The sequence below is a fragment of the Streptomyces javensis genome (genome assembly GCF_039525925.1).
Lineage (GTDB): Bacteria > Actinomycetota > Actinomycetes > Streptomycetales > Streptomycetaceae > Streptomyces > Streptomyces asiaticus.
The window spans coordinates 171757-229427 of record NZ_BAAAIF010000006.1 but is presented as its reverse complement, the minus strand read 5'-3'; the positions used below and the strand labels follow the sequence as shown (position 1 = coordinate 229427).

The 57671-nt window shown below is 73.0% G+C and carries 46 protein-coding genes (2 of these 46 only partly in view); 26 read left to right on the top strand and 20 right to left on the bottom strand.

Features of this window, described 5'->3' with window-relative positions; translation table 11 throughout:
- A protein-coding gene (locus ABD329_RS09005; protein WP_198279997.1) for a DNA repair helicase XPB crosses the window boundary here: on the bottom strand, nucleotides 1-440 show its 5' portion. 1210 nt of this gene lie to the left of the window's left edge; only the first 440 of its 1650 coding nucleotides appear in the window; its start codon is at nucleotides 438-440; the stop codon falls past the left edge of the window.
- A 167-nt stretch (nucleotides 441-607) separates the two neighbouring features.
- On the opposite strand from ABD329_RS09005, the gene ABD329_RS09000 reads away from it, so the two are divergent.
- Nucleotides 608-1573: a VanZ family protein gene (locus ABD329_RS09000; protein WP_344316193.1), complete on the top strand. Its 966-nt coding sequence runs from the start codon at nucleotides 608-610 to the stop codon at nucleotides 1571-1573.
- A gap of 24 nt (nucleotides 1574-1597) precedes the next feature.
- On the opposite strand, the gene ABD329_RS08995 is transcribed toward ABD329_RS09000, so the two are convergent.
- Entirely contained in the window at nucleotides 1598-4405 is a 2808-nt protein-coding gene (locus ABD329_RS08995) for a helicase-associated domain-containing protein (RefSeq protein ID WP_344316192.1), read from the bottom strand.
- Between the two features lie 186 nt (nucleotides 4406-4591).
- Between ABD329_RS08995 and ABD329_RS08990 the strand changes: the two genes are divergently transcribed.
- Entirely contained in the window at nucleotides 4592-5887 is a 1296-nt protein-coding gene (locus tag ABD329_RS08990; protein WP_344316191.1) for a hypothetical protein, read from the top strand.
- A gap of 25 nt (nucleotides 5888-5912) precedes the next feature.
- Here ABD329_RS08990 and ABD329_RS08985 read toward each other — a convergent pair whose 3' ends face one another.
- The 3 genes from ABD329_RS08985 to ABD329_RS08975 are packed head-to-tail and all read right to left on the bottom strand — an operon-like array spanning nucleotide 5913 to nucleotide 9018.
- Nucleotides 5913-6809: an ABC transporter ATP-binding protein gene (locus tag ABD329_RS08985; protein WP_246619179.1), complete on the bottom strand. Its 897-nt coding sequence runs from the start codon at nucleotides 6807-6809 to the stop codon at nucleotides 5913-5915.
- Nucleotides 6806-7942, bottom strand: coding sequence for a FecCD family ABC transporter permease (locus tag ABD329_RS08980; RefSeq protein WP_344316190.1), 1137 nt, complete (start codon nucleotides 7940-7942; stop codon nucleotides 6806-6808). The genes ABD329_RS08985 and ABD329_RS08980 overlap by 4 nt, the downstream gene beginning before the upstream one ends.
- Nucleotides 7939-9018, bottom strand: a complete 1080-nt coding sequence (locus ABD329_RS08975; protein WP_198280949.1) for a FecCD family ABC transporter permease — start codon at nucleotides 9016-9018, stop codon at nucleotides 7939-7941. Before ABD329_RS08975 ends, ABD329_RS08980 begins: the two co-directional genes overlap by 4 nt.
- 90 nt (nucleotides 9019-9108) lie before the next feature.
- Between ABD329_RS08975 and ABD329_RS08970 the strand changes: the two genes are divergently transcribed.
- A complete protein-coding gene (locus tag ABD329_RS08970; RefSeq protein ID WP_425574303.1) occupies nucleotides 9109-9756 on the top strand; it encodes an HAD family hydrolase in 648 nt (215 codons plus the stop codon).
- Between the two features lie 119 nt (nucleotides 9757-9875).
- Here ABD329_RS08970 and ABD329_RS08965 read toward each other — a convergent pair whose 3' ends face one another.
- Complete coding sequence (locus tag ABD329_RS08965) at nucleotides 9876-10184, bottom strand: hypothetical protein (RefSeq protein WP_309142903.1); 309 nt, start codon at nucleotides 10182-10184, stop codon at nucleotides 9876-9878.
- A gap of 168 nt (nucleotides 10185-10352) precedes the next feature.
- Here ABD329_RS08965 and ABD329_RS08960 point away from each other — a divergent pair, with 168 nt between their 5' ends.
- Nucleotides 10353-10736: a cold-shock protein gene (locus ABD329_RS08960; protein WP_014177506.1), complete on the top strand. Its 384-nt coding sequence runs from the start codon at nucleotides 10353-10355 to the stop codon at nucleotides 10734-10736.
- A gap of 87 nt (nucleotides 10737-10823) precedes the next feature.
- Here ABD329_RS08960 and ABD329_RS08955 read toward each other — a convergent pair whose 3' ends face one another.
- The 4 genes from ABD329_RS08955 to ABD329_RS08940 form a co-directional block, all read right to left on the bottom strand.
- Nucleotides 10824-11714 carry a 1,4-dihydroxy-6-naphtoate synthase gene (locus ABD329_RS08955; protein ID WP_309142904.1) on the bottom strand — a complete coding sequence of 297 codons (891 nt, stop codon included), beginning with the start codon at nucleotides 11712-11714 and terminating at the stop codon, nucleotides 10824-10826.
- A complete protein-coding gene (gene mqnB / locus ABD329_RS08950; RefSeq protein WP_344316189.1) occupies nucleotides 11711-12520 on the bottom strand; it encodes a futalosine hydrolase in 810 nt (269 codons plus the stop codon). The genes ABD329_RS08955 and mqnB overlap by 4 nt, the downstream gene beginning before the upstream one ends.
- An 82-nt stretch (nucleotides 12521-12602) precedes the next feature.
- The gene (locus ABD329_RS08945) at nucleotides 12603-13109 is read right to left on the bottom strand and encodes a hypothetical protein (protein ID WP_198280952.1); all 507 of its coding nucleotides are present in this window, start codon (nucleotides 13107-13109) and stop codon (nucleotides 12603-12605) included.
- Nucleotides 13110-13234: 125 nt separating this feature from the next.
- The gene (locus tag ABD329_RS08940; RefSeq protein ID WP_344316188.1) at nucleotides 13235-14764 is read right to left on the bottom strand and encodes an MFS transporter; all 1530 of its coding nucleotides are present in this window, start codon (nucleotides 14762-14764) and stop codon (nucleotides 13235-13237) included.
- 421 nt (nucleotides 14765-15185) lie between these two features.
- Between ABD329_RS08940 and ABD329_RS08935 the strand changes: the two genes are divergently transcribed.
- Nucleotides 15186-16088, top strand: coding sequence for a DUF3027 domain-containing protein (locus tag ABD329_RS08935; protein ID WP_344316201.1), 903 nt, complete (start codon nucleotides 15186-15188; stop codon nucleotides 16086-16088).
- A 1340-nt stretch (nucleotides 16089-17428) separates the two neighbouring features.
- On the top strand, nucleotides 17429-20998 hold the full coding sequence (locus tag ABD329_RS08930) for a sacsin N-terminal ATP-binding-like domain-containing protein (protein WP_344316200.1): 3570 nt from the start codon (nucleotides 17429-17431) through the stop codon (nucleotides 20996-20998).
- A gap of 99 nt (nucleotides 20999-21097) precedes the next feature.
- On the opposite strand, the gene ABD329_RS08925 is transcribed toward ABD329_RS08930, so the two are convergent.
- Both ABD329_RS08925 and ABD329_RS08920 read right to left on the bottom strand, forming a co-directional pair.
- Nucleotides 21098-21916 carry an SAM-dependent methyltransferase gene (locus ABD329_RS08925; RefSeq protein ID WP_198280324.1) on the bottom strand — a complete coding sequence of 273 codons (819 nt, stop codon included), beginning with the start codon at nucleotides 21914-21916 and terminating at the stop codon, nucleotides 21098-21100.
- A gap of 392 nt (nucleotides 21917-22308) precedes the next feature.
- Nucleotides 22309-22590, bottom strand: a complete 282-nt coding sequence (locus ABD329_RS08920) for a DUF2530 domain-containing protein (protein WP_198280323.1) — start codon at nucleotides 22588-22590, stop codon at nucleotides 22309-22311.
- 209 nt (nucleotides 22591-22799) lie between these two features.
- Between ABD329_RS08920 and ABD329_RS08915 the strand changes: the two genes are divergently transcribed.
- The 4 genes from ABD329_RS08915 (at nucleotide 22800) to thpR (ending at nucleotide 27189) form a co-directional block, all read left to right on the top strand.
- Nucleotides 22800-24266 (top strand): NCS2 family permease, encoded by a 1467-nt coding sequence (locus ABD329_RS08915; RefSeq protein WP_198280322.1) that lies wholly within the window; start codon nucleotides 22800-22802, stop codon nucleotides 24264-24266.
- 228 nt (nucleotides 24267-24494) lie between these two features.
- Entirely contained in the window at nucleotides 24495-24956 is a 462-nt protein-coding gene (locus tag ABD329_RS08910; RefSeq protein ID WP_044573694.1) for a MarR family winged helix-turn-helix transcriptional regulator, read from the top strand.
- Nucleotides 24957-24989: 33 nt separating this feature from the next.
- Entirely contained in the window at nucleotides 24990-26429 is a 1440-nt protein-coding gene (locus ABD329_RS08905; RefSeq protein ID WP_344316187.1) for an MFS transporter, read from the top strand.
- Nucleotides 26430-26595: 166 nt separating this feature from the next.
- Nucleotides 26596-27189, top strand: a complete 594-nt coding sequence (gene thpR / locus ABD329_RS08900) for an RNA 2',3'-cyclic phosphodiesterase (protein WP_198279411.1) — start codon at nucleotides 26596-26598, stop codon at nucleotides 27187-27189.
- Nucleotides 27190-27382: 193 nt separating this feature from the next.
- Here thpR and ABD329_RS08895 read toward each other — a convergent pair whose 3' ends face one another.
- Nucleotides 27383-28378, bottom strand: a complete 996-nt coding sequence (locus ABD329_RS08895; RefSeq protein ID WP_198279410.1) for an aldo/keto reductase — start codon at nucleotides 28376-28378, stop codon at nucleotides 27383-27385.
- A 246-nt stretch (nucleotides 28379-28624) separates the two neighbouring features.
- Nucleotides 28625-29176, bottom strand: coding sequence for a hypothetical protein (locus ABD329_RS08890; protein ID WP_198279409.1), 552 nt, complete (start codon nucleotides 29174-29176; stop codon nucleotides 28625-28627).
- Between the two features lie 306 nt (nucleotides 29177-29482).
- On the opposite strand from ABD329_RS08890, the gene ABD329_RS08885 reads away from it, so the two are divergent.
- The gene (locus ABD329_RS08885) at nucleotides 29483-30487 is read left to right on the top strand and encodes a hypothetical protein (RefSeq protein ID WP_198279408.1); all 1005 of its coding nucleotides are present in this window, start codon (nucleotides 29483-29485) and stop codon (nucleotides 30485-30487) included.
- Between the two features lie 82 nt (nucleotides 30488-30569).
- On the opposite strand, the gene serC is transcribed toward ABD329_RS08885, so the two are convergent.
- A complete protein-coding gene (gene serC / locus ABD329_RS08880) occupies nucleotides 30570-31688 on the bottom strand; it encodes a phosphoserine transaminase (RefSeq protein WP_198279407.1) in 1119 nt (372 codons plus the stop codon).
- A gap of 234 nt (nucleotides 31689-31922) precedes the next feature.
- On the opposite strand from serC, the gene ABD329_RS08875 reads away from it, so the two are divergent.
- The 9 genes from ABD329_RS08875 to ABD329_RS08835 all read left to right on the top strand — a co-directional run bounded on the left by ABD329_RS08875 (nucleotide 31923) and on the right by ABD329_RS08835 (nucleotide 45712).
- Nucleotides 31923-34763: an FAD-binding and (Fe-S)-binding domain-containing protein gene (locus tag ABD329_RS08875; protein WP_198279406.1), complete on the top strand. Its 2841-nt coding sequence runs from the start codon at nucleotides 31923-31925 to the stop codon at nucleotides 34761-34763.
- Between the two features lie 149 nt (nucleotides 34764-34912).
- The gene (locus ABD329_RS08870) at nucleotides 34913-35788 is read left to right on the top strand and encodes a TIGR03084 family metal-binding protein (RefSeq protein ID WP_344316186.1); all 876 of its coding nucleotides are present in this window, start codon (nucleotides 34913-34915) and stop codon (nucleotides 35786-35788) included.
- Nucleotides 35785-37485 (top strand): acyclic terpene utilization AtuA family protein, encoded by a 1701-nt coding sequence (locus tag ABD329_RS08865; protein WP_344316185.1) that lies wholly within the window; start codon nucleotides 35785-35787, stop codon nucleotides 37483-37485. Before ABD329_RS08870 ends, ABD329_RS08865 begins: the two co-directional genes overlap by 4 nt.
- Nucleotides 37482-39080, top strand: coding sequence for a carboxyl transferase domain-containing protein (locus ABD329_RS08860; protein WP_198279697.1), 1599 nt, complete (start codon nucleotides 37482-37484; stop codon nucleotides 39078-39080). Before ABD329_RS08865 ends, ABD329_RS08860 begins: the two co-directional genes overlap by 4 nt.
- Before the next feature lie 11 nt (nucleotides 39081-39091).
- Nucleotides 39092-41029, top strand: coding sequence for an acetyl/propionyl/methylcrotonyl-CoA carboxylase subunit alpha (locus ABD329_RS08855; protein ID WP_198279698.1), 1938 nt, complete (start codon nucleotides 39092-39094; stop codon nucleotides 41027-41029).
- A gap of 232 nt (nucleotides 41030-41261) precedes the next feature.
- Entirely contained in the window at nucleotides 41262-42422 is a 1161-nt protein-coding gene (locus ABD329_RS08850) for an acyl-CoA dehydrogenase family protein (protein WP_198279699.1), read from the top strand.
- 103 nt (nucleotides 42423-42525) lie between these two features.
- Nucleotides 42526-44109, top strand: coding sequence for a 4-coumarate--CoA ligase family protein (locus ABD329_RS08845; RefSeq protein ID WP_198279700.1), 1584 nt, complete (start codon nucleotides 42526-42528; stop codon nucleotides 44107-44109).
- Nucleotides 44106-45062: an enoyl-CoA hydratase family protein gene (locus ABD329_RS08840; RefSeq protein WP_198279701.1), complete on the top strand. Its 957-nt coding sequence runs from the start codon at nucleotides 44106-44108 to the stop codon at nucleotides 45060-45062. Before ABD329_RS08845 ends, ABD329_RS08840 begins: the two co-directional genes overlap by 4 nt.
- The gene (locus tag ABD329_RS08835; protein WP_344316184.1) at nucleotides 45059-45712 is read left to right on the top strand and encodes a TetR/AcrR family transcriptional regulator; all 654 of its coding nucleotides are present in this window, start codon (nucleotides 45059-45061) and stop codon (nucleotides 45710-45712) included. The genes ABD329_RS08840 and ABD329_RS08835 overlap by 4 nt, the downstream gene beginning before the upstream one ends.
- Nucleotides 45713-45818: 106 nt before the next feature.
- Here the strand turns inward: ABD329_RS08835 and ABD329_RS08830 are convergent, their stop codons facing one another.
- Entirely contained in the window at nucleotides 45819-46922 is a 1104-nt protein-coding gene (locus ABD329_RS08830; RefSeq protein WP_198278099.1) for a citrate synthase 2, read from the bottom strand.
- A gap of 354 nt (nucleotides 46923-47276) precedes the next feature.
- Here ABD329_RS08830 and pdxH point away from each other — a divergent pair, with 354 nt between their 5' ends.
- Nucleotides 47277-47975 carry a pyridoxamine 5'-phosphate oxidase gene (pdxH, locus tag ABD329_RS08825; RefSeq protein WP_246618568.1) on the top strand — a complete coding sequence of 233 codons (699 nt, stop codon included), beginning with the start codon at nucleotides 47277-47279 and terminating at the stop codon, nucleotides 47973-47975.
- Nucleotides 47976-48513: 538 nt separating this feature from the next.
- Entirely contained in the window at nucleotides 48514-50070 is a 1557-nt protein-coding gene (locus ABD329_RS08820; RefSeq protein ID WP_198278098.1) for a PAS domain-containing protein, read from the top strand.
- A 109-nt stretch (nucleotides 50071-50179) separates the two neighbouring features.
- Here ABD329_RS08820 and ABD329_RS08815 read toward each other — a convergent pair whose 3' ends face one another.
- On the bottom strand, nucleotides 50180-50935 hold the full coding sequence (locus ABD329_RS08815) for an SIS domain-containing protein (protein WP_198278097.1): 756 nt from the start codon (nucleotides 50933-50935) through the stop codon (nucleotides 50180-50182).
- Between the two features lie 152 nt (nucleotides 50936-51087).
- Here ABD329_RS08815 and ABD329_RS08810 point away from each other — a divergent pair, with 152 nt between their 5' ends.
- Both ABD329_RS08810 and ABD329_RS08805 read left to right on the top strand, forming a co-directional pair.
- The gene (locus ABD329_RS08810) at nucleotides 51088-51780 is read left to right on the top strand and encodes an iron-dependent transcriptional repressor DtxR (RefSeq protein ID WP_198278096.1); all 693 of its coding nucleotides are present in this window, start codon (nucleotides 51088-51090) and stop codon (nucleotides 51778-51780) included.
- A 646-nt stretch (nucleotides 51781-52426) separates the two neighbouring features.
- Complete coding sequence (locus ABD329_RS08805) at nucleotides 52427-53296, top strand: alpha/beta fold hydrolase (protein WP_198278095.1); 870 nt, start codon at nucleotides 52427-52429, stop codon at nucleotides 53294-53296.
- A 62-nt stretch (nucleotides 53297-53358) separates the two neighbouring features.
- Here ABD329_RS08805 and ABD329_RS08800 read toward each other — a convergent pair whose 3' ends face one another.
- Nucleotides 53359-53817, bottom strand: coding sequence for a hypothetical protein (locus ABD329_RS08800; RefSeq protein WP_344316183.1), 459 nt, complete (start codon nucleotides 53815-53817; stop codon nucleotides 53359-53361).
- Nucleotides 53818-54138: 321 nt separating this feature from the next.
- Here ABD329_RS08800 and ABD329_RS08795 point away from each other — a divergent pair, with 321 nt between their 5' ends.
- Nucleotides 54139-55326, top strand: coding sequence for a lactate 2-monooxygenase (locus tag ABD329_RS08795; RefSeq protein ID WP_198278094.1), 1188 nt, complete (start codon nucleotides 54139-54141; stop codon nucleotides 55324-55326).
- Between the two features lie 153 nt (nucleotides 55327-55479).
- On the top strand, nucleotides 55480-55824 hold the full coding sequence (locus ABD329_RS08790; protein ID WP_198278093.1) for an SH3 domain-containing protein: 345 nt from the start codon (nucleotides 55480-55482) through the stop codon (nucleotides 55822-55824).
- Between the two features lie 62 nt (nucleotides 55825-55886).
- Here ABD329_RS08790 and ABD329_RS08785 read toward each other — a convergent pair whose 3' ends face one another.
- Both ABD329_RS08785 and ABD329_RS08780 read right to left on the bottom strand, forming a co-directional pair.
- Nucleotides 55887-57572, bottom strand: coding sequence for a transporter (locus ABD329_RS08785; protein ID WP_425574302.1), 1686 nt, complete (start codon nucleotides 57570-57572; stop codon nucleotides 55887-55889).
- Nucleotides 57569-57671 carry the 3' end of an ABC transporter ATP-binding protein gene (locus ABD329_RS08780; protein ID WP_309142760.1) on the bottom strand. The gene runs 713 nt beyond the window's last position, so the window shows 103 of its 816 coding nt (coding positions 714-816); its start codon lies beyond the right edge, outside the window; the stop codon is at nucleotides 57569-57571. Before ABD329_RS08780 ends, ABD329_RS08785 begins: the two co-directional genes overlap by 4 nt.

Sequence of the window (57671 nt, the reverse complement as noted above, 5' to 3'; positions counted from 1 at the left end):
ATCTGTCCGCGCTCGGAGGGGTGGACGACCACCGTCTCCGGGTCGATCCGGGCGCCGACCAGCGGCTGGATCTTCTTCGACCGCAGGATCTCCTCGAGGATCGGGCGGTCGCTGGTCTCCAGGACCAGCCCGTGGGTGGGGTGCTTGAGCAGCCGCAGCCGCCCGTAGCGGGCCATGGTCTCCGCGACGTCCACGAGGAGGGCGTGCGGGACGGGGTAGCGGGAGTACGCCACGAGGGCGTCCACGACCTGCTCGGCGTCGTGCCCGGCGGCGCGGGCGTTCCACAGCCCGAGCGGGGTCACCCGGTAGGTGTGGATGTGCTCGGGCGCTCGCTCCAGCTCGGCGAAGGGCGCGATGGCGCGGCGGCAGGCGTCCGCCTGCTCGTGATCCACCTCGAGCAGGAGCGTCTTGTCGCTTTGGACGATGAGGGGTCCATTCACGCGCCTGGGTCCTTTCGTGCTGGCCGGCCAAAGAACCAGTGTCCCCCATCGAGGAGGCGTGGCGGAGAGCCACAGGGATACTCCCGGCGGCTACGGGCAAGCGGCGAAGACGGAAACGGACCGATGGAGCGGCGACAAACGGAGCCATGGGTGGGAGGCGAGTCCCTGTGATCAGCATCGCTGGATGGGAGATCCGGCGGACGGCGGAGAAGAGGACGACGGTAAAGCGGACGGCGGAGAAGAAGCCGAAGACGGGGTCGCGGACGGCGGGCGGCCAGAAGAAGACGAGCGGACAGGGCCAGGGGAAGGCGGCCGGCGGTAAGCAGGCGGCCGGCGGTCGGAAGAAGGGGCCGGGGACGGGCGGGGGCCTGACGAAGGGGCCCGTGACCGCGAAGCGGCAGAGCGCGAAGTCGCCGACGGCGAAGTCACCGACCGCGAAGTCCCCCACGGCGAAGACCCGGGTGGAGCAGGCCCAGTCCGCGAAGGGCCGGCCGGCGAAGACGCGGCCCACGAAGGCCGAGCCCACGAAGGCCGAGCCCACGAAGACGCGGCCCACCAAGGGCCGGGCCGCCGAGCCCCCCGAGCCCCAGGGCCAGGCCGCCCCGGAGAAGGCGCTGCTTCAGCGCACCTCGTTCGGCGCGCGCGTCGCACGGGCGATGGTGCTGCTCCTGGCGTTCGTCTGCATGGTCGGCTTCGCGGCGGCGCTCGCCAAGGCCACGCTCGTGCCCCAGCCCGGATCCGTCGACCTCGTCCACACCAATCTGCATCCGGGACGCTCGCTGCGCGCCTACGTCGACCAGCCCGCCTTCCAGGACACGGTGAAGCAGATCGGCGGCAATGTGCTGCTCGGCGCGCCCTTCGGGGTGCTGCTCCCGATGCTGGTGCCGAAGGCGCGGGGCGCGGTGCGGGTGGTCGTGGTGACGGCCCTGGTGATGGTGGCCGTCGAGACCGTTCAGGGGCTCATCGTCGAGGGCCGGGCCTTCGACATCGACGACGTCATCCTCAACACCTCGGGCGCGCTGATCGGCTATGTCGTGGTCGGCCGCTGGCTCGGCCGCGCCCTGCACCCGCGCCGCCGCCACTGGTGGCACCGGTGGACCCGGCGGGGGACCGAGGCACCGCCCGCGGCGTGAGCTCTCGGACACCCTTCGGGCGGGTTACGTGGCGTCCTCGGCCAGTTCGGCGGCGCCCGTGATGCGGTGCAGGGGGTACGTACGGACCTCGTCGGCCGTGTGGTCGTACGCCGTGACGAAACCGCCCTCGACCCGGACCGGGGCGATCACGCGCTGGCTGGCCGCGCCGTTCGCGTTGACGTAGCCGATCCAGACGTTGGAGCCGGTCAGGGCCGCGGCCTGCATGGTGGCGAGGGTGTCGGCGGAGGTGGTGCGGGGCAGCCGGTCGCCACTGGTGGCGCCCCCGGACCCGGACCTGGACTCGGTCCCGGCCCCTGGCCGTGAGCCGGAAGCGGCCTCCGGCCTCGCCTCGGCCACGGCCGCCGGTTTGTGGGGCGCCGTCGCGGCGAGGTCCCCGGCGCGGATGGCGCGCACCGCCGCGCCCAGCAGGGTGGCGTCCGGCACCGGCGGGCCCTCCGGGACCGGGGCGGGCGGCCTACGGGGCGGGGTGCGCTGGGCTTCGGCCCGGCTGACCAGCACATCGCCCTCGGCGGACTCGGCCGCCGGGGCGTACCCCATCGCCCGCAACCCCTCCAGCAGCGTGTCCGGCGGTGCCTGGGCGGCCAGCACGGTGGGGGCGAGGCGGCGCAGCCGCAGCCCCGCCGAACGGCGGTCGGCGAGGATCTCGGCGAGCAGCGCGTCGTCGTCGCAGCGCAGATACGCGGAGGCGGCGCCGATGCGCAGCCGTCCGTGCTTACGGGCCACGTCGTCGACGAGGTAGGTGAGCGGCTGGGGCACCGGGGTGCGGGAGTGCGCGGCCAGGAAGGTGTGCACGTCGTCGGCGGTCCGCCCGGCGTCCAGCGCACGGCGTACGGAGTCGGGTGTGAACCGGTAGACGGTCGCGCCGCCCTTGGACTCGACGTCGGCGAGGATGCCCAGGGTCTCGGCGAGCGGCCGCTCCAGCGGGCCGGGCGCGACGGCGGTCAGGTCGGCCTGGAGCAGGACGTGGTCGAGCGGCTCGGGGAGCAGCGGCGCGAGCAGCCGGGCGGCCTGCGCGGACGCGAGGTCGCTCTCGGCGGCCGTCGGCTCGTCCGGGTGGCGTTCCAGCAGGGCGCGGCCATGGGCGGAGAGCGCGCCCCGGCCGGTGACCCCGAGCATTTCGGCCTCGGCGACGGCCCAGCGGGCCAGCCGCGAGCGCAGATCCTCGCCGGTGGGCGAGGCGGCGGTGGGCGAGGCGGCGGTGGAGGCGGCCCAGGGGGCGGGGGCGGAAGGGGCGGCCGCGCCGGGTGTGCCAGCGGTGGGGGCCGGGGCCCCGCGGTGGCCGGTCGGGCGCTCCCACCGCAGCCGGGTCAGCAGGACATCGGGGGTGGCCGCGGCACCGTGCGGGAGGGTGGCCAGGAGTTCCAGGACCCGGCGGCGGACCTCGGGGGCCGGGGAGCGGTCCAGTTCCGGGCCGAGCGCGGCGAGGGTGCGGCCCCTGCTGTCCCGGCCGCCGACCAGGCCCGACGTACGGGTCGCGGGCAGCCAGGCGGCGGCGAGCCGCGCCCAGCGCTCCTCGGCGGGCAGCCGCAGCCAGTCGTCGTAGGCGGGGGTGGGGGCGTAGCGCTCGTCGGTCTCGCCGTCGGAGGCCACCAGCCCGGCCGCGTACGCCAGCTCGATCCAGAAGGCGGCGACCGGTTCGGACACGTCGAGGACGACGGCGGTCCGCTTGAGGTCGCGGACGCTCAGCCCGCCCGCGCGCAGGACGGGCGGCCCGGCGGTCTCCCACTGCGCCAGCAGCTCCTCGACGGTGGACAGGGCGGTGAAGGTCTGGCCCGCGGCGGTGTTGTCCACAACCTGTGGATCGTGCTCGGTGGTGGGCGAGAGCGCCGGGGCGAACGGCTCGGGCGCGCGGTGCGCCCGGCCGTGGCGCAGATGCAGGGCGACCTCGCGGGGCAGTACGACGTTGCGGGGCCCGGACGGCAGCAGCAGCGCGCGGTCCAGCAACCAGCCGACGGGCGGGGTGGGCGAGGTGACGGAGACCTCCCCGTACGGCGGCCCCCAGGTCAGCTTGGCCAGTACGGCCGCCGCGCCCGCCGGCGCCCCGTCGAGCAGCGCCGCCATCCGGGCGCGGTCCCGGAACAGCTCGGCCAGGGCCGCCACCGCCGTGACCGGGTCGTGCGTGGGCGTCAGCCCGGCCGCCGCCAGCAGCTCCTGGAGCCGCCCCGGCGACATCCCGGACGTGGCCTCCCGCACGGTCGGGCCGAGCCCGGTGGGGGAGGGCGAGGTGGGCGAGGGCGCGAGCAGCTCCCGAGCGGTCCGTACGAGCCGAAGCCGGTCGTCCCCACCCCAGATCAGCGCCTGCTCGCGCAGCGTGGCCACGGCCCGCGGCAACTCGTCGACGATCGCGGCACGTTCCTCGGCGAGCAGGGGAGCGCCGATGCCCGAGGCGGCCCCGGCGGCCGAGGCGGGCCCAGTGTCCGATGCGGGCCCGGTGCCAGGGGCGGGCTCCGGGCCGGCGTCGCCCGTCAGCAGGTCCCGCAGGGTCTCGTACGAGCAGGGGTCGGGCGCGACGGCCAGGGCCTCGGCGGTCTGCTGCGCGAATCGGTCGAGACGCTCCACCGCCCGTACCACCGAGGCGCGGGTGCCCGCCCGGGTGGCGAGCTGGGTGAGGTCGTTGGGGACCGGGGAGAGCAGATCGGGGCGGGCGCGCAGCAGGGCGGCGAGGGCGTCGTCGGGCCGGGTGCGCAGCTCCTCGGCGAGGGTGCGCGGCACCCCGCGGCCACGGTCGCCGTGGCCGCCGTCTCGTGGGCCGCCGCCCCGGGGGACGCGATCCTGTGGACCGCCGTCCCCATGGCCGGTGTCTGCGGGCAACTCATGCCTCCCGGTTGCGCGAGCTGGTCTCTTCGGGCATGTCAGCCCGCTCGATTCCATGAACTGCTCATTCGATCCACAGTACCCGCGGGGTGCGGGACGGAGGGGATGCGGCGGGATTCCGGTTCCGCGCGGTACCGTCGGAGCCGACTGATACGCCGACGGTGCGCATTCTCAGGGGTCTTGGTGGGGATCGAGAGCGAGAAGCTCGTCTACGACTATCTGAGCCGTGTCGGGGACCTGGCTCAGCAACAAGGTCTGTCGTCCGGTGAACGTATGCGGCTGGTCTCCGGACTCCGTGCCGATATCGACCACCGCCGGGCCACCGGAGGGGCGGACAGCCCGGCCGGGGTGAAGCGGATCCTGTCCAAGCTGGGCTCACCCGCCGATGTGGTGGCCGCCGCGGGTGGTCGGGGCCCCGACCCGGGATCCGGGGGAATGGGCGGTGGGCCCAGTACAGAGGGCGGCGCGGCGGGCGGCGGTACGTCGCCACGGGGAGCCACCGGGGCGGCCCGGGCGGCCCGCGACAAGCTGGCCGGGCTCGCCAAGAGCAGCGGTCTCACCGGTAAGGTGCCCGCCCCGCGCGAGGAGGACGCCCCGGGGGTGCCGGGCATCGGCCGGAACGGAGACGGCCGGAACGGGCACGGCCCCGCGGACCACGCCCCGGGCGACGGCGCCCCCTCCCTGATCAAGCCGAGGCCCGCCACCCCAGCCCCGCCCCCGTCCAACGCCGCCTCGCCACCGCACCTCGCGGGCGAGGACGAACTCGGCCCGCGCGAGTCCGACATGGACTGGTGGCACGTCGAGCCGGGCCCGTTGGCCCAGCCCGAGCAGCGTGACGCGCAGTACGGCGCGGTCGAGGGGTTCACCGGCGGGATCGAGATCCCCGAACTGCTCGGCAAGGGCAAGTCGGCCGAGCAGGAGCGCCAGGAGCGGCGGGAGGCCGAGGAGAAGGCGGCGGCTGAGGCCGAGGCGGCTGAGGCCGAGGCCGCCGCGGTGGCGAAGGCGAAGGCCGAGGCCAAGAAGGCGGAGGCCGGGGGCAAGCAGCGCGGCGGGCTGCGCCGCGTACTGCTCGGGCCCGGTAAGGCGGGCAAGGCGGCCGGTGAGCCCGCGGGCGGGACCGGCGTCCCCACATGGCTGTCCGGGCTCGGCCCGGTGCTGCTGGTGGCGGTGGGACTCCTCGTGGCGGGCGCCGCCCTGGGCAACATCATCCCGATCGCGTTCGGCTGGGTGATCGCGTACTCCAGCATCTACCGCCGCTCCCCGGCCGAGGCGAAGTGGGCGGTGCTTGGCATGCCCGGCCTGGTCGTGGCCGGGGCGGCGATCTGGCTGTACGGCCGAGCCGACCGCAAGTGGGGCGAGGCGATCCCCGAACACGGCTGGAAGGACGCCCTGACCGACACCTGGCCCTTCGTTGTCCGGGGCGCGGCCATCGCCTCGGTGCTGTTCCTCCTCTGGCGCGCGGCGAGGCGCAAGGGCTGACGCCGGGCGCGTAGGCGTCTTGTGCTCAGCCTTGGTCGGCGGCCTGCCAAGGCGCGCCCGGGACGACCAGGGGGCTGCCGGTCACCGGGTCCGGGACGACCACCGAGCCGAGGCCGAAGACCTCGTGCACCAGCTCGGCGGTGACGATGTCCCCCGGGCGGCCGCGTGCCACGATGCTGCCGCCCTTCATCGCGATCAGATGGTCGGCGTAGCGGGCGGCCTGGTTGAGGTCGTGGAGGACGGCGACGACCGTACGGCCGCGCTCGTGGTTGAGCTGGCGCACCAGGTCCAGCACCTCCACCTGGTGGGAGATGTCCAGGTACGTCGTCGGCTCGTCCAGCAGCAGCAGATCGGTCTCCTGCGCGAGCGCCATCGCGATCCATACGCGCTGCCGCTGCCCGCCCGACAGCTCGTCCACCGGGCGGTCGGCGAGCGCCGTCACGTCGGTGCGCTCCATGGCGTCCGTGACGGCCCGTTCGTCCTCCTCCGACCACTGCTGCCACCACCGCTGATGCGGCTGGCGGCCACGGGAGACGAGATCGGCGACGGTGATCGCCTCGGGTGCGACCGGGGTCTGCGGAAGCAGCCCCACGGACTGGGCGATCCTCTTCGTCGGGATGCGCGCGAGATCCGTGCCGTCGAGGAGCACGGCGCCGCCGCGCGGCCGCAGCAGCCGCCCGAGGGCGCGCAGCAGGGTGGACTTGCCGCAGGCGTTGGGGCCGACGATGACCGTGACCTCGCCGTCGGGTACCTCCAGGTCCAGCCCGTCCACGACGGTGCGGTCCTCGTAGGCGAGGGTCAGCTCGCGTGCGGTGAGTCGGTTCGGCCGGTCCGGCCGGTTCGCGGAAGCGGCTTCCGCCGGACCGGCCCCCGCCGGACCTGCCTCCGGGCTCGTTCCCGTTGTGGACGCCGAAGCGGTCATGCGGCGGTGCCTCCCTTACGGCCGCGTCCCCCGGAAGACAGCAGCAGGTGGATCAGATACGGGGCGCCGACCGCGGCCGTCAGCACACCCACCGGCAGTTCGGTCGGCGCGAACAGCTTGCGGGCCAGCAGATCGGCGGTGACGACGATGAACGCTCCGGCCAGGGCCGAGCACAGCAGCGGGATCTGGGCGGTCCTGGTCATCCGGCGGGCGATCTGCGGGGCGAGCAGCGCCACGAAGTCCACCGGGCCGGCCGCGCCCGTCGCCATGGACGCGAGTACGACGCCGAGGGCCACCAGGCCCAGCCGCACCCGCCCGAGCCGTACGCCCAGCGCGGTCGCCGTGTCGTCGTCCATGGACACCGTGCGCTGCGCCCGCGCCGCCCACAGCACACCGGGCAGCAGCACCAGCAGCGCCCAGCCGAGCGGAGCGGCCTCGCCCCAGCCGCGTCCGTTGAGCGAACCGGTCATCCACACCTTCGCCTGCTGGGCCACGAGATAGTCGCCCTTGGTCAGGAAGAGATGGGTGATCGAGCGCAGTGCGACGGCGAAGCCGATGCCGATGAGCACGAAGCGGGCCGCCTGGAGCCCGCCGCGCCAGGCGAAGACGTACACCAGCGCGGCGGCGGCGAGACCGCCGAGGACGGAGAGGTACGGCAGGACGGCGTAGGAGGTGGCCCCGTAGGTCATCGCGCCCACGGTCACCGCGCTCGCGCCCTGGCTGACGCCGATGATGTCGGGGCTCGCGAGGGGGTTGCGGGCCACCGTCTGGATCAGCGCGCCCGCGATGCCGAAGGCGGCGCCGACCATCAGGCCGAGCGTCATCCGGGGCAGCCGCAGCGTGCCGACGACGAGATCGTTCGGGGTGGCCGGCCCGAGGCCCCACTGGGTGTGCAGGACGGCCCGCACGGCGTCGGCGGGCGCGACGAAGCTCTCGCCGACGCACAGATACGCCACACAGGCCGCGGCGGTGGCCAGGGCCAGCCCGATCGCGACGAGGGCCGAGCGGCGATGCAGCAGGAACGATCCGCCACGTCCGCCGAGCCCTTTGTTCCCGATGCGGATGAGGCCGTACCCGGCCGGGCGGACCGGGCGGGCCCCCGGGCGGGCGGGGTGGCTCTCCGTCGCCGTCACGCGGCCACCGCCTTCCGGCGCACCAGCGCGACCAGGAACGGCACCCCGATCAGCGCCGTCATCACGCCCGCGGGGACCTCGCTCGGCGGGAAGACGACCCGGCCCACCACATCCGAGACCAGCAGCATCACCGGGCCGATCAGCGCGGCCACCGGCAGCACCCAGCGGTGGTCGGTGCCGACGAGCGCGCGGGCGATATGGGGGACCGCGAGACCGATGAAGGCGAGCGGACCGGCGGCGGCGACCCCGACGCCGGTGAGGATCGTGGCCCCGAGGGCGGCGACGATCCGTACGACCGCCACGTTCTGGCCGAGCCCCTTCGCGACGTCCTCGCCGAGCGCCAGCGCGTCGAGACCGCGTGCCACCGCGATCACCAGCACCGTGCCGACCAGCAGGAACGGCCAGATCTGGCCGACGATCCCGGTGTCCCGCCCGGCCAGTGAGCCGATCTGCCAGAAGCGGAACTCATCCAGGGCCGCCGCCTTCGTCGTCAGCACGCCCGTCGTCACGGACACCAGCAGGGCGTTGATCGCGGCGCCGGAGAGCGCGAGCTTGACCGGGGTGGCGCCGCCCCGCCCGCTGGTGGCGATGGCGTAGACGGCGACCGACGCCAGCCCCGCGCCCGCGAAGGCGAACCAGACATAGCCGCCGAGGGTGTGCACCCCGGCGAAGGCGATCGCGAGCACCACGCCCACCGACGCGCCCTGACTGATGCCGAGGATGCCCGGGTCGGCGATCGGGTTGCGGGTGACGCCCTGCATCACGGTGCCCGCCATGGCGAGCGCCGCGCCGACCATCAGCCCGATGAGGGTGCGCGGCAGCCGCAGGGACCGCACGATGTCGGCGGCGTCGCTGGAACCGCCGTGCAGCAGCGCGTCCAGGACCGCGCTCGGCGCGATCTGGCGGCTGCCCACGGCGAGGCTCAGCAGGACGGCGAGCAGCAGGGCGACGACGGCCGCGGCCGTCCAGCCGAGGCGGCGGCGGACCAGGGAGGCGCGTACTGGAGAGGTGCGGACCGAAGGGGTGCGGACCAGGGGGGCTCTGGGAGGGCGGTTACTGGTCCGGTCGGCGGTCATCGCGTCCGTTCACTCGTGGGCTACCTCGTCGGCTACCTCGTCGGCTACGAAGTTAGGCGAGGCTAAGTGTATGGGTTGGGCCAAGGCACAATGGCGGGTATGTCTTCGCACTCCGCTCCCACCGTCGGCTTCGACCTCGACATGACCCTCATCGACTCCCGGCCGGGCATCAAGGCGGCGTACGAGGCGCTCTCGGCACGGACCGGCACCTACATCGACTCCGACCTCGCCATCACCCGGCTCGGCCCGCCGCTGGAGCAGGAGCTGGTGCACTGGTTCCCCGATGAGCGCGTCGAGGAGATGGGCGAGCTCTACCGCGAGCTCTACCCGGAGTACGCGATCGCGCCCACCCCGGCCATGAAGGGGGCGAGGGAGGCGATCGAGACCGTGCGGCGGGCCGGGGGCCGGGCCATCGTCGTCACCGCGAAGCACGAGCCCAACGCCAAGCTGCACCTGAGCCACCTGGGCATCGAGGCGGACGCGGTCATCGGCTGGCTGTGGGCCGAGGCCAAGGCGGAGGCGCTGCGGGAGTACGGGGCGACGGTGTACGTCGGGGACCACACGGGTGACGTACGGGGCGCCCGTACGGCCGGTGCGCTCTCCGTGGCGGTCGCCACCGGGCCCTGCGCGGTGGACGAGCTGCTCACGGCCGGCGCGGATGTCGTACTGGACGATCTGACGGCGTTCCCGGCCTGGCTGTCGGGCTATATGGGCGATGGCGAGCGCGCGGCGGGCTGATCCGCCCCGCTCATGAGCTCATGAGCGCGGCTGGTTCACGAGGTCACGAGGTCATGAGTTCATGAGTTCAGCTGGCTCACCAGCTCATGAGCGCAGCCGGTTCCCCTGACGCACCCGGTTCACCCGGACGGCGGTACGGGTGGCCGTGACACCCGGGCGGCGGCCGCGGCCTCCCGCCGCTGTGCCGCGATGGAGCGCAGCAGACCGACGGCGGCGAGGGCGAAGCCGACGCCCATCAGCATGCAGACGAAGTACGCCGCCGAGGGCAGCGGATCCGCGCCCAGGAAGAGCGGTGCGACGGTGACGAGCGTGGCCACCGCTCCGATGGCGAAGACGATGACGCCGGACCGGATGAGCCGGTCGCCGGGAAGGGGCGCCTCTCGGGGGTGGCCGGGGGAGCCGCCGCGGTGCGGGGTTTCATTACTCACTGGACCAGGGTAGATCCGTGCCAGAGCGCGCATAGGAACCACCCGGGTACGTCTTGTCACCAGGCTCGGGACCATTAGCCTTGGTGGTGGCGGGTCTTACGACCCGCTGTAGTGCTATCGAGAGCTGTTTTTCCGTGTTTTCCGACGAGCGACGAGGACGAGACAGACGTGCCTACCGGCAAGGTCAAGTGGTTCAACAGTGAGAAGGGCTTTGGCTTTCTCTCCCGCGATGACGGTGGCGACGTCTTCGTTCACTCGTCGGTGCTTCCGGAAGGCGTCGACTCACTGAAGCCGGGACAGCGCGTGGAATTCGGCGTGGTGGCCGGAAATCGCGGGGATCAGGCATTGTCCGTCACCGTTCTCGATCCGACTCCCTCCGTGGCGGCCGCCCAGCGCCGCAAGCCTGATGAGCTGGCGTCCATTGTCCAGGATCTGACCACCCTGCTGGAGAATGTGACGCAGCAGCTGGAGCGCGGCCGCTATCCGGACAAGGCACATGGCCACAAGATCGCGGGCATGCTGCGGGCGGTGGCCGACCAGCTCGACGTCTGACGCTCGCTCGGCACATACGAATCCCGTCAGCGGAGCCGGATGGATCCCCGTCCGGCTCCGCTTGGTGTGCGGCCACGTGCCGAAGCGTCAGACCGCCTCCAGCGCCCCGGGTCGGAGGGGCGGTACCAGCCCCTCGGCCGCCGCGCGGGTCAGCAGCCCGCGCACCGCGGCGTAGCCGCTCTCGCCGAGGTCGGCGGTGAACTCGTTGACGTACAGCCCGATGTGCTGATCGGCGACGGCCGGGTCCATCTCCTGGGCGTGCTCCAGGACATACGCCCGCGACGCCTCCGGATCGTCCCAGGCCATCCGCACCGATGTCCGGGCGGCGTCGGCGAGCTCCCGCAGCCGCTCGGTGCCCAGTGAACGCTTGGCGATGATCGCGCCGAGCGGGATCGGGAGTCCGGTGGTCCGCTCCCAGTGCTCGCCCATGTCAGCCAGGCAGTGCAGCCCGTAATTCTGATAGGTGAACCGGGCTTCGTGGATGACGAGCCCGGCATCGACCTCGCCGTCCCGCACCGCGGGCATGATCGCGTGGAACGGCAGCACCTTGATCTCGCCGACCCCGCCCGGCACCTCGGCGGCGGCCCACAGCCGGAAGAGCAGATACGCGGTCGAACGCTCGCTCGGCACCGCGACCGTCTTCCCCGCCAGGTCCTTGCCGGTGAGCGACTGCCCCTCGCCGGGCCGCCGCGTGAGCACCAGCGGACCGCAGCCGCGGCCGAGCGCGCCGCCGCAGGGCAGCAGCGCGTAGTCGTCCAGCACCCACGGCAGTACGGCGTACGACACCTTCAGTACGTCGAACTCACCGCGCTCGGCCATCCCGTTGGTGATGTCGATGTCGGCGAAGGTGACATCGAGCGCGGGCGCGCCGGGGACCCGGCCGTGGGCCCAGGCGTCGAAGACGAAGGTGTCGTTCGGGCACGGGGAGTAGGCGATCTTCAAAGGCTCAGTCAAGGGCTCGCTCAGGGGCTCAGTCACTGCCGGGTTCCTTCCGGGTCAAAGGTCCAGGTGCCGAGGAGGGGGGCGATGGTCGCGAAGGCGCCCGTGAGCGCTTCGAGCGCCTCCCCGATCCGCCAGGCCGCGCGGTCGCGCGGTCCGACGGCATTGGAGACCGTCCGCACTTCCAGGGCGGGCACGGACTGGGCCGCGGCGGCCTCCGCGACGCCGAAGCCCTCCATGGCCTCGGCGACGGCGCACGGATGGCGGCGCAGCAGCTCGGCGGCCCGTTCGGCGCTCCCGGTCACGGTCGACACGGTGAGCACGGTGCCGCGCACGGCGTCCGTCGCCTCGGCGACGGCGGCGACGAGCGGGGCGGGCGGAAGGTGTTCGACGGTTCCGAAGCCCAGGTCGGTGACGGCGGCGAAGCCGTCGGGGGTCTCGGCGCCCAGGTCGGCGGCGACGATGGCGTCGGCGACGACGACGGAGCCGAGGCGGGCGGTTGCAGGCCGCGCGGCTGCGGGCGTTGTGGCTGCGGGCGTTGTGGCTGCGGGCCGCGCGGTGGTGAAGCCGCCGCCGATACCGGCCGATACGGCGAGGTCGTAGGGGGTGCGGGCGACCGCGGCCGCGGTCAGGGCGGCGGAGGATCCGGCCGCCGCGGCCGCCGGCCCGACCCCGGCGGCCAGGACGTCCACGGTGAGCGGCGGCCGGGCGGGCGGCGCCGGGCTCAGCCGGTGGAGCATCCCGCCGGGGACGGGGAGTTCGGCCAGCTCGGGGGCCGTGGCGCCGACGCCCCGTACGACGGCGTCCCGTTCGGCGGGTACGGCCGTGACGATCAGTACGCGCATGGGTGACTCCCCCTTGTCACACACAACCCTGTCACGGCGTGACCGTCGGCCCGGTGCGACCGGGCCCCCGCCAGGCGTCCCGTCAGGAGTCCCGTTCCAGCGTGAAGCGCCAGATGCCCTTGACGCCCCGGCTGCTCTTGCCGAGCTCGGCGACCGTGATCGTGACCTTCTTCTCGAGCGTGGTCTGGCCGGTCTGCGGGTTCTGCCGGGCGAAGAGCGTATCGCTGTCGAAGCTGCGGTACGTCTCCTTGCTCGCCTCGGCCATGACCGGGTTGTTGGCGATCAGGCCCCAGCTGGACTCGGCGATCTTGGGGTCCACCCCGATCCGCACCTTGTCCCCGGAGGTCACCTTGATCGTCTTCTCGGGCTTGGCGGACAGGCAGTCCTTGAACTTCTTCGAGCTCAGGTCCTTGCCGTCGCCGTAGCAGCCGTTGCTCGCCTCGGTCGTCACGGTGTTCGAACCGACCGTCACCGTTGCCAGCGGGGTCGGCTTGTCGCAGGCGGAGAGGGCGACGAGCCCGAGGGACACGGCACAGGCGGCGGTGACGGCGCGGCGGCCCTTGCCCCTGGAAAACAGCGCAGCGGTCATGCGGGCAGGCTATCTGGCCGCACCGATCGCCTCGCGCGCGGGTACGACTCGCCGGTGGCGGTCCCGCCGGGCTCGGGTACGGCGCGCCAGTGGCGGTCCCGCCGGGCTCGGGTTCGGCTCAGGACTCACGCCACCCGCGGATACGGCGCCCCCTGCCGGGAGGCGCTCAGCAGCCCGCGGACGCTCAGCGCCGCGCCCAGTGCGATCACCGCCGCGGCGACCGCCATCCCCAGCACCCCGTGGAGCGGCAGCACGATGCCGATGGCGCCGCCGACGACCCACGCCATCTGGAGCGTCGTCTCGGACCGCGAGAACGCCGAGGTGCGGACCTCCTCCGGGACGTCCCGCTGGATCAGCGCGTCCAGCGACAGCTTGCCCAGCGCCTGGGAGATCCCGGCGGTGGCGGCCACGGCGGCCACCGTCACCGCGCCGTAGAGGGCCGCAGACACGATGAGCACGCCCAGGGCGGAGCTCAGCACCACCGCGATGATCAGCTCCGGGCCGCGCGCCCGCAGCCAGGCGCCGATCGCGGTGCCCAGCGCGTTGCCGCCGCCCGCGCAGACCGCGGCCAGGCCGAGCGAGACCTCGGGGCCGAGCCCGCCCAGCGGCTGGTCGCGGAGGAGGAAGGCGAGGAAGAGGGTGAGGAATCCGGAGAGGGTCTTGAGCGCGGCACACGCCTGAAGGGCGTGCAGCACGGAGGGGCCGACCGTACGGAGGCCGGGCCGCCGGGACCGGCCCCTCCAGAAGGCGATCTTGGAGAACACGGTCCTGGCGGAGGCGGTCCTGGGGAAGGCGGTACCGGAGAAGGCGGTTCCGCCCCCGCCGACCGTCGGGGCGGCCCAGCCCCCGCCCACCCTGGCCTTGGGCTTGCGCACCGTCACCGGCAGATGCAGATGGCGCTGTCCCGAGGTCAGCTGCGCCCTGGCCTCGCCCATCGAGGAGTCCACCTTGTGCGGCAGGGTGAACGACAGGAATCCGCCCAGCAGGAAGATCACGGATGCCCCGTACAGCGGCCAGCTCGGCCCGATCTGATGCAGCCCGGCCCCCAGCGGGGCCGCCGCGCCGGTGGCGAGCAGCCCGGCGAGGGTGACCCGTGAGTTGGCCTTGACCAGGGAGAAGTGGGGTGGGAGCAGCCGCGGCACGACGGCGGAACGGACGACTCCGTACGCCTTCGACGCCACCAGCACGCCCAGCGCCGCCGGATACAGCTCCAGCCCGCCACCCGCCACCGCGCCCGCCATCGTCAGCGCGAGCACCACGCGGGTCAGCATCGCGCCCGCCATCGCCGCGCGGCGGCCGTGCGGAATGCGGTCGAGGAGCGGGCCGATGACGGGGGCGAGCAGCGCGAACGGCGCCATGGTGATGACCAGGTAGAGCGCGACCCGGCCGCGGGCCTCGTCGGTGGGGACCGAGAAGAAGATCGTGGAGGCGAGGGCGACGGTGATCAGCATGTCGCCCGCGGAGTTCACCGCGTGCAGTTCGATCAGCTTGCCGAGCCCCGACTCGCCGGCCCCGTGGGCGTGGGTGACCCGGCGGATGCCGCGCCCGGCCGCGGTGAAAGGGAGGCGGAGCGCGAGGGGGAGACGGAGCGCGTGGACGACCCAGCGGCCCGACCTTCTGGTCGAGCCGCCGCTGTACCACCGCGTTCCTGCCATCTGACCATGGTGCAGCCAACGCGGCCGAAGCGTCAGACCTTCGACGGCTTTCCGGATGGCGGCGCTGTCGCCGGGGACCGGCAACACCCTGCTGTCCAGCGGAAACGTGCTTTCGCGGGGGCGGGAGGCCAGGGGGCGTACGGCGCCGTGGGGGGTGGTGGAGATGAGACGGGGGTAGGGCCGGTGCGGCCGGACAAGGTAGCGTGCGTAACCGCGCCACCGAGGGTCGTTCCTGGCCGTGTGCCGAGTAGCCATCCCGCAGAATGGGACGTACAAGGTGCGCCCGAAGGCCGGATGGGCGCGGACGTCGACGCGGCCCCATGGTCCGCTCCGTCCGCGGTCCCGCGACCGGCCGTACGGCTGGCGCACCAGGTCAGACGGCTGCGACGGCGTGGAAGAGAGAATCGATCCTGTGAGTGCGATGCGAAGCCGTACCCCCGACCGCCTGTGCGCCGAAGCGGTCGAACTCGCCCGCGAGGCGGCCGTGGAAGCCGCCCATCCGGGGCAGGTGGGCGAGTATCTGGGCGCTGTCGCCGAGGGCGACCGCGTGGTCACGCATCTCTTCGAGAGCCCCGACCCGGGCTATCGCGGCTGGCGCTGGGCGGTCACGGTGACCCGCGCCTCCCGCGCGAAGGCCGTCACCCTGGACGAGACGGTGCTGCTCCCCGGCCCCGACGCGCTGCTCGCGCCGGAGTGGGTGCCCTGGAGCGAGCGGCTGCGCCCAGGCGACATGGGGCCGGGCGATCTGCTCCCCACCGAGGCCGAGGACCTGCGCCTGGAGCCCGGCTACTCGGGCGAGGACGCCCCGCCGCCCAACTCCGCGGTCTCGGAGGAGATGCAGCAGCTCGCGGCGGTGGAGGAGGCCGATGTGACGGCCGGCGCCCCCGCGGCGCAGACCGCGCCCACGACCGGCTCGATCGCGGCCGTCGCCGAGGAACTGGGCATGCGCCGCGCCCGGGTGCTGTCCCGCTACGGCCTCCACGACGCGGCTGACCGCTGGGACGAGGCGTACGGCCCCAAGACCCCCATGGCCCAGGCGGCCCCCGGTACCTGCGCGAGCTGCGGCTTCCTGGTGTCCCTCGGCGGCTCGCTGGGGCAGGCGTTCGGGGTCTGCGCGAACGAGTTCAGCCCGGCGGACGGCCGCGTCGTCTCCCTCTCCTACGGCTGCGGCGCCCACTCCGAGGCCGCCGTCATGCCCAAGCCCCCCCGCCCGGCCCCACCGGTCGTCGACGAAACGGTCGTCGAACCCCTCCCCCTCCACCCGGACCGCACGAGCGGCTCCGTCGAGCCGGACATGCCACCAGAGGAGCTGGGCCACAGCTGAGCCATCCCGCCCGGGGCCCCTCCCCGCCCGGCACCCCGGTAAGACCGTCACGGAGCGGTGGCCTCCGGCGGGGCGGCTACGGAGCGGTGGTCTCTGGCGGGGCGGCTACGGAGCGGTGGCCTCCGGCAGGGCGGCTACGGAGCGGTGGCCTCCGGCGGGGCGGCTACGGAGCGGTGGCCTCCGGCAGGGCGGCTCTGGAGCGGCGGCTACCCGGTGAGCCCGCTACGGAGCGGCGACCCCCGTAAGGCGGCTATGGAACGGCGCCCCCGGTAGGGCTGCTGCGGAACGGTGGCCCTTGGCCTGGCGGGCACGAAGCGGTGGTCTCTGGCGGGGCTGTTACGGAGCGGCGGCTACCCGGTGAGCCTGCTGCGGAACGGTGGTCCTTGGCCTGGCGGGCACGGAGCGGTGGTCTCTGGCGGGGCTGTTACGGAGCGGCGGCTACCCGGTGAGCCTGCTGCGGAACGGTGGTCCTTGGCCTGGCGGGCACGGAGCGGTGGTCTCTGGCGGGGCTGTTACGGAGCGGCGGCTACCCGGTGAGCCTGCTGCGGAACGGTGGTCCTTGGCCTGGCGGGCACGGAGCGGCGGTCTCCCGGTAGGGCTGTTACGGAGCGGGCGGCCCCTGGTCAGGCGGCTACGGAACGCTGCCCGCGGTAAGGCCGCCGTTACGGAACAGCGCCCTCCTGGTGAGGCTGCTGCGGAACGGTGGCCCCTGGCCAGGCGGGCACGGAACGCCCCCGGTAGGCCGCTGCGGAACGGCGGCCCCTGGCTCCGCCATTCACGGGACGGCGTTCCTGGGCTCGTCTCGGTCTGGTCCGCCCGGCGGAGGACTTGGTCCGCCGGGTTCCGGCGGTGCTGCCGGGGTGGCGCGCCGCGAACTCCCGCCCGGCGGCCGTTCTGCGGGCTGTCGCCCACCCGCCCGGGGTGGGCGGCGCCCAGGGGTACGCCAGGGGCTCCGCCCCTCGACCCGGGGTCTGGGGCGGAGCCCCAGTTGTGGGAAGGGGCGGGGAGGGGAAAGCAGCCCGCCGCAGGCGCCGTCACACCCCGTCGCACCGAGGCCACAGCGGCCGTGAAGGGCGCGCCTCCGCCCGTGTGACCAAGGCAGGGACCGGGACGACGGGCCCCGTGGGCCCCAAGGTGAGGGGGAGAATCCGGTTGTGTGGGGCCCGAGGCGTCGTTTGGCGGCGGATAGCGGTACGTTCGCGGCTAGCAAGGGCGGCACGCGAAGGAACGGCGAGCGCGGTGGGGCGATCCGCACCGCGGGGGACTCGGCGGTGTGGCGCCGTGGCGCAGGACGTACCCCGACCAGGAACTTCCGGAGGCGAGACGTGAGCAGCACGGCGATGGTGCGAGGCGCGACCGAGGACGCGGACCCGTTCGGGACCGCGCGGCTGCGGCGCGGCGTGCTGGACGCCTGGGCCGCTTCGCCCGCCCGGTTCCGGGAGGACGCCAACGCCGAGGAGGACCTGGCGCTGGGCGGCCACCGCGACCGGCTGGTCGTCGAGATGGCCCAGAACGCGGCGGACGCCGCCGCCCGCGCCGGGGTGCCCGGACGGCTGCGGCTGACCCTGCGGCCGGCCACCGACGGCGAGCCCGCCGTGCTGGCCGTCGCCAACACCGGGGCGCCACTGGACGCGGCGGGCGTCGAGTCGCTGTCCACCCTGCGGGCATCGGCCAAGCGGGACGAGCCGGACAGCGCGGTCGGGCGGTTCGGCGTCGGCTTCGCGGCGGCGGTCGCGGTGAGCGACGAGCCCGCGGTCGTGGGCCGCACCGGCGGGGTGCGCTGGTCGCTGGCCGAGGCGCGGGAGCTGACCCAGCGCGCCGCCGCCACCGCCGCCGCTACCACCGCCACCGCCGCGGCCACCGCAACCGGCGCCACCGGCGGCGGCCCCGGCCTCGCCGAGGAGCTGCGCCGCCGCGACGGCCACGTACCGCTGCTGCGGCTGCCGCTGCCCGCCGAGGGAAGCGCCCCGGAGGGCTACGACACCGTCGTGGTGCTGCCGCTGCGCGACGGCGCCGCTTGGGACGTCGCGGAGCGGCTGCTGGCCGGGATCGACGACGCGCTGCTGCTGACCCTCCCCGGCCTCGCCGAGGTCGTGGTCGAGACCGTCGAGGGCACCCGGACGCTGCGCCGCCGCGAGGACGGCCCGTACACCGTCGTCGAGGACAGCGGCGCCCGCGGTACGACGCGCTGGCGCACCGAGAGCACCGGGGGGCGGCTGGAGCCGGAGCTGCTGGCCGACCGGCCGGTGGAGGAGCGGCTGCGTCCGGTGTGGTCGGTGACCTGGGCGGTTCCGGTGGACGCGGAGGGCGCGCCGACGCGGCCCGCGACCGCCCCGGTCGTCCACGCCCCGACGCCGACCGACGAGCCGCTGGGCATGCCCGCGCTGCTGATCGCGTCCTTCCCGCTGGAGCCCACCCGCCGCCACACCGCCCCCGGGCCGCTCACGGACTTCCTGCTGGATCGCGCGGCCGAGGCGTACGCGACGCTGCTGCGCGACTGGCATCCGGTCTCGGTCGGCTCGATCGACCTGGTCCCGGGCCAGCTGGGCCGGGGCGAGCTGGACGGGGAGCTGCGCCAGCGGGTGCTGGAGCGGCTGCCGAGGGTGCCGTTCCTGCCCAGTGCCGCCGCACCGGCGGTGGGCGTGGGCACGGAGGACGCGGCCGTGGCCGAGGCCGTGGCGGGCTGGCTCGGCTCGCCGGAGGCGCTCGGCCCGGACGCCGCCCAGGGCGGCCCCGCCGCGGAGGAGCCGACTGCCGCCCCGCCCGCGCCCGCCCCGGCCGACTGGGACGACGACGTGCTGGCGCGCGGCGGCGCCGAGGGCGAGCCGTACGCGCTGCGGCCCCGGGACGCCGAGATCGTCGAGGGTGCGGGCGCGGAGACGGTGGAGGTGCTGGCCGAGCTGTTCCCGACGCTGCTGCCCGCCGGTCTCGAGCGCCGCTCGGAGCTGCGGGTGCTGGGCGTGGCCCGGGTGCCGCTGGGCGAGCTCATCGACCGGCTCGCGGGCGTGGAGCGCGCCCCGGCCTGGTGGCGGCGGCTGTACGACTCGCTGGGCGGTATCGACCCGGACCGGCTGAGCGGGCTGCCGGTGCCGCTGGCGGACGGCCGGACGACGATCGGGCCCCGGCAGGTGCTGCTGCCGCTGCCGGGCGAGGCCGACGGCGACCTGGACGGCCCGCACGGCCTGGACAGCATCGGAACCGCCGAGTCCGCCGTCACCACAACCGAGCCCGCCGGAACCGCCGAGCCCGCCGGAACCGTCGAATCCGCGCGGACCCCCGAGCGCGGCGCCTCGGTCAGCGATACGCATCGCACCCTCGCCCGCCTCGGCCTGAAAGTTGCACATCCGGACGCCGCCCATCCGCTGCTGGAGAAGCTCGGCGCGACCCCCGCCACGCCCCGCGCCGTGCTGACGACCCCCCAGGTACGGACCGCCGTCGCGCATTCACTGGAGGCGGAGGACGAGTACGACCCGTTCGCGGAGGAGGGCGAGGGCGGCCCGGGCGCGGCGCTGGACGCCGACACCCTGGCCGACACCGTCCTCGGCCTGGTCCAGCAGGCCCGGCTGGCGCCCGGCGACGAGCCGTGGCTGGCCGCGCTCGCGCTCCCGGACGAGGACGGGGAGCTGGCCCCGGCCGGTGAGCTGGTCCTCCCCGGCAGCGCCTTCGAGCAGGTGATGCGGGAGGGCGAACTGGCCGCGTGCGACGCCGAGCTGGCCGAGCGCTGGGGTGAGCAGCCGCTCGCCGCGGTCGGTGTGCTGGCGGGGTTCACGCTGGTCAGGGCCACCGATGTGGTGCTGGACCCGGATGAACTGGAGCCCCGCGAGGGCGACTTCACCGAACCGGACGACGTCGGCGTGCTGGACGCCGTCGACGTGTGGTGCGAGGACGTGCTGGACCGGCTGCCGGAGACGCCGGTGCCGCCGGTGGCCACCGAGATCGTGGCCGTACGGGACCTGGACCTGGTCGACGACGACGCCTGGCCGCGGGCGCTCGCCATGCTCGCCCAGCCGCCGCTGCGCGACGCGCTGACCGCGCCGGTGCGGGTGCTGCTGCCGGACGGCACGACGGAGATCGTGCGCTCGTACACCGCGTGGTGGCTGCGCGGCCATCCGGTGCTGGACGGCCGCCGCCCCGCCGGGCTGCGCGCGGCCGGGGGCGATCCGCTGCTGGCCGGGCTGTACGAGGCGGTGGACGCTGCCGGGTTCGAGGACGAGCAGGTGCTGCGGGCGCTGGGCGTGCGGACCTCCGTCGCCTCGCTGCTGGACGAGCCGGGCGGCGCCGCCGAACTGCTGGCCCGCCTCGCCGACCCGGACCGCGAGGTGACCCCCGCCCAGCTGCACGCCATCTACGGGCAGTTGGCCGACCTGGACCCGGAGCAGGTGACCCTGCCGGACGAGCTGCGCGCCATCGTGGACGGCGAGCCGACGGTGGTCGAGGCGGGCGAGGCGCTGGTCGCGGACGCCCCGGACCTGATGCCGCTGGCCGAGGCGGACGGCCGGGCGCTGCTGCCCGTACGGCCCGCGCGGGCGGCGGAGCTGGCCGAGCTGTTCCAGGTGCGGCGGCTGAGCGAGGCGTACCCGGCGCGGGTGACCTCACAGGGCGATCCGCACGAGGTGCCCGGGGCGGTCCGCGAACTCCTCCCGGGCGCCCCGCTGTCGTACATCGAGCACGAGGAACTGCTGATCGAGGGCTCGCGCGAGGGCGCGGGCTCGGGTGACGGCGAGGGCGCGGACGAGATCGAGTTGGACTGGCGGTATGTGGACGGCACCCTGCACGCCTCGACGGTCGAGGGCGTCGCGGCCGGTCTGTCCTGGGCCGCCGGCCACTGGGCGCGCCGGTTCGAGGTGGCGGCCCTGCTGGAGGACCTGACCCGTACGGAGGAGCTGGCGCGGGCCCGCTGGTTCGACTGACGGGCGTGCGCGTACGGGGCGTACGGGGCGTGCGCGTACGGGCGTGCGCGTACGGGGCGTGCGCGCGGGCCTTGCCCCGGGGCAAGGCCCGTTCCCCGGTCAGGGCTTGCGGGCCACGCCCGCGAAGATCCACAGCTCCTTGGCCTCCGCCTCGGCCCTGGCCTGCTCGCTCTCGGGCTTCCAGCGGTGCGGCATCACCACGCCAGGGTCGACCAGATCCAGTCCGTCGAAGAACGGAAGGATCTCTTCATGGGTGCGCCCCTGCACATGGATGCCGCTGCTGCGGTAGAGGTTGGTGACCGCGTCCGAGACCCCGGGGCGGGGGTCGAGAGCGCCGTGCGAGAGCACGAGATAGCTGCCCGAGGCCAGGGGCTCGACCAGTTGGCGCACGATCTCATACGGCTTCTGCTCGTCCGCGATGAAGTGCATGATCGCATTGAGCGACAGGGCGACCGGCTGCGACAGATCGAGGGTGTCGTTCAGATCCTCGGCGGCCAGGATCGCCTCCGGATCGCTGACGTCCGCGTGGATGTAGGCGGTGCGGCCCTCGGGCGTGGAGAGCAACAGGGCCTGCGCGTAGGCCAGCACTATCGGGTCGTTGTCCGCGTAGACGACCCGGGAGTCAGGGGCGGCCTCCTGGGCGACCTGGTGGAGGTTGGGCTCGGTGGGAATGCCGGTGCCGATGTCCAGGAACTGCCGTATGCCCGCCTCGTTCGCGAGCCAGCGGGTCGCACGGTGCATGAATGACCGGTTGGCGCGGGTCCACGGCTTGACGTCGGGCCAGACGGCCTCGACCTGTTCGGCGGCGTGGGTGTCGACCGCGTAGTGGGTCTTGCCGCCCAGGAAGTAGTCATACATGCGGGCCGAGTGCGGCTTGCTGGTGTCGATCTCATCGGCACGAAAGCGGTTACCGGTCATATCCCTCACATTACTGGTGAGTTGGTGACCACAAGACGGTAGTTCCCGAACAAAGTGCCCGCCGTGAGCCTTCCGCAACATTGTGAACGGCCCGTGAAGATCGTACAGTTGGTTCATCCGGCTCCGCCCGCGCGTCCCCGCGGCGGGGCCCTCATCTTTCTGTGCGCACCACATGCGCACCGCAGACGGGTGAGCGGGTGCGTCAAGAGGAGGGGAGCGCGCCCGCGCACCAGGCCAGGGCAGGGCGCCGGGCCGCTGCCGGGAACGGCGGACGGTCCGGCGCCGCGCCGTCACGGGTGCCGCCTTGGGCGCGCTCGGAGCGGGCGTGTCGGCCGTGGCGCGTGTCGGCCGTACCGCGTGTCGGCCGTACCGCGTGTCGGCCGTGGCGCGCGTCAGCCGTTCTGCGCGTCGGCCGTCCGCGCGTCGCCGTTCCGCGAGCCGTGCCGGATCGCCGCCTCCCGGGCCCGTACGTACCAGATGCCGAGCAGTCCGAGCCCGCCGCCGGCCAGGCAGGTCCACAGCCACCACAGATGCCCGTGGTCGTGGAACCAGCCGTAGAAAGGCAGCTGGGCGAGGAAGAGGACGAACCACACGATCGTGCCGCCGGTGATCGTGGCCACGACATTGCCCTCGAGGGGCTCCGGCGCCTCGTGCTTGGCGGTCCACTTCGTCATGGCCACAGCTTAAGGGGGGCCGGTCATGGGCCCGGCCGGGGTCGTGCCGGACCTCACAGGGGCCTCACCGGGGACCGGTTTGGCGATCGGCCTTAATAGTTTCATACTGAATACTTCTGGGTCTGAGTGGAATGTCTCGTTCGATCATCCAAACCCGTTCGATCACCCCAAGGACCCGCTGTTGATGTTCACGCACCCTGAGGTCCTTCATGTCCCCCTCGGCCACCGCGCCGGTCGACGCCAGTAAGCAGGCTCCGACTCCCCCCGCCAACGGCATCGACAAGTTCTTCAAGATCAGCGAGCGTGGTTCCTCGGTCTCCCGGGAGATCCGGGGCGGGCTGGCCACGTTCTTTGCGATGGCCTACATCGTCGTACTGAACCCGATCATCCTCGGGGCCGGTACGGACAAGTTCGGCCATCAGCTCAACAACGGCCAGCTGGTCACCGCCACCGCCCTGATCGCGGGCCTGACCACGCTGCTCATGGGGATCATCGGCAACGTCCCCATCGCGCTGGCCGCGGGCCTCGGCATCAACGCCGTGGTCTCGCTCCAGCTCGCGCCCAAGATGAGCTGGCCGGACGCGATGGGCATGGTGGTGCTCGCGGGTCTGGTGCTGATGGTCCTCGTCGCCTCCGGGCTGCGGCAGCGGGTGATGGACGCGATTCCGTCCGGGCTGCGGCGGGCGATCGCGATCGGCATCGGGCTCTTCATCGCCCTGATCGGCCTGGTCGACTCCGGCTTCGTCAGCCGTAACCCCGACTCCGCGCACACCACCGTCCCCCTGGGCCTCGGCGTGGCCGGGCGGCTCCAGGGCTGGCCGGTGCTGGTCTTCGTGGCCGGTCTCGCGCTGACCTTCATCCTGATCGTCCGCAAGACGCGCGGCGCGATCCTGATCGGCATCGTGACCATGACCGTGGTCGCGATCGTGATCAACTCCCTGGCCGGGATCCCGGACGCCCAGTGGGGGCTGACCATCCCCTCGGTGCCGGAGAAGGTGGTCGACACCCCGGACTTCGGCCTCGTCGGCGATGTCAGCCTCTTCGGCGGCTTCCATGAGGTCGGCCTGCTCACCGGCTGTCTCTTCGTCTTCACCGTGCTGCTGTCCGGCTTCTTCGACGCGATGGGCACGATCATCGGCGTCGGCGAGGAGGCCGGGCTGACCGATGAGCGCGGTCAGCTGCCCGGCATGGGCCGGATCCTGATGATGGACGGCGTCGCGGTCGCGGGCGGCGGTTTCGGCTCGGCCTCGGCCAACACCTGCTTCGTGGAGTCCACGGCGGGCGTCGGGGAGGGGGCGCGCACCGGACTCGCGAACGTGGTGACCGGCGGGCTCTTCCTGCTCGCGCTGGTCTTCACCCCGCTGGCCAAGGTGGTGCCCTCGCAGGCCGCGACCCCCGCGCTGGTGGTCGTCGGCTTCCTGATCATGGCGGCGAACGTCAAGGAGATCGACTGGAGCGATTTCACGATCGCGATCCCGGCCTTCCTGACCATGATCTCGATGCCGTTCACGTACAGCATCACCAACGGGATCGGGCTGGGCGTCCTCTCGTTCCTGCTGCTGCGCGTCGCCACCCGGCGGACCCGGGAGATCCCGTGGCTGCTGGGCGCGGTGGGGCTGTGCTTCCTGGTGTACTTCCTGCTCAACCCGATCGAACAGGCACTCGGCGTCTCCTGAGCCGAGTTCGGCCCGGCCTGGGTCGAGTCGTCGTCCCGCCCCGGTGTACGCCGTCCCGCCTGGCGCATGAGCGTTCCGCCCCGAGCGCCCCGGACCCCCGTGGTCCTGGGCGCTCATGCGTGCCGCTATACGTCACTACCCGGAGTCAACTCACTCGTTCGGGTGAAATAAAAATAGGGAAGTACCCAGGGTTTTCATTAGGCGAGGTAATGAGTTATGCTAAAGACCATGCCGGATCTGTCCCGCCCCCAGCACCAGGCGGAGGCGCCCCCCGATGACGCGGCCGCCGTGAGTGCACTGCGGTCCGGAGTGATGCGCCTCTCGCGGCGGCTCAAGCACCAGCGGGTGGACGAATCGCTCAGCCCGACCGAGATGGCGGTCCTGGGCACGCTGGCCCAGTGCGGTTCCGCCACCCCCGGCGAGCTGGCCCGCAAGGAGCATGTCCAGCCGCCGTCGATGACCCGCATCGTGGCGCTGCTGGAGGCCAAGGGACTGGTCAGGCTCGAGCCGCATCCGGAGGACCGGCGGCAGAAGGTCGTCTCGCCGACCGAGCGGGCAGAGGCCATGCTCGAAGAGAGCCGACGCAAGCGCAACGCCTGGCTGGCCGAGCTGGTCGGGGAGCTGACCGAGGACGAGTGGGACGTGCTGCGCGCCGCCGCGCCCGTGCTGGAGAAGCTCGCGCACATGTAAGAACGACCCGAGGCAGCCAGGAGGCGAACGCACTTGAGTACGGGACCCGGAGCAGACTCCGCACCCGCACCGAAGAACCCCGCACACCCCGGAGACCCCGGAGGTCCTGGAAACCCGGGCAACTCCGGAATCCCCGTATCCGCCCCCGCCCCCGCGCCCGCCGCCACGGCGGGACGTACCCGGGGCGGGACCTTCCGTTCGCTGAGGATCCGCAACTACCGCCTGTTCGCCACCGGTGCCATGATCTCCAACACCGGCACCTGGATGTCGCGGATCGCCCAGGACTGGCTGGTCCTGAGTCTCACCGGCTCCTCCACCGCGGTCGGCATCACCACCGCGTTGCAGTTCCTGCCCATGCTGCTCTTCGGCCTCTACGGCGGGGTCATCGCGGACCGATGTCCCCGGCGCCGGCTGCTGCTCTTCACCCAGACCGCGCTGGGGCTGTGCGGGCTCGCCCTCGCCACCCTCACCCTGAGCGGCCATGTGCAGGTCTGGCACGTCTATCTCATCGCGTTCCTGCTCGGCATGGTCACCGTCGTCGACAATCCGACCCGCCAGGTCTTCGTCAACGAGATGGTCGGCCCCAAGGACCTGCGGAACGCGGTCAGCCTCAACTCCGCGAACTTCCAGTCCGCCCGGCTGATCGGCCCGGCGGTCGCCGGTGTGCTGATCACCGCCGTGGGCAGCGGCTGGGCCTTCCTGATCAACGGAGTCTCCTTCGCCGCCCCGATCATCGGGCTGCTGCTGATGCGCACCGGTGAGCTGCACAAGGTCGAGCGGGCGCCGCGCGGCAAGGGGCAGCTTCGGGAGGGGCTGCGCTATGTGGCCGGGAACCCCGAGCTGATCTGGCCGATCGTGCTCGTCGGCTTCATCGGCACCTTCGGCTTCAACTTCCCGATCTGGCTGAGCGCCTTCGCCGACGATGTCTTCCACGCCGGTCCTGGTACGTACGGCCTGCTCAACACCCTGATCGCGATCGGCTCGGTGACGGGCGCGCTGCTCGCCGCCCGGCGCGTGGTGGCCCGGCGGCGGCTGCTGGTCGGGGCGGCGCTGATGTTCGGCGTACTGGAGATGGTCGCGGCGGCCACCCCGTACTTCTGGCTCTTCGCGGCGCTCATGGTGCCGATCGGGATCTTCAGCCTGACGTTCAACGTGACCGCGAACTCCAGCGTCCAGCTCGCGACGGACCCCGCGATGCGGGGCCGGGTGATGAGCCTGTTCATGATGGTCTTCGTCGGCGGTACGCCGATCGGCGGCCCGCTGGTGGGCTGGCTGACCGACACCTGCGGCGCGCGCATCGGCTTCGCCGCGGGCGGCCTGGTCTCGGCGGCCGCCGCGGCCGCGGTGGGGCTGATCCTGGTCCGGGCCGGCGGGCTGCGGCTGAAGCTGGATCTGCGCCGGGGCCATCCGCATGTGATCTTCGTGCCCAGGACCCCGGAGACGGAGGAGAAGCCACTGGCCGCCACGGCCTGAACCGCCCCTCGGCCTCGCCGGGGCTCCGCCTCTTCGACCCGCCGGGGCTCCGCCCCTTCCGCCTCGCCGGGGCTCCGCCCCGGGCCCCGAACCGCTGGGAGGTGCCCCTGGAGGGGCTGGGTCGCCGACCCCCTCCAGGGGCTGAGTCGTGCGGGAGACTGGGCGGATGAGACTCTTCGCCGCCGTGTTGCCGCCGGAGCCGGCCGTCGCCGAGCTGGCCGCGCGGGTCAGGGCGCTCCGGGCGCTGCCGGGGGCGGACGGGCTGCGCTGGACCGAGCGGGAGGGCTGGCACTTCACGCTGGCCTTCTTCGGCGAGGTGGCCGAGGACGTACTGCCAGAGCTGCACACCCGGCTGGCCCGCGCCGCGCATCGGCACCACCCCCACGCGCTGCGGCTCGCGGGCGGCGGCCGGTTCGACGACCGGGTGGTATGGGTGGGCGTCGACGGCGACAGCGAGGCCCTGCGGCGGCTGGCCGACTCCGCCGAGGCGGGGGGCCGACGGGCCGGGGTCCCGATGGACCGGCACCGCCCGTACCACCCGCATCTGACCGTCGCCCGCGCCCGCTCCCCGCGGCACGGCTCCCCACGCCATGGCTCCGCCACCAGCCTCGCGCCGTACGTGGACGGCCTCACGGACTTCGCGGGCCGGGAGTGGACCGTGGGCGAGCTCAGCCTGGTGCGCAGCCATCCACCGGCCCCGGGCGTCCCCGGGCAGCAGCCGCGCTACGAGGTGGTGGCGGCCTGGCCGCTGGGGCACTGAGCGGTCCGGCTAATCTCGAGGTGTGGACCCCAAGACCAGAAACATGATCATGAGCGGCGCGCTGGTGCTGATTCTCGTCGTCGTCGCCGCGGCGGCCGCTCTCGGAGGCTGAACGCGAGGGGGCGTGGACCGCCGCGCGGCCCACGCCCCCTCCTGGCCCCCGCCCTCGACCACCAGGCGAGCGCCTCCGGCACTACCAGGCGAACGCCTCCGGCGAGGGCCCCGGACCCGGGAAGATCTCATCCAGCTCCGCCAGCACCTCCTCGCCCAGCTTCAGCTCCGACGCCCGCACCGCCGACGCCAGCTGCTCGGCCGTGCGCGGACCCACGATCGGACCGGTGACCCCGGGCCGGGTGAGCAGCCAGGCCAGGGCCGCCTCGCCGGGCTCGATGCCGTGCTTGGCCAGCAGGTCCTCGTACCGCTGGATCTGATCGCGCACCGTCGCGTTCTTCAGCGCGTCGGCGCTGCGCCCGGACGTGCTGCGCGCACCGCCGCCCTCGCGCTCCTTGCGGAGCGCGCCGCCGAGCAGCCCGCCGTGCAGCGGCGACCAGGGGATGATGCCCACGCCGTAGCCCTGCGCGGCCGGGATGACCTCCATCTCGGCGCGGCGCTCGGCCAGGTTGTACAGGCACTGCTCGCTGACCAGCCCGTAGGAACCACGGCGGGCCGCGGCCTCATTGGCCTGGGCGATGTGCCAGCCCGCGTGGTTGGAGGAGCCCGCGTAGACGATCTTGCCCTGCTGTACGAGGACGTCGATGGCCTGCCAGATCTCGTCCCACGGGGTGGAACGGTCCACGTGGTGGAACTGGTAGAGGTCGATGTAGTCCGTGCCGAGCCGCTTGAGGCTGGCGTCCACGGCCCGGCGGATGTTCACGGCCGAGAGCTTGTCGCTGTTGGGCCAGGGCTCACCCTCGGCGGCCATGTTTCCGTACACCTTGGTCGCGAGGACCGTCTTCTCGCGCCGCCCGCCGCCCTTGGCGAACCAGCTCCCGATGATTTCCTCGGTGCGGCCCTTGTTCTCGCCCCAGCCGTACACATTGGCGGTGTCGAAGAAGTTGATGCCCGCGTCGAGCGCGGCATCCATGATCGAGTGGCTGTCGGTCTCCTCCGTCTGCGGACCGAAGTTCATGGTGCCGAGGACGATACGGCTGACCTTGAGACCTGTGCGTCCGAGCTGCGTGTACTCCATGGGGATCAGCCAAGCCGTTGGAGTGCGCTCTAATCAAGGGGGGCGGGCCGGGGGCTCGGTCATCGGTGGTGGCAGGGTACCGGCCGAGAATTCCCCGCGGAAAACCCGAAAGCCCGCTTTTTGGCCCCCCGTGCGGTCAAAAAGCGGGCGTCTTGGGTTTTTGCGGCTCCGGTCTGAATTCAATCGAACAGGATTGCCGGGTGGGGCCGCTTAAGGAGGCCGTCGAATGCGGCCGGTCTTTTCGGATTACCGAGCGGCGCGGGACTTCATAAAGCCGAGGACGCCGAGGGCCAGGGCCATCAGTGCGCCGACCAGGACCATGTAGAGCCCCGGCCCCGCGGTCATGTCGTACAGCTTCGCGGCCTGCTCCGCCGCCTTCTCCGCGACCTGCTGCGACACACCCTCCTCGTCCTTCAGCTTCTGGACGACGAGCCGCTCGGGGTCCGCCATGTTGATGACCGCGACAATGGCCATGGCCAGCCCCAGAACGCCGCCGACCAGGTAGAGCGCCGCCTTCTTGGTGGCCATGGCGGCGATGAACAGGATCGCCGCGACCAGGGCGACGATCAGCGTGATGATGCCGTCGCCGTCGATGCCCTTGATGCCCCCGGTGGCGCCCTCGGCGTCGGAGATCACCCAGTTCACCATGGAGCCGACCAGTGCGATGACCGAGCCGACGAGCGCGAAGATCGCGATCTTCTTGGACGGCGCGGCCGGTGCGGCACCATGGCCCGGGGCACCGGCGGAATGGGCGGGCGGTGCGGTTTGCGCATAAGAGGACTGGCTGTATTCGCTCATGAGCTCAGACCGTAAGCGGGGCCTTTCTGCATTGCAATGCCGCCGCCCGCTATGCCGTCAATGACCGATAAATTTCTCGCCCAAATAATCCCCGGATGAGGTCAAATAATCTCGGGTTTATTTCGGGGTGGCTGCCCGCACAAATAATTGACAGACGTTATCTGCCCGTGATCGCGGAAGTCATGCGCGATCACGGAAGTCATGCCGGGACGGAAGGCGGAAGCCCTGCCCGGGGTCCGGGTGGAAGCCACCTCTCGGCGTGGTTCCGGCGCCTGACGCCCCCGGCGGGATGGCAGGCTTGGGCCCATGCGTCCGCTTCCGTTCGTACTCGGTGCCGCCGCGCTGCTGACCGTGTCCGCAGCCGCCCCGGCCGCCGCCGACGACTCGTCGTCGCCGTCCCCCTTCACGATCCAGGATTCACGGATCAGCGAGTCCAGCGGCCTCGCCGCGAGCCGTCTCCACCCCGGTGTCTACTGGACGCACAACGACAGCTCGGACGGCCCGTACGTCTACGCCGTGGACGGCAGGACCGGGAAGACGGTCGCCCGCGTCACGCTGCGCGGCATAGGGGATCCGCGCGATGTGGAAGCGATCTCGATAGGGCCGGACGGCAATGTCTACGTCGGCGATATCGGCGACAACCTGGGCGGGCAGTGGTCCCATGTGTGGATCTACCGCTTCCCGGAGCCGAAGCAGCTGAAGGACACCACCGTCACCGCGACCCAGTTCACCGTCAAGTACCAGGGCGGGCCGCGCAACGCCGAGGCGCTGATGGTCCACCCCAAGACGGGCCGCGTCTACATCGCCAGCAAGAGCGACGAGGACGGCGGGCTGTACGCCGGGCCGACCACGCTGAGCCCCTCCGGGGTGAATGTCTTCCAGCGGGTCTCCGACCTCGACCTGGAGGTCACGGACGGGGCGTTCTCCCCGGACGGTACCCGGCTGGTGCTCCGCGGCTACTTCTCGGCCGCCGAGTACCGCTGGCGGAACGGAAAGCCGACGCGGCTGAAGGAGGAGCCGGGGCTGCCGCTCCAGCGCCAGGGCGAGTCGGTCACCTTCACCCCGGACGGCGGCACGCTGATGTACGGCACCGAGGGCGCGGGGTCCAAGGTGACGCCGGTGGACCTCGGCGGGGAGCTGCTGCCGGACGCCACCGCGAAGGAGCAGAAGAAGAACGGGGAGTACTCCGACCGCGTCGACGGCAAGCTCACCGACGAGGACAAGAACGGCAACCTGGTCAAGGCCGGGCTCACCTTCGTCGGCGCGCTGGTGGTCTTCCTCGGCCTGCGCAAGCTCTTCCGCCGGAGCTGATCCTGGGGCTGGTCGTCGACGTACGCGAAGGGGCCCGCGGCCGGTGATCGGCCGCGGGCCCCTTCGCGTACGGAGCGAGCCCTCAGAGGTGCTCGATGACGTAGTCCACGCACGCCGTGAGGGCCTCGACGTCCGCCGGGTCCACGGCCGGGAACATCGCCACCCGCAGCTGGTTGCGGCCCAGCTTGCGGTACGGCTCGGTGTCCACGACGCCGTTGGCCCGCAGCGCCTTGGCGACCGCGGCGGCGTCGATCTCCTCGTTGAAGTCGATCGTGCCCACGACCTGCGACCGCTTGGCCGGGTCGACCACGAACGGGGTGGCGAACTTGGACTCCTCGGCCCAGCCGTACAGCGTGCGCGAGGAGGTCGCGGTGCGCCGCACCGCCCAGTCCAGACCGCCCTGGCCGTTGATCCACTTCAGCTGGTCGTCGAGCAGGAAGAGCGTCGCCAGCGCCGGGGTGTTGTACGTCTGGTTCTTCAGCGAGTTGTCGATCGCGGTCGGCAGCGAGAAGAACTCGGGGACGTGCCGGCCGGAGGCGTGGATCCGGGCGGCGCGCTCCAGCGCGGCGGGCGAGAAGACGCCGATCCACAGGCCGCCGTCGGCCGCGAAGGACTTCTGCGGCGCGAAGTAGTAGACGTCCGTCTCGGCGATGTCGATCGGCAGACCGCCCGCCCCGGAGGTGGCGTCCACCAGCACCAGCGCGCCCTCGTCGGCACCGGCCACCCGCTGGATGGGCATGGCGACACCGGTGGAGGTCTCGTTGTGGGTGAAGGCGTAGACGTCGGTGCCGCTCTCGGCGCTCGGCTCCGGGTGGGTGCCGGGGTCGGAGGTGATCACCGTGGGCTCCTCGAGCCACGGCGCCAGCTTCGCCGCCTTGGCGAACTTCGAGGAGAACTCGCCGAAGGACAGATGCTGGGACTTGGTGTCGATCAGCCCGTGGGTCGCGATGTCCCAGAAGGCGGTGGAGCCGCCGTTGCCCAGGATGACCTCGTACCCCTCCGGGAGTTGGAAGAGCTCGCGCACCCCTTCGCGTACGGCGCCGACCAGGTTCTTGACCGGGGCCTGGCGGTGGGAGGTGCCCAGCAGGGAGCTTCCGGTCGCGGCCAGGGCGCTCAGCGCCTCGGTGCGCACCTTGGAGGGGCCCGAGCCGAAGCGTCCGTCGGCGGGCTTGATGTCATCGGGAATCCGGATGTCAGCCACGAGCCGAAGCCTAATCCGTCGGCCGCCGCGGTCCGACCGTCCGTCCAGCGGGTGAGACGGTATGTCCACATCCTGTTGACGCGCGAGGATGTGCCGGTATAGGGGCCGATCGCGGAACATGGCGGCCGTAAGGCGGCCATGCGGGTCATGGTCGCCATGCATGGCGACCATGAAGCGGCCATGAATCGGAATTGGACATTCTCAAGGGCCGCCTCGCCGTGGACCATGGAGGGCATGGCTGATCACCAGGCAGACGAGCTGGAGCAGGCGCTGCGACGAGCCGTTCGCGGGGACGTCTCCTTCGATACGGCGAGCCGGGCCCTGATGACCATGGACGCGTCGAACTACCGACGGGTCCCCGCCGGGGTGGTCGCGCCCCGCGACGCCGACGACGTGGCGGCGGTGCTGGCCGCGTGCCGGGAGCGCGGGGTGCCGGTGGTCGCGCGCGGCGGCGGGACCTCGATCGCGGGACAGGCCACCGGGCTCGGCGTCGTCCTCGACTTCACCCGCCATATGCGCGGCATCCGCTCGCTCGACCCCGAACGGCGCACCGCCGTCGTCCAGCCGGGCGTGATCTGCGACGACCTCCGTACGGCGGCCGGCGCCCATGGGCTGACGTTCGGCCCCGACCCGTCCACCCACAGCCGCTGCACCCTCGGCGGCATGATCGGCAACAACTCCTGCGGCTCCCACTCCGTGGCCTGGGGCACCACCGCCGACAACGTCCACGAGCTGGACGTGCTCACCTACGGCGGGGAGCGGGTGCGGGCCGCCCAGGGCCTCCACGACCTGCCCGGCCGGCTCCGCGACGGCATACGCTCCCTGGCCGGTCAGCACCTGGCCCTGCTGCGCACCGGCTTCCCCGAGCTGCCCCGCCGGATCTCCGGCTACGCCCTCGACGAGCTGCTGCCGGAGAAGAACGCCGACCTGGCCCGCGCCCTCACCGGCAGCGAGGGCACCCTCGGCGTGGTGACCGAGGCGACCGTAAGGCTGGTGGAGGCGCCCGGCGCCCGAGCCCTGGCCGTGCTCGGCTACCCCGACGAGAGCGCGGCGGCCGAGGCCGCGCACACCCTGCTGCCGTACGGCCCGCTGACCGTCGAGGGCATGGCCGCCGACCTGGTCGCCGGGGCGACCGGGCTGCCCAAGGGCGGCGCCTGGCTGTTCGTGGAGGTCGGCGGCGCCACCCGCGAGGAGGCGCTCTCCCGCGCCCAGGAGGTGGCCCGCGCCGCCGCCGAGGCCACCACCGACCACACCGTGGTCGCCGACCCGGCCGGGCAGCGCGCCCTGTGGCGGGTGCGCGAGGACGCCTCCGGGACCGCCACCAGGACGCCCGACGGCAGCGAGGCATGGCCCGGCTGGGAGGACTGCGCGGTGCCGCCGCCCCGGCTCGGCGCGTATCTCCGCGACTTCCGCGCCCTGATGGCCCAGCACGGGCTGCGCGGCACGCCGTACGGGCACTTCGGGGACGGCTGCATCCACGTCCGCATCGACTTCGACCTGCTGACCGAGCCCGGTATCCGGGTCTTCCGCGCCTTCTCCGCCGACCTCGCCGATCTCGTCGTCGCCCACGGCGGCTCGCTCTCCGGCGAACACGGCGACGGCCTGGCCCGCGCCGAGCTGCTGCCGCGCATGTACGGGGCGGAGATGGTCGGCCTCTTCTCTCGCTTCAAGGACCTGTGGGACCCGGAGGGCGGCCTCAACCCCGGCGTCCTGGCCCGCCCCCAGCGCCTGGACCAGAACCTGCGCTTCGATCCGCTGCCGAGGCGCCCGGTGGACGTCGAGTTCGGCTATCCGCACGACAAGGGCGACTTCTCGGCGGCGGTCCGGCGCTGTGTGGGCGTCGCCAAGTGCCGTAACGAGTCGGTGTCCGGCTCCGGGGTGATGTGCCCGTCGTACCGCGTGACCGGCGAGGAGAAGCACTCCACCCGCGGCCGCGCCCGGCTGCTGCACGAGATGCTCGCGGGCGAGGTCGTCCAGGACGGCTGGCGCTCGGAGGAGGTACGGGACGCGCTCGACCTGTGCCTGTCCTGCAAGGGCTGCCGCAGCGACTGCCCGGTGGAGGTCGACATGGCCACCTACAAGGCGGAGTTCCTGCACCACCACTACGAGGGCCGAATGCGCCCCGCCGCCCACTACTCGATGGGCTGGCTCCCGGTGTGGCTGCGCGCGGCGTCCCTCCTGCGGGCGGCCCCGGCGGCCAACGCGCTGGCCGGGGTGAGCCCACTGGCCACCCTGGCCAAACGGATGGGCGGCATCGCCCCCGAGCGCGACATCCCGGAACTGGCCCGCGAGCCCTTCACGAGGTGGTGGCGCGACCGCGTCCGCGAGGCGGCGCGCGCGTCGGGGACCGGACCGGTGGCCGGGCGCGGGCGGACCGTTGTCCTATGGCCGGACACCTTCACCAACCACCTCTCCCCGTCCGTCGGCCGTTCGGCGGTCGCCGTGCTGGAGGCGGCCGGGCTGCGGGTGGTCGTCCCGCCGAAGCCCGTGTGCTGCGGGCTCACCTGGGTCTCCACCGGCCAGCTCGACCGCGCCCGCACGGTCATGCGGCGCACCCTTGACGTCATGGCCCCGGCCCTGGACGCCGGGCTCCCGGTGGTCGGCCTCGAACCCAGCTGCACCGCCGCCCTCCGCACCGACCTCCCCGAACTCCTCACCGCAGACCCGCGCGCCGCCCGCCTCGCCGAGTCCGTCTCGACGTTCGCCCAGGTGCTGGAGCGCTACGCCCCCGACTGGCAGCCCCCGAGGATCGACCGCCCCGTCGTCGGCCAGACCCACTGCCACCAGCACGCCGTCCTGGGCGACGCCGCCGAGCGCCGCCTGCGCGAACGCGCGGGCCTTACGGGCACCTTGAGCGGCGGCTGCTGCGGCCTGGCGGGCAACTTCGGCTTCGAGGACGGCCACTACGAGGTCTCGGCGGCCTGCGCCGAGGAGCAACTGCTGCCATCCGTAAGGGCCGCGGAACCCGGCGCCGAAGTCCTGGCGGACGGCTACTCCTGCCGCACCCAACTCACCCAGCTGGCGGGCCGGAAGGGCCGCCACCTGGCAGAGGTCCTGGCGGAACGGCTGCCGTAGGCCCCACTGCCCGTGCGCCGAGCCGACCAGGTCCACTGCCGGCGCGCCCTGACGGACTGTCTCAACCGGCTGAATCATGCAAGCGTGCTTGATTGTTTCTCGTCACGCTGCCACTCTCGCTCGACGAGACCCGACGACGGGAGCGACGCGTGTCCGAGACGGAGGCTCTGCTCGGCGATCTGCGGGCGGAGGGTGACGAGTTGGACGGCCTGGTGGCCGGGCTCGGGGGCGCGGAGTGGCGGACGCCGACGCCCGCGCCCGGGTGGACCATCGCCCACCAGATCGCCCATCTCGCGTGGACCGACGAACGGGCCGTACAGGCCGCCGAGGACGCCCAGGGGTTCGCGGACGAGGTGCGCCGGGCGTGGGCCGCGCCGGACGCGTTCGTGGACGAGGGCGCCGAGCGCGGCGCGGCCGCGCCGCCCGAGGTGCTGCTGGGCCGCTGGCGCGAGGGGCGGGAGCGGCTGCTCCAGACGCTGGCCGCGCAGCCGCCGCGCGCCCGGCTGCCGTGGTACGGGCCGCCGATGAGCGTGATGTCCATGGCGACCGCCCGGCTGATGGAGACCTGGGCGCACGGGCAGGACATCGCCGACGCCCTGGGGGTGCGCCGGGCCCCCACCGCCCGGCTGCGCCATGTGGCCCGGATCGGGGTCCGGGCGCGGGGCTACGCGTACGCGGCGCGGGGGATGGAGCCGCCGGCCGAGGAGTTCCGGGTCGAACTCACCGCGCCGGACGGTGAGGTGTGGACGTACGGGCCGGAGGACGCCGGTCAGCGGGTCACCGGGCCCGTTCTGGACTTCTGTCTGCTGGTGACCCAGCGGGCCCACCGCGACGATCTGGCCGTACGTGCCGAGGGGCCGGACGCGGACCGCTGGCTGGACATCGCCCAGGCGTTCGCGGGCCCGCCGGGCAAGGGCCGCGCCCCGGGGCAGTGGACGGAGCACACCGGCGGTGATGCCCCGGGCGACACCACCACCGCCCCCCAGCGCGACGAGCCCGGACACCGCCCCGGAGGCGCCCCGTGACCCCTCCGCCCCGCCCCCTCCGCATCGGCAACGCCTCGGGCTTCTACGGCGACCGCTTCGACGCGCTGCGCGAGATGCTCACCGGTGGGCCCCTGGACGTGCTGACCGGTGACTACCTCGCCGAGTTGACCATGCTCATCCTGGGCCGGGACCGCGCCAAGGACCCGGCGCGGGGCTATGCCACGACCTTTCCGCGCCAGCTCGAGGAGACCCTGGGGCTCGCCATGGAGCGCGGCGTACGGCTCGTCACCAACGCGGGCGGGCTCAACCCGGCCGGGCTGGCGGACGCGATCCGCGAGCTCGCCGAGCGGCTCGGGATCCAGTGCCGGGTGGCCCATGTCGAGGGCGACGACCTGCTCGGCGCCCGCGCGTGGGGGCCGGGCGTGGTCACCGCCAACGCGTATCTCGGCGGGGCCGGGATCACTGCCTGTCTGCGCGGTGGCGCGGACGTGGTGGTCACCGGGCGGGTGACGGACGCCGCGCTGGTGACGGGCCCGGCCGCCGCGCACTTCGGATGGGCCGCAGACGACTGGGACGCGCTCGCCGGAGCCGTGGTCGCCGGGCACATCCTGGAGTGCGGCACCCAGGCGACCGGCGGCAACTACTCCTTCTTCGCCGAGCACGACGTCCGCCGCCCCGGCTTCCCCCTCGCCGAGATCCACCCCGACGGCTCCAGCGTGATCACCAAGCATCCGCACACCGGCGGCGCCGTCACGGTCGGCACCGTCACCGCCCAGCTCCTCTACGAGACGGCGGGCGCCCGCTACCCGGGCCCGGATGTCACCGCCCGGCTGGACTCGGTGCGGCTGGCCCAGGACGGCCCGGACCGGGTGCGCGTCCACGGCGTACGCGGCGAGGCGCCGCCCCGCACCCTCAAGACCGGGCTGACCCGGCTCGGCGGCCACCGCAATGAGGTGGTGTTCGTGCTCACCGGCCTGGACATCGAGGCCAAGGCGGCGCTCGTACGGGACCAGATGGAGGGGGCGATGGCCAAGCGCCGCCCCGCCGAGGTCCGCTGGACCCTCTCCCGTACCGACCACCCCGACGCGGCCGTCCAGGAGGAGGCGAGCGCGCTGCTGCGGCTGGTGGTGCGCGACCGGGACCCGGCGGCGGTGGGCAGGGTGATCAGCGGCGCGGCCGTCGAACTGGCCCTCGCCAGCTACCCCGGCTTCCATGTCACCGCCCCGCCCGGAAAGGGCTCCCCTTACGGCGTCTTCGAGGCGGTGGAGACCCCGGCCGACACCGTGCCGCACACCGCCGTACTGCCCGACGGCTCCCGGCTGTCCATCCCCCCGGCGCCCACCACGCCCGCCGCCGGAGGCCCCGTGGACGAGCCTTCGCCGCCGCCCCCGCTGCCGCCGGGCCCGACCCGCCGTGCCCCGCTCGGCGCGGTCGCCGGGGCCCGCAGCGGCGACAAGGGCGGCAGCGCCAACATCGGCGTCTGGGCGCGCGGCGAGGACGCCTGGCGCTGGCTGGCCCACACCCTCACCGTCGACCGGCTGCGGGAGCTGCTCCCGGAGACGGCCGAACTGAACGTCACCCGCCATCCGCTGCCCCGGCTGCGGGCCCTCAACTTCGTCGTGGACGGCCTGCTCGGCGAGGGCGTCGCCGCGCAGGCCCGCTTCGACCCCCAGGCCAAGGCCGTCGGCGAATGGCTGCGCTCCCGCCACCTCGACATACCGGAGGTTCTTCTGTGACCGTGCTCGCGTCCGCGCTCGATCCCGCAGGCGCCGACTACACGGCCCACCGCGAGGCGATGCTCGCCAAGCTCGATGAGCTCTCCGCCGAACACGCCAAGGCGCTGGCGGGCGGCGGCGAGAAGTACGTCGAGCGGCACCGCAAGCGCGGGAAGCTGCTCGTCCGGGAGCGGATCGAACTGCTCCTGGACCCCGATACGCCCTTTCTGGAGCTGTCCCCGCTGGCCGCGTGGGGCAGCGACTACCCGGTCGGGGCGTCCGTCGTCACCGGTATCGGGGTGATCTCCGGTGTCGAGTGCCTGATCAGCGCCAACGACCCCACCGTGCGGGGCGGTGCGAGCAATCCGTGGACGCTGAGGAAGTCGCTGCGCGCGCATGAGATCGCCCGGGCGAACCGCCTCCCGGTCGTCAGCCTCGTCGAGTCCGGCGGCGCCGATCTCCCCTCCCAGAAGGAGATCTTCATCCCGGGCGGGGCGATGTTCCGCGACCTCACCCGGCTGTCCGCCGAGGGGATCCCCACGATCGCCGTGGTCTTCGGCAACTCCACCGCCGGAGGCGCGTACATCCCCGGGATGTCCGACCACGTGATCATGGTCAAGGAGCGCTCCAAGGTCTTCCTGGGCGGTCCGCCGCTGGTGAAGATGGCCACCGGCGAGGAGAGCGACGACGAGTCGCTGGGCGGCGCCGAGATGCACGCCCGCACCTCCGGGCTGGCCGACTACTTCGCCACCGACGAGCCCGACGCGCTGCGCCAGGCCCGCCGGGTGGTGGCCCGCCTCAACTGGCGCAAGGCGCACCCCGATCCCGGGCCCGCCGAACCGCCGAAGTACGACGCCGAGGAGCTGCTCGGCATCGTTCCGAGCGATCTGAAGGTCCCGTTCGATCCGCGTGAGGTGATCGCCCGGATCGTCGACGGCTCGGACTTCGACGAGTTCAAGCCGCTGTACGGGCGGAGTCTGGCCACCGGCTGGGCCGCGCTGCACGGCTATCCGGTCGGGGTCCTGGCCAATGCCCAGGGGGTGCTGTTCAGCGAGGAGTCGCAGAAGGCCGCGCAGTTCATCCAGCTCGCCAACCAGCGCGACATCCCGCTGCTCTTCCTGCACAACACCACGGGCTACATGGTCGGCCGCGACTACGAGCAGGGCGGGATCATCAAGCACGGCGCCATGATGATCAACGCCGTCTCCAACTCCCGGGTACCGCATCTGTCGGTGCTCATCGGCGCCTCGTACGGCGCCGGTCACTACGGGATGTGCGGCCGGGCGTACGACCCGCGCTTCCTCTTCGCCTGGCCCAGCGCCAAGTCCGCCGTGATGGGCCCGCAGCAGCTCGCCGGGGTGATGTCGATCGTCGCCCGGCAGTCCGCCGCCGCCAAGGGGCAGCCGTACGACGAGGAGGCCGACGCCGCGCTGCGCGCCATGGTGGAGCAGCAGATCGAGTCCGAGTCGCTGCCGCTCTTCCTGTCCGGGCGGCTCTACGACGACGGCGTCATCGACCCGCGCGACACCCGCACCGTGCTCGGCCTGTGTCTGTCCGCCCTGCACACCGCGCCGGTCGAGGGCGCGCGCGGTGGCTTCGGCGTCTTCCGGATGTGAGTGAGGAACCCGTGATCCGTTCCCTCCTGGTCGCCAACCGCGCCGAGATAGCGCGGCGTATCGTCCGCACCTGCCGTGAACTCGGCATCGCCACCGTCGCGGTGCACTCCGACGCGGACGCCGACGCGCCCCACGCGCGCGAGGCCGACGCCGCCGTAAGGCTGCCGGGTGACGCCCCGGCCGACACCTATCTGCGGGGCGATCTCCTGGTGAAGGCGGCCCTGGCCGCCGGGGCCGACGCCGTCCACCCCGGCTATGGCTTCCTCTCCGAGCACGCCGACTTCGCGCGCGCCGTAAGGACGGCGGGGCTGGTGTGGGTCGGGCCGCCGCCCGAGGCGATGGAGGCCATGGCCTCCAAGACCCGCGCCAAGGAGATCATGCGCAAGGCGGGCGTGCCGCTGCTCGATCCGCTCGACCCGGCCGAGGTCACCGCCGACGATCTGCCCGTGCTGGTCAAGGCGGCGGCGGGCGGCGGCGGCCGGGGCATGCGGGTGGTGCGCGAGCTCGACGCGCTCCCCGCCGAACTCGACTCCGCCCGCGCCGAGGCGGCCTCCGCCTTCGGCGACGGCGAGATCTTCGTGGAGCCCTATATGGAGGGCGCCCGCCATGTCGAGGTCCAGGTGCTCGCCGACACCCACGGCACCGTATGGACCCTGGGCACCCGCGACTGCTCCCTCCAGCGCCGCCACCAAAAGGTCATCGAGGAGGCCCCGGCCCCCGGTCTCGACGAGGAACTGCGGCACACCCTGGCCGAGTCGGCGGCGAACGCGGCGCGCGCGATCGGCTACGAGGGCGCGGGCACGGTGGAGTTCCTGGTCTCGCCCTCGGGGCGGGCGTACTTCCTGGAGATGAACACCCGCCTCCAGGTCGAGCACCCGGTCACCGAGGAGATCCACGGCCTCGACCTGGTGGCGCTCCAGCTGCGGATCGCGGAGGGGGAGCGGCTCGACGCCCAGCCCCCGGCGCCCCGGGGGCACGCGATCGAGGCGCGGCTGTACGCCGAGGACCCGGCGCGCGACTGGCGGCCGCAGACGGGGATCCTGCACCGGCTGGATATCCCCGGGCTGCGGGTGGACTCCGGGCCGGACGGCGGGGACGCGATCGGCGTCCACTACGACCCGATGCTGGCCAAGGTCATCGCCGTGGCCCCCACCCGGGCCGAGGCGGTGCGGCGGCTGGCCCACGGTCTGGAGCGGGCCCGGATCCACGGCCCGGTGACCAACCGCGAGCTGCTCGTACGGGCGCTGCGCCACCCGGAGTTCGCGGCGGCCCGTATGGACACCGGGTTCCTCGAACGCCATCTGACCGAGCTGACCGCCGCCTCGGACGACGACGCGGCTCCGCTCGCCGCCCTCGCCGCCGCCCTGGCCGACGCGGCGCGGCGGCGACCGGCGACCGTGGCGGGACGGCTGGGCGGCTGGCGCAATGTGCCCTCCCAGCCGCAGCTGAGGAGCTACCGCGCAGAACCGGGCGGCACCGAGCACGAGGTGCGCTACCGCCTCACCCGCGACGGGCTGCTCGCGGAGGGCTTCTCCGACGTCCGGCTGCTGGGCGTCGAGCAGGGGCGGGACACCGAGCCGGTGCGGGTCGTCCTCGAGGTGGCCGGGGTCCGGCGGACGTTCGAGGTGACGGCCTATGGGGAGCACCGCTATGTCGACACGCCCCAGGGCAGCCACGCGTTCACCGCGCTGCCCCGCTTCCCCGACCCCGCCGCCCGCGCCGAGCCCGGCTCGCTGCTGGCGCCCATGCCGGGCACGGTGGTGCGGGTCGCCGAGGTGGCCGTCGGGGACCGCGTCGAAGCCGGACAGTCCCTGCTGTGGCTGGAGGCCATGAAGATGGAGCACCGCGTGACCGCGCCCGCCGCCGGGGTGCTCACCGCCCTGCACGCCGCCCCCGGCCGCCAGGTCGAGGTCGGAGCCCTGCTCGCCGTCGTGGCGGCGGGGGAGTGACCGGGCCCCGCACACCGTACGGCTCGTACGAGCCCCGCACACCGTACGGCTCGTACGGGCCACACGGTCCGTATGGCCCACACGGTCCGTACGGGCAACACGGTCCGGGTCCGCACAGCTCGCACACTCCGCACGGGCCGCGACACAGCCGGACCGCGCGACGCACCGCAAGGGGCCCGCACAGCGCAGCGCGTGCGGCCCGAACAACGCACGCACGTGGGAGGAGCCGTCCATGACCAGCCCGCACACGCCCGTGGACACCCCGGAGCGCGTGGCGCTCCGCGCCGCGGTGTCGTCCTTCGCCAAGGGACACGCCCCGGGCGGCCCCCAGGAGGGCGACGGGGTCGCCGAACTGTGGGCCGAGGCAGGAAAGCTGGGCTACCTCGGCGTCAACCTCCCCGAGGAATACGGCGGCGGGGGCGGCGGCATCACCGAGCTGTCCATCGTCCTTGAGGAGCTGGGCGCGGCGGGCTGCCCGCTGCTCATGCTCGTCGTCTCGCCCGCCATCTGCGGCACCGTCATCGCCCGGTTCGGCACCGCCGAGCAGAAGGAGCGCTGGCTGCCGGGCCTGGCCGACGGCAGCATCACCATGGCCTTCGGCATCACCGAGCCCGACGCCGGATCCAATGCGCACCGCATCACCACCACCGCCCGCCGGGACGAGCGCGGCGGCTGGATACTCAACGGCCGTAAGGTCTTCATCACGGGTGTGGACAAGGCCGACGCGGTCCTTGTCGTCGGCCGCACGGAGGACGCCAGGACCGGGAAGCTCAAGCCCTGTCTGTTCATCGTCCCGCGCGAGACCCACGGCTTCTCCCACCACCACATCCCCATGGAACTGGCCGCCGCGGAGAAGCAGTTCGAGCTGGTGCTGGACGACGTGAGGCTGCCCGCCGACGCGCTGGTGGGCGACGAGGACGCCGGGCTGCTCCAGCTGTTCGCGGGGCTCAACCCGGAGCGCATCATGACGGCGGCTTTCGCACTGGGGATGGGCCGCTACGCGCTCGACAAGGCCGTGGACTACGCCCGCACCCGCCAGGTGTGGAAGGAGCCCATAGGCGCCCACCAGGCGGTCGCCCACCCCCTCGCCCAGGCCCATATCGAGCTGGAGCTGGCCCGGCTGATGATGGCGAAGGCGGCGTACCTGTACGACGAGGGCGATGACGCGGGCGCGGGCGAGGCCGCCAACATGGCCAAGTACGCGGCCGGGGAGGCCGCGGTGAAGGCGGTGGACCAGGCCGTGCACACCCTCGGCGGCAACGGCCTGACCGCCGAGTACGGGCTGGCGCGGCTGATCACGGCCGCCCGGGTGGCCCGGATCGCCCCCGTCAGCCGGGAGATGATCCTCAACTACGTCTCCCACCAGACCCTGGGCCTGCCCAAGTCCTACTGAGCGGGCGCCGGGGCCGCTCGGTGCCGGGCCCGCCGAAGTCGTAGGGAGCTCGCGGGTAGGGCAGAACGGACAGGTAGGTCCATCAGAGCTGAGGGGAGCGGCCATGGTGCTGCGCAGCGAGTATCCCGATGTACCGCCCGTCGATCTGCCCATCCACGACGCCGTACTGGCCCGCGCGGCCGAGGAGTTCGGCGACCTGACCGCGCTGGTGGACGGCGTGACCGGGGCGGCCCTGAGCTATGCCGCGCTGGATCGCGCGTCCCGCCGGATCGGGGCCGCGCTGGCCGAGGCGGGGGTGCGCAAGGGCGATGTGGTGGCCCTGCACAGCCCCAACTCGATCATGTACCCGCCGGCGTTCTACGGCGCCACCCGCACCGGGGCCGCGGTCACCACGGTGCATCCGCTGGCCACGCCGGAGGAGTTCGCCAAGCAGCTTCGGGACGCGGCCGCGTCGTGGATCATCTCCGTCTCGGCGCTGCTGGGCGTGGCGCGGCAGGCCGCCGAACGGGCGGGCGGGATACGGGAGATCTTCGTCTGTGACGAGGCGAGTGGCCATCGCTCGCTGCGCTCCATGCTGAGCGCCACCGCGCCCGAACCGGTGGTGGAGATCGACCCTGCCGAGGACATCGCCGTCCTGCCGTACTCCTCCGGCACCACCGGCACTCCCAAGGGCGTGATGCTCACCCACCGCAACGTCGCCACCAACCTCGCGCAGGTGGAGACGCTGGTGCCCAACTCGCCGGGGGAGCGGGTGCTGGCCGTCCTGCCGTTCTTCCACAGCTACGGCCTTACGGCGCTCATGAACGCACCGCTCCGCAATGGCGGCACCGTGATCGTGCTGCCCCGCTTCGAACTCGACACCTTCCTCGCGGCGATCGAGAAGCACCGCGCCCAGGCGCTCTATGTGGCCCCGCCGATCGTGCTCGCGCTCGCCAAGCATCCGGCGGTGGACGGCCATGACCTGTCGTCGGTGCGGTATGTGCTGAGCGCGGCGGCCCCGCTGGACGCCCGGCTCGCGAAGGCGTGCGCCCAGCGGCTCGGCGTACCGCCGCTGCTTCAGGCGTTCGGGATGACGGAGCTGTCCCCGGGCTCCCATCTGGTGCCGCGCGACGCGAAGAACGCCCCGCCCGGGACCGTAGGAAAGCTGCTCCCGAGCACCGAGATGCGCATCGTGGACCCGGACGGCGGCACGGACCTGGCCGTGGGTGAGGACGGCGAGATCGTCATCCGCGGACCGCAGGTGATGAAGGGCTATCTGGGCCGTCCCGAGGACACCGACGCGATGATCGACGCCGAGGGCTGGCTGCACACCGGCGACGTCGGACATGTGGACGCGGACGGCTGGCTGTATGTGGTGGACCGGGTGAAGGAGCTGATCAAGTACAAGGGCTACCAGGTCGCCCCGGCCGACCTGGAGGCCGTGCTGCTCGCCCATGAGGCCGTCGTCGACGCCGCCGTGATCGGGGTGGTGGACGGGGCGGGCAATGAGATCCCCAAGGCGTATGTGGTGCCCAGGCCCGGGACCCGGATCTCGGAGGACGACCTGATCGCGTACGTTGCCGGACAGGTGGCCCCGTACAAGAAGGTGCGCCGTGTGGAGTTCACGGACGCCGTGCCGCGCTCGGCCACCGGCAAGATCCTCAGGCGTGAACTGCGCGCCAGGGAAAGGAGTTCGACCGCCCCATGACCGACGGCCCCACGACCGGCCCCACGGCCGACCGCCCGCTGAACGACGGCCGTAAGGCCGACGGCGCCACGACCGACGGCCTTACGGCCGACGCGGCGAAGCCCTTTGTCCGGTCCGACTCCGCGCGCGGGATCACCACCCTGACCCTGGACTCGCCGCACAACCGCAACGCCCTCTCCTCGCGCCTGGTCGCGGAGTTGCGCGAGGCGCTGGCGGCGGCCGGGCGGGACGACCGCGTGCGGGCGGTGCTGCTCACCCACACCGGCACCACCTTCTGCGCGGGCGCGGATCTGAGCGAACCGCCCTCGGCGGCCGGGGCGTCCGGTCTTGTGGACCTGTTGCGGTCGATCGTGGAGCTGCCCAAGCCGGTGGTCGCCCGCGTCACCGGGCACGTACGGGCCGGTGGGCTCGGGCTGCTCGGGGCCTGCGACATCTCGGCGGCCGGGCGCGGCGCCAGCTTCGCCTTCACCGAGGCGCGGCTCGGCCTCGCCCCGGCCGTCATCTCGATGCCGCTGCTGCCCCGGCTGGACCGGCGCGCGGCGGCCCGCTACTACCTCACGGGTGAGCGGTTCGGCGCCGCCGAGGCGGCCCGGATCGGTCTGGTGACGCTCGCGGACCCGGAGGGGGACGCGGACGAGGCGCTGGCGCCGGTCCTCGACGGGCTGCGCCGGGGCTCCCCGCAGGGCCTGGCCGAGTCCAAGCGGCTGGTGACCGCCGATGTGCTGCGCGCCTTCGACCGGGACGGCGAGGCGCTGGCCGCGCTGTCGGCCCGCCTCTTCGCCTCCGAGGAGGCGCGCGAGGGCATGACGTCGTTCCTGGAGCGGCGCGATCCTGCGTGGGTGCGGCAGACGGCGTCCGACGCGGGGACGGTGTCCGACGCGGAGGCGATACCGGACGCGACGGGGGACGAGGGGGCCGCGGGGAGCGCGGGTCCCGCCGGGGCGTCCCGATGACCCCCCGTACGGCATTGCGCGACCCCAAGCAGGACCGCAGCCGCGCCACCCGCAGGCGGCTGCTGGAGGCCGCCGTGGCCTGCCTCGCCGAGCGCGGCTGGGCCGGTTCCACGGTCGCGGTGGTCGCCGAGCGGGCGGGGGTGTCGCGGGGCGCGGCCCAGCACCACTTCCCGACCCGCGAGGACCTCTTCACGGCCGCCGTCGAGCATGTCGCCGAGGAGCGCTCGGCGGAGCTGCGCGCCCTCCCCGCCCCGCACGGGGAGGGCCGCGTCCCCGCGGTGGTCGAGGCGCTGATCACCCTCTACACCGGCCCGCTCTTCCGGGCCGCCCTCCAGCTGTGGGTCGCGGCCTCGTACGAGGAGCAGCTGGGCGCCCGGGTGACCGCGCTGGAGGCGAAGATCGGCCGGGAGACGCATCGGATGGCGGTCGAGCTGCTGGGCGCCGACGAGTCGGTGCCGGGCGTCCGGGAGGCCGTCCAGGGCCTGCTCGACCTGGGACGGGGCCTCGGCCTGGCCAATCTGCTGACGGACGACGGCCACCGCCGGGAGCGGGTGGTGGCCCAGTGGTCGCGGATCCTGGAGGGGATCCTGGCCCCGAAGGACCCGGACGACCGCCCGGCCCCCGACCACCCCGCCCCGGCCACCTCCTGACCCGTCGCGAGCCGACCCGTAGCGAGCCCGCCCGTAGCGAGCCCGCCCGTAGCGAGCCGACCCGCCGCGAGCTGACCCGCCGCGAGCCGATCTACCGCGAGCCGACCTACCGCGAGGCGGTGTCCCCGTAGCCGTCGACCTCGTGCGGGCTGCGCGTGCCGGGGCCGACGTACCGGGCCGACGGCCGCACCAGCCGGCCGGTCCGCTTCTGCTCCAGGATGTGCGCGCTCCAGCCCGCCGTACGGGCGCAGGTGAACATCGAGGTGAACATGGGCGCCGGGACCTCCGCGAAGTCCAGCATGATGGCCGCCCAGAACTCCACGTTCGTCGCCAGCACCCGGTCCGGCCTGCGGTTGTGCAGCTCGTCCAGGGCGGCCCGCTCCAGCGCCTCGGCGACCTCGAAGCGCGGTGCGCCCAGCTCCTTGGCGGTGCGCCGCAGCACCCGCGCCCGCGGGTCCTCGGCGCGGTAGACCCGGTGGCCGAAGCCCATCAGCCGCTCGCCCCGGTCGAGGGCCTGCTTGACGTAGCGGGTGGCGTCCCCGGTGCGCTCGATCTCCTCGATCATGCCGAGCACCCGGGAGGGCGCGCCGCCGTGCAGCGGTCCCGACATGGCGCCCACCGCGCCGGAGAGCGCGGCGGCGACATCGGCGCCGGTGGAGGCGATGACGCGGGCGGTGAAGGTGGAGGCGTTCATGCCGTGCTCGGCCGCCGAGGTCCAGTACGCGTCGACGGCGGCCACGTGCTTGGGGTCCGGCTCACCGCGCCAGCGCCGCATGAAGCGCTCCACGATGGTTCCGGCCTTGTCGATCTCCCGCTGCGGCACCATCGGCTTCCCCTGGCCGCGGGCCGACTGGGCCACGTAGGACAGGGCCATCACGGCCGCGCGCGCCAGGTCCTCACGGGCCTGTTCCTCGTCGATGTCCAGCAGCGGTTTGAGGCCCCAGACGGGCGCGAGCATGGCCAGCGCGGACTGCACGTCGACCCGGACGTCCCCGGAGTGGACCGGGATGGGGAACGGCTCGGCGGCCGGCAGCCCCGGGTTGAAGGCGCCGTCGACCAGCAGACCCCAGACGTTCCCGAAGGAGACATGGCCCACCAGGTCCTCGATGTCCACGCCTCGGTAGCGGAGCGCGCCGCCTTCCTTGTCGGGTTCGGCGATCTCCGTCTCGAACGCGACGACTCCTTCGAGTCCGGGTACGAAGTCGGACATCAGGCGGCTCCTCATTGCGGGACGACGGGTCGGCGGCGGACGGTGTCGGAACGGTTCCGCGGCCGCCTGACACGGCTCGCGGTCCGTACCGGTCACTCCGTGATGTGCCCCGTGCGGGTGGTGGTCACCCAACCGTGGCGGGGAGCGACCTCCGGGACACGGGGGGTGGTGCCTGTCCAGGCGCCGAACGGGCGGCGCGTGGTCCGCTCAGTCTGGTGCGTGCGCTGCCCGTGGGGAAGCGTGAGAAGTGGCACATCCCCTCCGGAACGCGGAAGGGTTACGGGTCGCCGGGGCGGGGGAGGGAGAGCGCTCTTCCGGGGCCGCCCGTCCGACGGACCGATGATGTTGCAAGATATGCCCGTGCCTCACGTTGACTCGGAGCCCTCGGCTTCCTCCGCGCGTACGTACGACCCGGCTGCCATGCGCGAGCACTACCGCGCGGCCGGCTTCGACGAGGCGGACCTGGCGGATGATCCGTTCGGGCAGTTCACCCGGTGGTTCGAGGACGCCGTCGGCAGCGGGCTGTTCGAGCCGAACGCCATGGTCGTCTCGACGGCCGACGCGCGGGGCCGCCCCAGCTCCCGCACGGTCCTGATGAAGAGCTTCGACGAGCGCGGCTTCGTCTTCTACACCAACTACGGCTCCCGCAAGGGCCGTGAGCTGGGCGAGAACCCGCATGTCTCCCTGCTCTTCCCCTGGCACCCCATCGCCCGGCAGGTGATCGTGACGGGCACCGCGCGGCGCACCGGGCGTGATGAGACGGCGGCGTACTTCCGCACCCGGCCGCACGGCTCGCAGCTGGGGGCGTGGGCGAGTTCGCAGTCCACGGTGGTGGGCTCGCGGGAGGAGCTGGACCGCTCGTACGAGGAGCTGGCGGACCGCTATCCGCCGGGCGAGCAGGTGCCGGTGCCGCCGGAGTGGGGCGGGTTCCGGGTGGTGCCGGAGGCGGTGGAGTTCTGGCAGGGCCGGGAGAACCGGCTGCACGACCGGCTGCGGTATGTCCGGCTGCCCGAGGGGGACGGCGGCTGGCGGGTCGAGCGGCTGTACCCGTAGTGGGGCGGCCGCGCCCGTAAGGGGGCGCCGACGGCCGTAAGGGCGCTGTGCCGGTAAGGGGGCGCCGACGGCCGTAAGGGCCTCGTGCGGGCCGCCTCGTGCTCGGGGCGGGGCCGCCTCGTGCTCGGGGCCCGGCCCTTGGAGCGTCCTGAGAACGCCCCGAGAACGCGGACAACCCGCGGGTCTGTCCCCTGACGCCCTGAGGCGGAAGGGGGCCGGTCGGACGTACCGGCGACCCGCGGGTCGGGTGACTGCTTGGGATTGGCCGGCCGCGCACCTCTGGTGCGCCAGTCCGGCGAATGCGCTGAGCGCGACGACGGACTGCTAGCCCGCAGTCACCTCACGCGTCCGGATTTCATACATCTGCCGAACCACCTCCCTTCTCGTGTACCAACACACTAAGAACCCCCTCCTGCCACACACAAGCGAATTTCCGTGAGGCAACGATTTCGACGAATGCGGTGTGGCGCGCGTCACGTTCGAGTTCAATGTCCGACGTGCCCCACCACAGACAGCCACGTCCAGCAAGGGGTGTCAGGTGAGCGCTTCACAACGTTCCGAACCCGCACGTCCAGCGCGTTCCGCCCGGTCCTCGCGGGGGGTCCCGGGACAGCCGGGCGCGGCCCCGTCGGCGTCCGGCCACCCCGACTGCCCGGACGGCCCCGAGCGGCCCGACTCCGAACTGCTCGCCGCGCTGCTCGACGGGATGGACGCCGCCCTGTGCGCGTTCGACGCCGACGGCACGGTGACCCACTGGAACCACGAGGCCGAGCGCATCCTCGGCTGGACGGCGGCGGAGGCGGTCGGCCGCAAGGGGCTGGGCGGCTGGGCGGCCCGCCCGGGGGACGCCCGGGACGTCGAGGCGCGCCTTACGGAGGCCATGGGCGCCACGGGACGCCGGGTGCACGAGTTCGCGCTGCTGACCAAGGACGGCGGCCGGGTCCTGGTCCGTACCCAGTCCTCGGGGGTGCCGGGCGCGGACGGCCGCCCGGCCGGGGTGTACTGCGCCTTCAGCGAGGTGCACGCCCAGGTCGACCTGGAGCGGTCGATCGCGCTGAGCGAGGCGCTGCTGGACGACGCGTCGTGGAACGTGGTCCTGGTCGACGCGGATCTGCGGGTGGCCGTCGTCAACGCCAATGCGGCGGGCGCGCTGCGCACCGTCCGTAAGGCCGCGCCGGGACGGCCGCTGGGCGACTTCCTGGACCAGGGCGTGGAGGAGGCGGAGGCCGCGCTCCAGCACGTCCTGGCGGAGGGCGCGCCCCCGGCGCCCACCGAGCTGTGGGTGACGCTGCGGGACGCCGACGCCGACGCGGCGGACGGCCTCGAGGGCGCGGAGGGCGTGCGCTACGAACTGCTCGACGACGACGAGGCGGTGCGCGGCGAGGGCGCCGACCGGGGCGAGACCGGGGCGGCGGCGCGCCGCCGCTGCTGGCGCAGCGGCTTCCTCCGGCTGGCCTCACCGCTCACCGAGGAGCCGGCGCCGCTCGGCGTGGCCTGGATCTTCCAGGACGTGACGGAGGTGAAGGGCCAGGAGCAGGAGAGCGCCCGAATGCGCTTCCGGGGCAACCAGCTGCACCGGGCGGCGCGGGCGGCGGCCGAATGCGAGGACCCGATGGAGGCCGCCTCGGTCCACCTGGACTTCGCGCTGGCGGGCTTCGCCGACCACGCCCTGATCGACCTGGTCCTGGACCCGCCGCCGGGCGCCCCGGCCGACCGCACCCGGCTGGTCCGGGCGGCGGCCACGCCCACCGGCGCCCCGGGCCCCTGCCCGCCCGTGGTCCCGGGCGGCATCCCGCTGGCCTACCCGGAGGGCCATCCGGCGCTCCAGGCGGTCGAGCGCTGCGGTTCGGTGCGGGCGAGCGCGAGACGCTCGGACGAGTCGGGGGCGGTCCAGTGGGCGGCGACCCGCAAATGGCCTGAGGGCTCGGTGCACGGCCTGTGCGCGGTGCTGCGCAGCCGCGGCCGCACCCTCGGCGTGGTCACCTTCCTGCGCACCTCCAGCCGCCGGGCCTTCGACCGGACGGACGCGACGTACGCGGAGGACGTCGCGGCCCGGGTCGCCGCCTCGGTGGACCTGGCCGTACGCAGGCGCTGACGCCGCACGGGGGAGCGGGGCGCGACGGAAGAACGCAGCACCGGGGCAGTCGTACCGGCGAGCGCCCCCACAGGAGGGCGCCCCTCCGGTGAAGGCCCCCGGCAAGGTCTCAGCGCCGGTAGAAGATCCGGTCCCCGTAGTCGGCCATCACCTTACGGTTCCACTCGTGTCCGCCGTCCACGTTCCCCGACCTCAGCATGGGCGGCTCGATCCCGCGCTCGGCCAGCTCCCCGATCCCGGCCGCCACCATGGACTGCATGATCGCGCTCGTCACGACGGTGGACGCGGGCGCGAAGGGGGCGCCGACGCCGTCCGCCGTGAGCTCCGCGTCCCCGACCGCGATCTTGTTGTCGACGACCAGGTCGCAGTGGTCCTTGAGGAAGCCACCGGAAGGGTTGCGCGAGGTCGTGCCGGTCGCGTAGCCGACCGAGGTCAGCCCGATCACCTTGATGCCGCGCTCCCGCGCGCTGATGGCCATCTCCACGGGCAGCGCGTTGCGCCCGGACAGCGAGATCACGATCAGCAGGTCCCCGGCCCGGAGCGGGCTGCTGTCGAGGACGGTCGTGGCGAGCCCGTCGACGCGTTCGAGCGCGCTGCCCAGGGTGGCGGGGACGACGTCCACGCCCACCGCGCCCGGCACCGGCAGCAGGTTCATCAGCGCGAGCCCGCCCGCGCGGTAGACGACGTCCTGCGCGGGCAGGGAGGAGTGCCCGGCACCGAACGTGAAGAGGCGGCCGCCCGCGGCGACGGTATCGGCGATCAGGGTGCCCGCCGCGGCGATATGCTCGCCCTCCTCGTCCCGCACCTGCCGCAGCAGGCCGATGGCCGCGTCGAAGAATCGCCCGGCCGGTTTGGACTCGCTCATCAACGCGTCGCCTTCCCTGTGGGGGGTTTCGATCATGACGCTGTGAATAGCAGCCCGGTCCCTCGCGGCGGAAGGGGCCGACTCGGCCCCGTTGTCGGTGGGATGCGTCAGAATTGGCTGAGGGCCACCGCACGACACTTCGAGGGGCACGCATGTCCGGACTGATCGACACCACGGAGATGTATCTCCGAACCATCCTCGAGCTCGAGGAGGAGGGCGTGGTCCCCATGCGCGCCCGGATCGCGGAGCGGCTCGAGCAGAGCGGTCCGACGGTCAGCCAGACAGTGGCGCGGATGGAGCGCGACGGGCTGGTCACGGTCGCGGGCGACCGTCATCTGGAGCTGACCGAGGAGGGCCGCCGGCTGGCCACCCGAGTGATGCGCAAGCACCGGCTCGCGGAGTGCCTGCTCGTCGATGTGATCGGGCTGGAGTGGGAGCAGGTCCACGCCGAGGCGTGCCGCTGGGAGCATGTGATGAGCGAGGCGGTGGAGCGGCGGGTGCTGGAGCTGCTCCGGCATCCGACCGAGTCGCCGTACGGAAACCCGATTCCGGGCCTGGAGGAGCTGGGCGAGAAGGCCGAGGCCGATCCGTTCCTGGACGAGTCCATGGTGAGCCTGCGTGAGCTGGAGCCGGGTTCGGAGGGCAAGACGGTGGTGGTGCGCCGCATCGGCGAGCCCATCCAGGCCGACGCCCAGGTGATGTACACCCTGCGGCGGGCCGGGGTGCAGCCGGGCTCCGTGGTGAGCGTCACCGAGTCGGCGGGCGGGGTGCTGATCGGCAGCAGCGGTGAGGCGGCGGAGCTGGAGGCGGAGATCGCCTCGCATGTCTTCGTGGCCAAGCGCTGACGCTCCCCGGTCTCGCTTCCCAACACGTCGCTGACCCGGTTTCCGACAGCCCGCTGACCCCGCTTCCGGCACTCCGCTCACCCCCTTCCCAACGCCGCGCGAACACACCCCCGCACAACCTCCCGCGCCTCGACACGCTGACCGATACACCCGGTTCAAGCCATTCGGCCGTCACCACCTGCGACGACGGATTTTCCCGATACCGGAGTCGACAGAAACCGAGCGGTCCGGGCCGCCGCGTGCGACGCTGTCGCTGACGCTCGGATCGTCAGGGGAGGGGGTCCGGTGGGCCCGATGGGCTGTGCCGCCGAGGGGGTGTTCTCGGGCGAGGGCCCCGGTGCCGTCAGGTGCCGGGGCCCCGCTTCCCCATGTCCCCCCGGTGGGCCCCGGTGCGCACGGACCGCGCGAACGCGGCCGGTGCGACCCGGGGCCCTGATGACCCGGAGCCCCGAGCTCCCAGGGTCGTCCCCCGCGGACTCCCTTCCCCGAGCAGTCCGCCTCCCGCTAGCTGTCTCCCCAGGGCGCAGACGATCAATCCCCGAGCACGGTCACTCGAACGAGGGGTGTTGAACGGCAATGCCTCATGTTCGAATATGAGTTCGATACTGTGAGGGTGTTCGAGAGAGGGTTGGAGGTGCCAGACCACATGGTGCGACGTATCGAGGTGAGCGGAGCCGGCGGCGTGCGGCTCGCCGCCTGGGAGTTCACCGATCCGCCCAAGGCGGGCGCTGGCCGCGAGGGAGCGCGGGGCCCCGGAGTGCTGTTGCTCCATGGGCTGCTGGGCCGGGCCGCCCACTGGGCGGAGACGGCCCGCTGGCTCTCCACCCGCCATCGGGCGGTCGCCCTCGACCAGCGCGGCCATGGTCGCAGCGAGAAGCCGGCCGATGGGCCGTTCGACCGCTCCACCTATGTGGACGACGCGGAGGCGGCCGTGGAGCAGCTCGGCCTCGCTCCCGTCACCCTGATCGGCCATGCCATGGGCGCCCTCACCGCCTGGCAGCTCGCCGCCCGCCGCCCCGACCTGGTCCGGGCGCTGGTCATCAGCGATATGCGGGCCTCGGCTCTCGGCGCCGCCTCGCAGCGCGAGTGGGCCGAGTGGTTCCGCTCCTGGCCGGTGCCGTTCGCGACGCTCGCCGATGTGCGCAAGTGGTTCGGTGAGGACGATCCGACGCTGGAGCGCCCGAACCCGCCCCGGGGCGACTTCTTCGCCGAGGTCATGGCCGAGCGCTCGGACGGCTGGCGCCCGGCGTTCTCCTGCCGTCAGATGCTGAAGGTCCGTGACACCTGGGTCCATGACGCCCATTGGGAGGAGCTCGCGCTGGTCGAGTGCCCCACCCTGGTCGTGCGCGGGCTGGACGGTGAGCTGGGCCGCGCGGAGGCGCAGGAGATGGTCCGGGTGCTGCCCCGGGGGCAGTACGCGGAGGTGGTGGACGCGGGCCATCTCGTCCACTACGACCAGCCGGACGGCTGGCGCCGCGCCGTGGAGCCCTTCCTGGCCTCGGTCCTGCCCGTCTAGCCGCCCAGCGGCCCCGCGGCGCCCAGCTTCAATGCGCCGAAGCCCGGTTCGGCACGCCCCGTTCAGAACGTCCAGACGAACGGCTTGCCGCCGATCTCCGTCCACATGACCTTGACCGACCTCGCCCGCGCGGGGATCAGAAAGGTGTTGCAGAGCAGATAGCTCTGTCCGTTCCTCCAGTTCTTGATCTCATCCGGGTCGGCGCACCCCTTGGGCCGTCCGGCAGTGCCGGTGACCTTCGCTCCCCGCCGCCCGTCCGCGTACACCTCCGCGTAGTCCCCGACCCGCGGAAACTCCTTCACCGTGGCGCCGCGCAGATGGGTGTACTTCACATAGGCCACCGCGGGCACCATGCCCTCGGCGTCCGCCGGGTCCGGCGCCAGCGCCTTCGCCTCGGCCGCCGTGCCGATGTCGACCTTCCGCACCGCGATCCGATAGGTGGGCTCGACCCCGGTGTCCTCCTTGAACGCACGCGTACCGGCCTGGCCCGGCTGGAGCGGCCGCTCACCGTCCGATCGCATACCGACCTTCTGCGCACCGCCCTGGTGACCATCGGTGACATCCGAGCGGGAAGTGTGCCGTGCGTTCTCGGATGTATCGCCCTTTTCCCCGAATGGTTCGCACGCGGTCAGGGCGAGCGCCAGTACGGCAACGGGCGCGCCGGCACGCAGCAGCCACGTTGTCTTGGTCAGCGGCAAGTGGAACTCCAATGCGGGAACGTGGCCTCATCGCGTTCCGGTGTGATCTCTTGAACGCGATCGACGGTTCGTCGATCCTACGAGTCCTCTACTCCCTTACAGCAATGGGAAATTGACCAGTAATCGACAGGTGAAGGGAAGCACATGATCGGTGGCGACGTCACAGAACCGGAACCCGGCAAGGACTGGGCGGCATTTCAGTACGAGATCTATCTGAACGGGATGACCGGCGCCGTTCCCCGGCTTCCCGCCGATCTCACCCGGCTCGAGGAGCTGGCCGAGGCGCGGCTGGGGCCGGGGCCGGTGGGCTATGTGGCGGGCAGCGCGGGCAGCGGTGGCACCGAGCGGGCCAACCGGGCGGCGCTGGACCGGCATCGGATCGTGCCCCGGATGCTCCGTGACGTACAGCGGCGGAATCTGTCGGTAGAGCTGTTCGGCACCCGGCTGCCCGCGCCGCTCGCGCTCGCGCCGATCGGAGTGCTGTCGATCATGCACCCCGAGGCCGAGTGCGCGGCGGCGCGTGCCGCCGCGGCGCAGGGCGTGCCGTTCATCCTCTCCTCCGCGTCCAGTACGCCGATGGAGCGGGTGGCGGAGGCGATGGGCGACGGTGAGCGGTGGTTCCAGCTCTACTGGGGCAAGGACCGCGAGGTCACCAGGAGCTTTCTGAGCCGGGCCGAGTCCTGTGGTTTCACGGCCCTGGTGGTCACCCTCGACACCCCGCTGCTGGCCTGGCGTCCGCGCGATCTCGACCAGGCGTATCTGCCGTTCCTGCACGGTGTGGGCACCGCCAACTACTTCACCGACCCGGCGTTCCAGGCCGGGCTGGCCAAGCCGGTCCACGAGGACCGGGACGCCGCGGTGCTGCACTTCGTGCAGCTGTTCGGCGACCCCGGGAAGACCTGGGAGGACCTGGTGTTCCTGCGCGAGCACTGGGACGGCCCGATCGTGCTGAAGGGGGTGCTGCACCCCGAGGACGCCCGGCGCGCGGCGGACGCGGGGATGGACGGCGTCGTCGTGTCCAACCACGGCGGCCGCCAGGTGGGCGGCTCGATCGGGGCGGCCGACGCGCTGCCGGGGGTGGTGGAGGCGGTCGGCGACCGGCTCGCGGTGCTCTTCGACAGTGGAGTGCGCACCGGTGACGATGTGTTCAAGGCGCTCGCCCTCGGCGCCCGCGCGGTGCTGCTGGGACGGCCGTACGCCTATGGGCTCGGGCTGGACGGGCAGCCGGGGGTGGAGCATGTGATCCGCGCGCTGCTGGCCGAGTTCGAGCTGACGCTGGCGCTGTCGGGCCATACCGATGCCGCGGGGCTCACCCCGGAGGCGCTCGGCTGACAATTCCCTTCGGCCTTCAACTTGTCGGCGGCACCGGTCTATCGGCGACTCGCCGGAGGGCCGTTGGGGTTTTACCGGGTCCTCAGCTTCCGGATTGACGGGTGCTACGCTCCTTGGCGCGCGATGAATTAACTGATCATGGGGGGTGGTCGCGTGAAGATCAAACGTAAAGCCTCGATGGTCGTGCTCTCGGCGGCGCTGATGCTGGGCGGTTCCATCGCCCTGGCGCCAACGGCGTCGGCGGTGGGGTCATCGGCGTGCCAGTTCAATTCCCCGGATGTCAATTTCAAGGTCTCGACCAGTGGCGCCAGATTCCGCACCGGTCCGGGAAAGCGGTACCGCGCTATAGGGACGCTTTACCGAGGGGATTCCTTCCGGTACTTCTGCCGCACCCGGGGCTTTGAGAAGAGCTGGTCCTACGGAAAGATCCTCAAGCGGACCACGACCGGAATTCACGCCGGGACCAGGGGCTGGGTGTACAGCAAGTACCTCGACTAGCCGGAACGTTACGGCAGTTGGGCGCGCGGTGGGGCGAACCCCCGCCGCGCGCGTCCGCGTCGTCACCCCTTGCTGACCGCCGCCAGGATCTCCGGCAGCCGCGCCGCGACCCGCGGCGCCGCCACCCGCAGGCCGGCCTCCGCGATCGCCGCGCCGTACACCGCGCCCAGCGGGAGCACCACCCATAGCAGGCCGTGCGTCCCGGAGACATGCAGCCAGATCGTCAGGCCCAGCACCGGCGCGCACAGCAGGGAACCCACGATCACCCCGCCGAGGATGCTGATCCAGGCGATTCCCGCCTGCGCCGGGACGACGTTCTTGTAGCCGCTGTCCTGCGGAATCGAGTACGGGGCCAGCACCGAGGTCAGGGCGCCGGTCGCCAGCATCGAGCCGAGCAGCGCCAGGGCGATGCCGAGCGCCTCGGGGGCGGCCGACCAGTTCTTCAGGACGGCGGCGCAGCCGAGCACCGCCACCGCCACGTAGGGCAGGGCGACCAGGAGCAGCGCCAGCGCACGGCCCCGCAGCTCCAGATAGGCGTCACGGGGCGAGGAGATCGTCTGCGCGACCATCCAGAAGGCGGAGCTGTCCTGGCCGAACTGGTTGTACATCAGCATGCCCAGCATCCCCGACGCCCAGCAGGCCCAGTAGATCGAGCCGTTGCCCTGGGCCGCGGTGATGAAGGGCAGCAGCAGGCCGACGCCCAGCGAGGTGACCCACGCCGACTTGGTCTTCGGGTCCCGTACGGCATAGCGCAGCGTCCGCAGGAACACCGTGCCGGTGCGGCCGGAGGGCAGCAGCCGGGCGAACGGACCCGAGGCGTCCGGGGTGTCGGCCGCGCCGGAGGACCGGCGCTCGCGCGGCGCCGCCGCCTGGATCGTGGAGGCGTCCGGCGTGGTCATCAGGTGGGTGAGGGTGGTGCGCCACCACCACATCAGCAGCGCCAACGCGGCGACGGTGAGCGCGAACTGGGCCGCGGCGACCCCGTAGGCGCCGTCGCTCACGCCATGGACGGCGTCCACCGCCGCCGCGGGCGGCACCCAGCGCAGCACCGCCGACGCCGGTTCCAGCACGGACAGGCCGTTCTCACCGCCGAGCCGCTGGGCCCCGAGGTTCACGAACTGCGCGCCGATCGCCACGAACAGACCGCTGAGCACCGCCAGATCGCGGCCTTTGCGGCTGGTGAGGAGGCGGGTGTTGGCCGTGGCGACGGCGCGGGCCAGCGCCACGCACACCAGCACCGTCAGCACCACGGCCGGGACCGCCGCCACCGCGGCCGCCGCCCCGTGCGCGACGGCGATCGCCGAACCGGCCGCCAGGGTCAGGGTGAACAGCGGTCCGATGCCGATCAGCGAGGACACCAGCAGCGCGGTGATCAGCGAGCGCGGCCGCAGCGGCAGCATCACCAGCCGGGTCGGGTCGAGGGTTTCGTCGCCGCCGGGGAAGAACAGCGGCATCACCGTCCAGCCGAGCGCGAGCACCGCCGTCAGCAGCGTGACCAGCGCGTCGACGTGGTTCGTGCCGCGCAGCAGCACCAGGCCGAGCAGCTGCAACACGGCGAACAGCATGGCCATCACCAGCGAGGTGATGTAGGCGGCCCGCCGCCCGCTGGACTGGCGCAGCCCGTTGCGCAGCAGCGCAAGCTTCAGGGAGACGAAGACGGGGGTGGGGGAGCCGGTGGGGACGGCGGGCGGCATGGGTGCCGCGGTGCCGAGCGGGCCCTTGGCGTCGAGCGGGTCGGTGAGCGTCATCGGGCGCCGCCGCCCAGCCAGTCGAGGCTCTGGCCCGCCTCGCGCCGGTTGGCGCCGACCAGTTCCAGGAAGGCGTCCTGGAGGGACGGTGCGTCGCCC

Excerpts from the sequence above, each read along its gene's own strand:
- ABD329_RS08985 (WP_246619179.1), bottom strand. The coding sequence starts at position 6,809 with ATGACCGCTTCGGCGTCCACAACGGGAACGAGCCCGGAGGCAGGTCCG.
- ABD329_RS08975 (WP_198280949.1), bottom strand. The coding sequence starts at position 9,018 with ATGACCGCCGACCGGACCAGTAACCGCCCTCCCAGAGCCCCCCTGGTC.
- ABD329_RS08970 (WP_425574303.1), top strand. The coding sequence starts at position 9,109 with ATGGCGGGTATGTCTTCGCACTCCGCTCCCACCGTCGGCTTCGACCTC.
- mqnB (WP_344316189.1), bottom strand. The coding sequence starts at position 12,520 with ATGCGCGTACTGATCGTCACGGCCGTACCCGCCGAACGGGACGCCGTC.
- ABD329_RS08945 (WP_198280952.1), bottom strand. The coding sequence starts at position 13,109 with ATGACCGCTGCGCTGTTTTCCAGGGGCAAGGGCCGCCGCGCCGTCACC.
- ABD329_RS08940 (WP_344316188.1), bottom strand. The coding sequence starts at position 14,764 with ATGGCAGGAACGCGGTGGTACAGCGGCGGCTCGACCAGAAGGTCGGGC.
- ABD329_RS08935 (WP_344316201.1), top strand. The coding sequence starts at position 15,186 with ATGCGAAGCCGTACCCCCGACCGCCTGTGCGCCGAAGCGGTCGAACTC.
- ABD329_RS08930 (WP_344316200.1), top strand. The coding sequence starts at position 17,429 with ATGGTGCGAGGCGCGACCGAGGACGCGGACCCGTTCGGGACCGCGCGG.
- ABD329_RS08925 (WP_198280324.1), bottom strand. The coding sequence starts at position 21,916 with ATGACCGGTAACCGCTTTCGTGCCGATGAGATCGACACCAGCAAGCCG.
- ABD329_RS08920 (WP_198280323.1), bottom strand. The coding sequence starts at position 22,590 with ATGACGAAGTGGACCGCCAAGCACGAGGCGCCGGAGCCCCTCGAGGGC.
- ABD329_RS08915 (WP_198280322.1), top strand. The coding sequence starts at position 22,800 with ATGTCCCCCTCGGCCACCGCGCCGGTCGACGCCAGTAAGCAGGCTCCG.
- ABD329_RS08910 (WP_044573694.1), top strand. The coding sequence starts at position 24,495 with ATGCCGGATCTGTCCCGCCCCCAGCACCAGGCGGAGGCGCCCCCCGAT.
- thpR (WP_198279411.1), top strand. The coding sequence starts at position 26,596 with ATGAGACTCTTCGCCGCCGTGTTGCCGCCGGAGCCGGCCGTCGCCGAG.
- ABD329_RS08895 (WP_198279410.1), bottom strand. The coding sequence starts at position 28,378 with ATGGAGTACACGCAGCTCGGACGCACAGGTCTCAAGGTCAGCCGTATC.
- ABD329_RS08890 (WP_198279409.1), bottom strand. The coding sequence starts at position 29,176 with ATGAGCGAATACAGCCAGTCCTCTTATGCGCAAACCGCACCGCCCGCC.
- ABD329_RS08885 (WP_198279408.1), top strand. The coding sequence starts at position 29,483 with ATGCGTCCGCTTCCGTTCGTACTCGGTGCCGCCGCGCTGCTGACCGTG.
- ABD329_RS08875 (WP_198279406.1), top strand. The coding sequence starts at position 31,923 with ATGGCTGATCACCAGGCAGACGAGCTGGAGCAGGCGCTGCGACGAGCC.
- ABD329_RS08850 (WP_198279699.1), top strand. The coding sequence starts at position 41,262 with ATGACCAGCCCGCACACGCCCGTGGACACCCCGGAGCGCGTGGCGCTC.
- ABD329_RS08845 (WP_198279700.1), top strand. The coding sequence starts at position 42,526 with ATGGTGCTGCGCAGCGAGTATCCCGATGTACCGCCCGTCGATCTGCCC.
- ABD329_RS08840 (WP_198279701.1), top strand. The coding sequence starts at position 44,106 with ATGACCGACGGCCCCACGACCGGCCCCACGGCCGACCGCCCGCTGAAC.
- ABD329_RS08835 (WP_344316184.1), top strand. The coding sequence starts at position 45,059 with ATGACCCCCCGTACGGCATTGCGCGACCCCAAGCAGGACCGCAGCCGC.
- ABD329_RS08830 (WP_198278099.1), bottom strand. The coding sequence starts at position 46,922 with ATGTCCGACTTCGTACCCGGACTCGAAGGAGTCGTCGCGTTCGAGACG.
- pdxH (WP_246618568.1), top strand. The coding sequence starts at position 47,277 with ATGCCCGTGCCTCACGTTGACTCGGAGCCCTCGGCTTCCTCCGCGCGT.
- ABD329_RS08815 (WP_198278097.1), bottom strand. The coding sequence starts at position 50,935 with ATGAGCGAGTCCAAACCGGCCGGGCGATTCTTCGACGCGGCCATCGGC.
- ABD329_RS08810 (WP_198278096.1), top strand. The coding sequence starts at position 51,088 with ATGTCCGGACTGATCGACACCACGGAGATGTATCTCCGAACCATCCTC.
- ABD329_RS08805 (WP_198278095.1), top strand. The coding sequence starts at position 52,427 with ATGGTGCGACGTATCGAGGTGAGCGGAGCCGGCGGCGTGCGGCTCGCC.
- ABD329_RS08800 (WP_344316183.1), bottom strand. The coding sequence starts at position 53,817 with ATGCGATCGGACGGTGAGCGGCCGCTCCAGCCGGGCCAGGCCGGTACG.
- ABD329_RS08795 (WP_198278094.1), top strand. The coding sequence starts at position 54,139 with ATGATCGGTGGCGACGTCACAGAACCGGAACCCGGCAAGGACTGGGCG.
- ABD329_RS08785 (WP_425574302.1), bottom strand. The coding sequence starts at position 57,572 with ATGACGCTCACCGACCCGCTCGACGCCAAGGGCCCGCTCGGCACCGCG.